The organism is Alloprevotella sp. OH1205_COT-284, assembly GCF_003859795.1.
Taxonomy (GTDB): domain Bacteria; phylum Bacteroidota; class Bacteroidia; order Bacteroidales; family Bacteroidaceae; genus Alloprevotella.
In genome coordinates, this window is the sequence record NZ_RQYI01000002.1 from 1 (window position 1) to 57671 (window position 57671).

At 44.6% G+C, this 57671-nt stretch carries 51 protein-coding genes, 2 tRNA genes and 1 pseudogene (1 of these 54 running past the window's edge); 16 read left to right on the forward strand and 38 right to left on the reverse strand.

The annotated features are described in order from the left end of the window. The 11 genes from EII14_RS00905 to EII14_RS00960 form a co-directional block, all read left to right on the forward strand. Positions 1 to 304: DUF3874 domain-containing protein (locus EII14_RS00905; RefSeq protein ID WP_199733841.1), on the forward strand; the 304-nt coding region annotated here is incomplete at its 5' end. Between the two features lie 975 nt (positions 305 to 1279). Further along, the gene (locus EII14_RS00915; RefSeq protein WP_124930694.1) at positions 1280 to 2743 is read left to right on the forward strand and encodes a lipopolysaccharide biosynthesis protein; all 1464 of its coding nucleotides are present in this window, start codon (positions 1280 to 1282) and stop codon (positions 2741 to 2743) included. A 65-nt stretch (positions 2744 to 2808) separates the two neighbouring features. Next, positions 2809 to 3822: a radical SAM protein gene (locus EII14_RS00920; protein ID WP_233569322.1), complete on the forward strand. Its 1014-nt coding sequence runs from the start codon at positions 2809 to 2811 to the stop codon at positions 3820 to 3822. Then, positions 3819 to 4937: a polysaccharide pyruvyl transferase family protein gene (locus EII14_RS00925; RefSeq protein ID WP_124930696.1), complete on the forward strand. Its 1119-nt coding sequence runs from the start codon at positions 3819 to 3821 to the stop codon at positions 4935 to 4937. Before EII14_RS00920 ends, EII14_RS00925 begins: the two co-directional genes overlap by 4 nt. Positions 4938 to 4949: 12 nt before the next feature. Continuing rightward, positions 4950 to 6131: a glycosyltransferase gene (locus EII14_RS00930; protein WP_124930697.1), complete on the forward strand. Its 1182-nt coding sequence runs from the start codon at positions 4950 to 4952 to the stop codon at positions 6129 to 6131. A 237-nt stretch (positions 6132 to 6368) separates the two neighbouring features. Beyond that, entirely contained in the window at positions 6369 to 7181 is an 813-nt protein-coding gene (locus tag EII14_RS00935) for a glycosyltransferase family 2 protein (protein ID WP_124930698.1), read from the forward strand. 143 nt (positions 7182 to 7324) lie between these two features. Continuing rightward, positions 7325 to 8059, forward strand: coding sequence for a glycosyltransferase family 32 protein (locus tag EII14_RS00940; RefSeq protein ID WP_124930699.1), 735 nt, complete (start codon positions 7325 to 7327; stop codon positions 8057 to 8059). Further along, the gene (locus EII14_RS00945; protein WP_124930700.1) at positions 8046 to 9197 is read left to right on the forward strand and encodes an O-antigen ligase family protein; all 1152 of its coding nucleotides are present in this window, start codon (positions 8046 to 8048) and stop codon (positions 9195 to 9197) included. The genes EII14_RS00940 and EII14_RS00945 overlap by 14 nt, the downstream gene beginning before the upstream one ends. 100 nt (positions 9198 to 9297) lie before the next feature. Continuing rightward, complete coding sequence (locus EII14_RS09625; protein ID WP_124930701.1) at positions 9298 to 9609, forward strand: DapH/DapD/GlmU-related protein; 312 nt, start codon at positions 9298 to 9300, stop codon at positions 9607 to 9609. Positions 9610 to 9618: 9 nt separating this feature from the next. Then, positions 9619 to 10329, forward strand: a complete 711-nt coding sequence (locus tag EII14_RS00955) for a WecB/TagA/CpsF family glycosyltransferase (protein ID WP_124930702.1) — start codon at positions 9619 to 9621, stop codon at positions 10327 to 10329. A 3-nt stretch (positions 10330 to 10332) separates the two neighbouring features. Then, positions 10333 to 11424: a nucleotidyltransferase family protein gene (locus EII14_RS00960; protein WP_124930703.1), complete on the forward strand. Its 1092-nt coding sequence runs from the start codon at positions 10333 to 10335 to the stop codon at positions 11422 to 11424. 93 nt (positions 11425 to 11517) lie between these two features. Here EII14_RS00960 and EII14_RS00965 read toward each other — a convergent pair. The 5 genes from EII14_RS00965 to EII14_RS00985 all read right to left on the reverse strand — a co-directional run bounded on the left by EII14_RS00965 (position 11518) and on the right by EII14_RS00985 (position 15345). Beyond that, a tRNA-Arg gene (locus EII14_RS00965) sits at positions 11518 to 11592 on the reverse strand. Between the two features lie 107 nt (positions 11593 to 11699). Next, positions 11700 to 12947: a nucleotide sugar dehydrogenase gene (locus EII14_RS00970; RefSeq protein WP_124930704.1), complete on the reverse strand. Its 1248-nt coding sequence runs from the start codon at positions 12945 to 12947 to the stop codon at positions 11700 to 11702. A gap of 38 nt (positions 12948 to 12985) precedes the next feature. Continuing rightward, positions 12986 to 13627, reverse strand: coding sequence for an HAD family hydrolase (locus tag EII14_RS00975; protein WP_124930705.1), 642 nt, complete (start codon positions 13625 to 13627; stop codon positions 12986 to 12988). A gap of 81 nt (positions 13628 to 13708) precedes the next feature. Then, positions 13709 to 14575, reverse strand: coding sequence for a sugar nucleotide-binding protein (locus EII14_RS00980; RefSeq protein ID WP_124930706.1), 867 nt, complete (start codon positions 14573 to 14575; stop codon positions 13709 to 13711). Between the two features lie 32 nt (positions 14576 to 14607). Continuing rightward, the gene (locus EII14_RS00985) at positions 14608 to 15345 is read right to left on the reverse strand and encodes a peptidylprolyl isomerase (protein WP_124930707.1); all 738 of its coding nucleotides are present in this window, start codon (positions 15343 to 15345) and stop codon (positions 14608 to 14610) included. Positions 15346 to 15533: 188 nt separating this feature from the next. Between EII14_RS00985 and EII14_RS00990 the strand changes: the two genes are divergently transcribed. After that, on the forward strand, positions 15534 to 16073 hold the full coding sequence (locus EII14_RS00990) for a M48 family metallopeptidase (protein ID WP_124930708.1): 540 nt from the start codon (positions 15534 to 15536) through the stop codon (positions 16071 to 16073). A 241-nt stretch (positions 16074 to 16314) separates the two neighbouring features. Here the strand turns inward: EII14_RS00990 and thrS are convergent, their stop codons facing one another. Next, entirely contained in the window at positions 16315 to 18264 is a 1950-nt protein-coding gene (gene thrS, locus EII14_RS00995; RefSeq protein WP_124930709.1) for a threonine--tRNA ligase, read from the reverse strand. A gap of 295 nt (positions 18265 to 18559) precedes the next feature. On the opposite strand from thrS, the gene EII14_RS01000 reads away from it, so the two are divergent. After that, on the forward strand, positions 18560 to 19570 hold the full coding sequence (locus EII14_RS01000) for a TIGR01212 family radical SAM protein (RefSeq protein WP_124930710.1): 1011 nt from the start codon (positions 18560 to 18562) through the stop codon (positions 19568 to 19570). Positions 19571 to 19707: 137 nt separating this feature from the next. On the opposite strand, the gene EII14_RS01005 is transcribed toward EII14_RS01000, so the two are convergent. The 17 genes from EII14_RS01005 to EII14_RS01085 form a co-directional block, all read right to left on the reverse strand. Beyond that, on the reverse strand, positions 19708 to 21249 hold the full coding sequence (locus EII14_RS01005; RefSeq protein WP_124930711.1) for a CCA tRNA nucleotidyltransferase: 1542 nt from the start codon (positions 21247 to 21249) through the stop codon (positions 19708 to 19710). A gap of 77 nt (positions 21250 to 21326) precedes the next feature. Continuing rightward, positions 21327 to 22322: a translation elongation factor Ts gene (gene tsf / locus EII14_RS01010; protein WP_124930712.1), complete on the reverse strand. Its 996-nt coding sequence runs from the start codon at positions 22320 to 22322 to the stop codon at positions 21327 to 21329. Between the two features lie 111 nt (positions 22323 to 22433). Further along, positions 22434 to 23240, reverse strand: a complete 807-nt coding sequence (gene rpsB / locus EII14_RS01015; protein ID WP_124930713.1) for a 30S ribosomal protein S2 — start codon at positions 23238 to 23240, stop codon at positions 22434 to 22436. Between the two features lie 250 nt (positions 23241 to 23490). Further along, entirely contained in the window at positions 23491 to 23877 is a 387-nt protein-coding gene (gene rpsI / locus EII14_RS01020) for a 30S ribosomal protein S9 (RefSeq protein ID WP_124930714.1), read from the reverse strand. 12 nt (positions 23878 to 23889) lie between these two features. Continuing rightward, on the reverse strand, positions 23890 to 24351 hold the full coding sequence (gene rplM, locus EII14_RS01025; RefSeq protein WP_124930715.1) for a 50S ribosomal protein L13: 462 nt from the start codon (positions 24349 to 24351) through the stop codon (positions 23890 to 23892). Between the two features lie 1183 nt (positions 24352 to 25534). Continuing rightward, the gene (ettA, locus tag EII14_RS01030) at positions 25535 to 27229 is read right to left on the reverse strand and encodes an energy-dependent translational throttle protein EttA (RefSeq protein WP_124930716.1); all 1695 of its coding nucleotides are present in this window, start codon (positions 27227 to 27229) and stop codon (positions 25535 to 25537) included. Positions 27230 to 27240: 11 nt separating this feature from the next. Then, positions 27241 to 29976 carry an N-acetylmuramoyl-L-alanine amidase gene (locus EII14_RS01035; RefSeq protein ID WP_124930717.1) on the reverse strand — a complete coding sequence of 912 codons (2736 nt, stop codon included), beginning with the start codon at positions 29974 to 29976 and terminating at the stop codon, positions 27241 to 27243. A gap of 6 nt (positions 29977 to 29982) precedes the next feature. Next, a complete protein-coding gene (locus tag EII14_RS01040) occupies positions 29983 to 30543 on the reverse strand; it encodes a 1-acyl-sn-glycerol-3-phosphate acyltransferase (RefSeq protein ID WP_124930718.1) in 561 nt (186 codons plus the stop codon). An 88-nt stretch (positions 30544 to 30631) separates the two neighbouring features. Continuing rightward, complete coding sequence (locus tag EII14_RS01045) at positions 30632 to 30895, reverse strand: hypothetical protein (protein ID WP_124930719.1); 264 nt, start codon at positions 30893 to 30895, stop codon at positions 30632 to 30634. A gap of 57 nt (positions 30896 to 30952) precedes the next feature. After that, complete coding sequence (locus EII14_RS01050) at positions 30953 to 31492, reverse strand: 2-oxoacid:acceptor oxidoreductase family protein (RefSeq protein WP_124930720.1); 540 nt, start codon at positions 31490 to 31492, stop codon at positions 30953 to 30955. After that, on the reverse strand, positions 31489 to 32268 hold the full coding sequence (locus EII14_RS01055) for a thiamine pyrophosphate-dependent enzyme (RefSeq protein WP_124930721.1): 780 nt from the start codon (positions 32266 to 32268) through the stop codon (positions 31489 to 31491). Before EII14_RS01055 ends, EII14_RS01050 begins: the two co-directional genes overlap by 4 nt. 2 nt (positions 32269 to 32270) lie before the next feature. Continuing rightward, positions 32271 to 32513 (reverse strand): hypothetical protein, encoded by a 243-nt coding sequence (locus tag EII14_RS01060; RefSeq protein WP_124930722.1) that lies wholly within the window; start codon positions 32511 to 32513, stop codon positions 32271 to 32273. After that, complete coding sequence (locus EII14_RS01065) at positions 32510 to 33592, reverse strand: 3-methyl-2-oxobutanoate dehydrogenase subunit VorB (RefSeq protein ID WP_124930723.1); 1083 nt, start codon at positions 33590 to 33592, stop codon at positions 32510 to 32512. The genes EII14_RS01060 and EII14_RS01065 overlap by 4 nt, the downstream gene beginning before the upstream one ends. A gap of 64 nt (positions 33593 to 33656) precedes the next feature. Further along, the gene (locus tag EII14_RS01070; protein WP_124930724.1) at positions 33657 to 33887 is read right to left on the reverse strand and encodes a 4Fe-4S binding protein; all 231 of its coding nucleotides are present in this window, start codon (positions 33885 to 33887) and stop codon (positions 33657 to 33659) included. A gap of 13 nt (positions 33888 to 33900) precedes the next feature. Then, on the reverse strand, positions 33901 to 34173 hold the full coding sequence (locus EII14_RS01075) for a hypothetical protein (RefSeq protein ID WP_124930725.1): 273 nt from the start codon (positions 34171 to 34173) through the stop codon (positions 33901 to 33903). Positions 34174 to 34332: 159 nt separating this feature from the next. Continuing rightward, a complete protein-coding gene (locus EII14_RS01080; protein ID WP_124930726.1) occupies positions 34333 to 34998 on the reverse strand; it encodes a YggS family pyridoxal phosphate-dependent enzyme in 666 nt (221 codons plus the stop codon). Between the two features lie 18 nt (positions 34999 to 35016). Next, positions 35017 to 35472 carry a DUF4494 domain-containing protein gene (locus EII14_RS01085; protein ID WP_124930727.1) on the reverse strand — a complete coding sequence of 152 codons (456 nt, stop codon included), beginning with the start codon at positions 35470 to 35472 and terminating at the stop codon, positions 35017 to 35019. Positions 35473 to 36646: 1174 nt separating this feature from the next. Here EII14_RS01085 and EII14_RS01090 point away from each other — a divergent pair. From EII14_RS01090 to EII14_RS01100, 3 genes are all read left to right on the forward strand, one after another. Further along, positions 36647 to 36717: transfer RNA gene (locus tag EII14_RS01090), tRNA-Cys, on the forward strand. 55 nt (positions 36718 to 36772) lie between these two features. Further along, complete coding sequence (lptB, locus tag EII14_RS01095) at positions 36773 to 37651, forward strand: LPS export ABC transporter ATP-binding protein (protein ID WP_233569323.1); 879 nt, start codon at positions 36773 to 36775, stop codon at positions 37649 to 37651. Between the two features lie 97 nt (positions 37652 to 37748). After that, positions 37749 to 40244: a prolyl oligopeptidase family serine peptidase gene (locus EII14_RS01100; protein ID WP_124930728.1), complete on the forward strand. Its 2496-nt coding sequence runs from the start codon at positions 37749 to 37751 to the stop codon at positions 40242 to 40244. Between the two features lie 70 nt (positions 40245 to 40314). Here EII14_RS01100 and EII14_RS01105 read toward each other — a convergent pair whose 3' ends face one another. The 15 genes and pseudogenes from EII14_RS01105 to EII14_RS01170 all read right to left on the reverse strand — a co-directional run. Next, positions 40315 to 40554: a hypothetical protein gene (locus EII14_RS01105; protein WP_124930729.1), complete on the reverse strand. Its 240-nt coding sequence runs from the start codon at positions 40552 to 40554 to the stop codon at positions 40315 to 40317. Between the two features lie 22 nt (positions 40555 to 40576). Continuing rightward, the gene (gene rplS / locus EII14_RS01110) at positions 40577 to 40939 is read right to left on the reverse strand and encodes a 50S ribosomal protein L19 (protein ID WP_124930730.1); all 363 of its coding nucleotides are present in this window, start codon (positions 40937 to 40939) and stop codon (positions 40577 to 40579) included. Between the two features lie 302 nt (positions 40940 to 41241). Then, positions 41242 to 42498 carry a nucleoside permease gene (locus EII14_RS01115; protein WP_124930731.1) on the reverse strand — a complete coding sequence of 419 codons (1257 nt, stop codon included), beginning with the start codon at positions 42496 to 42498 and terminating at the stop codon, positions 41242 to 41244. Between the two features lie 291 nt (positions 42499 to 42789). Further along, positions 42790 to 43764 carry an AMP-binding protein gene (locus EII14_RS09630; protein ID WP_370241656.1) on the reverse strand — a complete coding sequence of 325 codons (975 nt, stop codon included), beginning with the start codon at positions 43762 to 43764 and terminating at the stop codon, positions 42790 to 42792. A gap of 60 nt (positions 43765 to 43824) precedes the next feature. Continuing rightward, positions 43825 to 44886 (reverse strand): annotated as a pseudogene (locus EII14_RS09635) (o-succinylbenzoate synthase); the annotation flags it as partial. 175 nt (positions 44887 to 45061) lie between these two features. Further along, the gene (gene menB / locus EII14_RS01125) at positions 45062 to 45919 is read right to left on the reverse strand and encodes a 1,4-dihydroxy-2-naphthoyl-CoA synthase (protein WP_124930732.1); all 858 of its coding nucleotides are present in this window, start codon (positions 45917 to 45919) and stop codon (positions 45062 to 45064) included. Between the two features lie 7 nt (positions 45920 to 45926). Further along, on the reverse strand, positions 45927 to 47462 hold the full coding sequence (gene menD, locus EII14_RS01130; RefSeq protein WP_124930733.1) for a 2-succinyl-5-enolpyruvyl-6-hydroxy-3-cyclohexene-1-carboxylic-acid synthase: 1536 nt from the start codon (positions 47460 to 47462) through the stop codon (positions 45927 to 45929). Positions 47463 to 47615: 153 nt separating this feature from the next. Further along, positions 47616 to 48341, reverse strand: a complete 726-nt coding sequence (locus EII14_RS01135) for an SDR family oxidoreductase (RefSeq protein WP_124930734.1) — start codon at positions 48339 to 48341, stop codon at positions 47616 to 47618. A gap of 95 nt (positions 48342 to 48436) precedes the next feature. Beyond that, positions 48437 to 48760 carry a nucleotide pyrophosphohydrolase gene (locus EII14_RS01140; protein ID WP_124930735.1) on the reverse strand — a complete coding sequence of 108 codons (324 nt, stop codon included), beginning with the start codon at positions 48758 to 48760 and terminating at the stop codon, positions 48437 to 48439. A gap of 192 nt (positions 48761 to 48952) precedes the next feature. Next, positions 48953 to 49747 carry an acyl-ACP--UDP-N-acetylglucosamine O-acyltransferase gene (gene lpxA / locus EII14_RS01145; RefSeq protein WP_124930736.1) on the reverse strand — a complete coding sequence of 265 codons (795 nt, stop codon included), beginning with the start codon at positions 49745 to 49747 and terminating at the stop codon, positions 48953 to 48955. Between the two features lie 124 nt (positions 49748 to 49871). After that, the gene (locus EII14_RS01150) at positions 49872 to 51269 is read right to left on the reverse strand and encodes a TolC family protein (RefSeq protein ID WP_124930737.1); all 1398 of its coding nucleotides are present in this window, start codon (positions 51267 to 51269) and stop codon (positions 49872 to 49874) included. 77 nt (positions 51270 to 51346) lie between these two features. Next, entirely contained in the window at positions 51347 to 54787 is a 3441-nt protein-coding gene (locus tag EII14_RS01155) for an efflux RND transporter permease subunit (RefSeq protein ID WP_124930738.1), read from the reverse strand. A gap of 37 nt (positions 54788 to 54824) precedes the next feature. Next, positions 54825 to 55994, reverse strand: coding sequence for an efflux RND transporter periplasmic adaptor subunit (locus tag EII14_RS01160; RefSeq protein WP_124930739.1), 1170 nt, complete (start codon positions 55992 to 55994; stop codon positions 54825 to 54827). Between the two features lie 1148 nt (positions 55995 to 57142). Beyond that, positions 57143 to 57538 carry a hypothetical protein gene (locus tag EII14_RS01165; RefSeq protein ID WP_124930740.1) on the reverse strand — a complete coding sequence of 132 codons (396 nt, stop codon included), beginning with the start codon at positions 57536 to 57538 and terminating at the stop codon, positions 57143 to 57145. After that, positions 57535 to 57671, reverse strand: partial view of a DUF4301 family protein gene (locus tag EII14_RS01170; RefSeq protein ID WP_124930741.1) — the 3' end only. The gene runs 1390 nt beyond the window's last position; 137 of the gene's 1527 nt are visible here — the last part of the coding sequence; its start codon lies off the right edge, out of view — the gene reads right to left on this strand; its stop codon occupies positions 57535 to 57537. The genes EII14_RS01165 and EII14_RS01170 overlap by 4 nt, the downstream gene beginning before the upstream one ends.

Here is a 57671-nt window from a genome sequence, read left to right on the forward strand (position 1 = left end):
CTCCGCCGGACTTCCCACGCATCTCACGCGTGAAGAGGAGGCGGAGCTCCAAGCTCACAACCGGGCATTCCAAATCACTTCTCCCGCGGCGGAAATCTTTTGGGAAGTTTTCCGCCTTCCCCATCCCGAAGAAGAATGTCCTCTTCTTTCGGCCACCGAGATATTCCGCACCCTCCAACGTGCTTTTCCCTCCGCTCTCCGCGGCATGACGCCCAACAGTTTCGGCCGCATCCTCCGCGGTCTCGGCCTGAAACCCTTTCGCACTTCCCGCGCCATGTGCTACCGGGTGGTGCTGCGTGGATAACCAATACTCACAGGATAAAAATCAAACAATGCTAAAACGCTCTCTATTTCAGAGCAGGGATACTGTTCACTAAAAGTGTGTAAGCTCCCAAATTCTTAACTTCGTGGTGCAATAACAAATCAAACTAAGAACATTGGAGCTTACGATGCAACAAAGCTCGGAAATAATTTCCGAAAATGACCTCTTGCGAGGCAGGTTTTAATGAGTTGATGCGTGTTTTTGGGGGATAGTTTTTCCTAACAAGAGCGTTCTCTTTTTCTTGACGAACATTCCGGTAAACAAGGCAATGTTTTTGATCCTCGCCGTTGGCGTGGCTATGACTGTAGTTTCCAACTTCGCATCCCTCGCACGCGTTCAGGGGATTTTTCAACCGGTAGTGTCCTAAAAAATGAATAAAGTTTTGCGGACTCCTCAATAATTTGTTATCTTTGCAACGATATGTCAGATTTTTCAATTAAAGACAACTCAGAAGGTATAGCCTTAACTTCGTGGCAAGCTATCGTAATACTTCGACTCCCTCTAAAAAACTTCACCTAAGGACAATCGCCCCTCTAATGAATATAATATTTACCTAAGATATTTTAGCTATATCCATTATTATGTTGTACACTTTTCCTCTACATCTTAACATCGCAAATTCTTTGATATAGTGGAAGACTTTATTCGCAATAGTTTGTGACTGTCGGCTTTTGACATTGATTACTAAAATAAAAATTGTTTACCGAGGCTTCCATCAAGGAAAGAACGTTCCGAAGAAGTAAAAGTGTCTCTCAATATATGGAGAAAAAGTGACTCTTTTATTTAATATAACTCATGGAATGGGATGTGTATATCGGCCACTCTTTCATTCAACAAGTACCACTCATCAGGTTATTACATAGAATAAGATATATAAAACAGTAAACACAGCACAGGCTCAAATATATGTTTCGCATATATTCTAACTTTACTCAATAAGCGCATCAGTGATTATTTATGTTTAAATCAAAATATAAAGAAGGTTCCTTAGGTGGAGAACTCTTTAATGGCATGTTCTATACGGCTTTGGCTAAGTATAGTGGGATTGTGATAAACTTACTAATAACGGCTGTACTTGCTCGTATTTTATCTCCATCTGATTTTGGGATTATCGCAATTGCAACAATTGTGATAAATTTCTTTTCGACTTTGACTTCTGCTGGCATTGCACCAGCTATTGTGCAAAATAAAACATTGTCATATGAAGATTTGACCAGTATAAATACTCTTGTTATTATACTTTCGTTTATATCAACAGGAGCTTTTGTTTGTTTGATTCCATTAATCGTGTCGTTTTACGATAATTCCAGTCTTCTGTCAAATCTACTATATATTTTATCTATAAGTATTCTAACAGCTATATCAACAATCGTTCCAAATGCATTGTTGATGAAAGAGAAGCGTTTTAAATTTATAGCTATAAGAACATTCCTTGTACAAGTTACTATGGGGGGAATATCTATTATATTAGCTTATAAAGGGTTCGGAGCTTATTCTTTATTGGTTAATCCTGTTTTGGGAAATATTATTCTATTGATAATTAATTTTAGAGCATATCCTATAGGAGTGAGTTTTAAAGGGGGAGGGAGAAATATAAGAAAAATATTCTCATTTTCTATCTATCAAATGTTATTCAATCTAATGTATATGATATATAGGAATGTCGATAAAATACTAATAGGTAAAGTTTTTTCTGTACAAACATTGGGGTATTACGAGAAGTCTTATAGATTAATGATGTTGCCGCTTGATAACATTTCCAATGTAATGGGGCCTGTCCTTCATCCAGTATTAAGCAATTATCAGAGTGATAAGGATTTCTTATGGAAATCTTATTTGAAGATATTGAGTCTTTTATCAGAAATTGGATGTTTTGCTAACGTTGTTATATATTTCTCTTCAGGCGCTATCATTAACATTATTTATGGATCTCAATGGCATGATGCAATTCCCTACTTTCAAATATTGTCTTTGAGTATAGGGGTACAATGCATGCAAGCACCAGTAGGAGCAATATTACAATCCATTAATAGAGTTAAAGGATTATTCTTCGCTTCTATCATAATAACCTTACTAGTTCTATCGTCATTGGGAGTCGGTCTATATTATAGCAGTATGATAATATTTTGTTGGTGCCTTGTCATCAGCTTTACAATCTCGTTCGGCGTATATCAGCTATTTCTCCTATATTTTTTCAATAAGAGTCCAGTAGATATAATCAGAAGTATATCTAAACCGTTTATTTCTAACACCGTCTTATTCCTTCTCTTGTCCAATTTCAGTAATGACTACTTAATGCCCATGGATTTTAAACATTTATTGGTGTTCGTTGTGGCTATTTTGTTTTACCAAGGTATTGTTTATAAATTGGGCTTTATGGAGATGACAAAAAACTTGATAAAATCGACAACACAAAAATAATATATATGCTTGGAATAATTAGAATATATTTGTTGCATTACTTTCAATCATGGTTGCATATACGAATGAAACCACGAACATTACAGCTGCCTGTGACGTCAAAATGTAATTCAAGGTGTGTCACTTGTAATATTTGGAAATACAAAGAGAAATCGGATATTGATCCAATAGCATTAAAAACAGTACTATCAAATCCGTTCTTTTCTAGAGTCAAAAGCGTAGGTTTAAATGGTGGTGAGCCTTTTCTGCATCCGGAATTTGTAGAAGTAGTCAAGGCTGTTTTGTCTTTAAAACGTATCAAGCATATCACAGTCATTTCCAATTGTATCTGCCAAGAAAAGACACTTAAGACACTTGCAGAAATTTATCCTTTGTGTAAGCAAAAAAATGTAAAACTGCACATGCAGATTTCAATTGATGGCGTACACGCTATTCACAACAAAGTTAGGGGTGTCAAAATCTCATTTGATCGTTCTCTAAAGGTAATTCAAACATTAAAGAAAAATCCTGGAGTATATGTTGATAACTTTGATTTGGGATATACGATTTCAAAATATAATGTAGACTATATGGTGCAAACTAAAGAATATTTTCAAAATCTTAAAATTCCCATATATTTCCATTTAGCAGTACCCAATAAGCGCATTCATAATTTTAATAATGCCCCTTTCTCTGTTTTGACAGAGAAGCATGCGACTCAAATGGCAAAGGAGTTTTTCTATAGTATGCCTATACATGAAAAGAAGATAATCCAAAAAATCAGATACACTTTAATATATCTATATCTTGCAGGTAAAACAAGTAAAAGAATGTTTATCTGTGATTATCTTTATAGTGACATCACAATTAATGAGATTTTTGATACATTTTTGTGTGCAACGGCCAGTGATAAAGTTGGGAATCTATTGGAAAAGATACCGACTTATAAAGAGTATAATTCTTTAGTAGAACCAACAAGCAAGCATTGTGATACATGCATACACTATGCTAATGTACCTTCTTTATTGGGCTTATATACGTTTTTTATTTATAAAATTAAGACGTTTAAACATATTCAGCGTTATAATATATTTTCATGAGAATTACAGTAATAGGTTGGTATGGTACAGAAACAATTGGAGACCGGGCTATCTTTGCAGGATTAGTCTCTTTGTTTTCTGAAGTTTTTGGTGATTTAGACATTCGCCTAGGTTGTTTAGGTATAGTTTTATCAGAAAGAACGTTAGATGAAGATATAGAATTCTTAAAGAAATGCTCTGAGGGGTATAAACTTAATGTTGAATTATTTGACTCTCGTATCAAAAGAGAATTAGATCAATTCATAAATTGGGCTGACATTGTCTGTATGGGAGGAGGACCTCTTATGGAATTAGAAGAATTAGCCATACCTTTATATGCTTTTAGTAAAGCCAAGAAAAAAGGAAAATACACTTTATTGGCCGGATGTGGAATGGGCCCCTTTATTACAAAGAAAAAAATAAAAACAGCATTAAAAATCGCACGAGCATCTGACTTTAAAATATTTAGAGACGAGAAATCACTTTCAATATATAATTCATATGTAAGGGATGAAAATGATGCTGTTGCAGCGATTGATCCTGCAATCTTTGCTGTCAAGCACTTTCAAGCTATAAACGAAACAAAACCGAAAAATTATATTGCAGCCAATTTTAGAGAACCTACTTCTGAATATGGTGTCAATGTCAATAGACAATTCTTTTGTGATTATATGGAAGAGATCCTAAATAAAAATAAAGAAGATGTAATATTGGTACCTATGCATACGTTCGAATTTGGTGGTGATGACCGCTATATTTTGAATGCAATAAAAAGAATAGTTGCGAATGATAGAATACATGTTGAAAATAAACCAACATCATTGACTCAAACAATGGAATTATATGCCAATGCAACAGGATGTATCGGTATGCGTTTTCATGCCATTCTTCTTCAGACATTATTAAATGGAAAAAACATGATTCTTGACTATACAGATCCTATTAAAGGAAAAACGATCAATCTTATAAAACAATTCAATATTGCTGAGCAAGTCGAGAATAGATACTACTCACTTATTAATAATACAGGATGTCTAAGAACAAATATTATCGAGATGCCCACTTTAAAAATTGAGGATAGTATTATAAATAAGTATCGAAGTGTTTACATTAATCAACTTAAACAAATTCATTAGTATAATAGTCTTTTGAAAGTTCTACATATATGTTCTGATGATAAAGGAGGAGCAGGATTATGCTGTCTGCGACTTCATCAAGCCTTGTTAAATCAAGGTGTAAGAAGTAATGTTTTGCTTCTTAACAAAACTCGCCATGACGTTCCTCTTGTTTTTGAATATGGCAGAAAGAAATACTTCTTTTGGAGACTGTTTAATAAAGTGTTGAGATTGTTACATCTAAGGGTTACAAACTACAATAAAGCAAAGTGGTTATGCAAAAGAACCGGTGGGGTATATACCCTTCCTCTGTCTGTAGTTGATGTTGCGTCATGTAAATTGGTAAATGACGCAGATATTATACATCTGCATTGGGTCGGAGATTTTATTGACTATCCCTCTTTTTTTCGTAAAATTCAAAATCCAATAGTTTGGACACTGCATGACGAAAACTTATTTTTTGGAATTGCACATTATGAAAAACAGGCATTGTTTGATAACTACTTAGAAAAAAAATACTATGATATCAAATTAAAGATAATACATAGTGTATCTAATTTAAAAATAGTTTTCCTTTCAGAAATGATGTATGGTAAGTTTCATCATCATGAAATGATCAAAGGACGACATAGTTCTATCATCAATAATTCTGTTGACTGTAACAAATATAAGCCTTTCGATAAAAAAAAATCCAGACAGAAGTTCGGTATTTCAGAAACTGCAAGGGTCTTCGTTTTTGTTGCCGCTCTGATAACTGATCCACGTAAAGGCTTGATTCATCTTGTAGAAGCTATAGAACAATTGCAAATGGACGATACAGTAATTTTGGCAGTAGGTAATAACTTAGAAAAAGTCCAATTACCACATGTGTTTTCTGTCGGGGCAATAAATGATGCAGAAACAATCTCAAAAGCTTATTCTTGTGCAGATTATTTTGTGATGCCATCAAAACAGGAGGCATTCGCTCAGACCCCAATAGAAGCAATGGCTTGTGGTATTCCTGCAATAGTCTTTCCTGTAAGCGGAACAAAAGAACTGATAAATGATAACAATGGTATTATTGCAAACGGATTTACTTCTCAAGATCTGGAAATCGCTATTAGAATTGCTATAGCTCAAACATTTGATTCTAAAGCAATACGTCAAGACATGATAAATAGATTCTCTCCTGATAGTATAGCCAAGAAATATATTAATTTGTATAACGAGCTCTGATTTATTTTAATGAAATCCCAATACAACCCCAATTTTTAAAACCTTTCTGTTTTCACGATCAGTAGTTATACATGTAATTTTTGTTGTTTTAGAGAAATTCGCAGTAATCTCTTAAAATGAACAATAATTCAGAGAACTGTGTATTTGATACAGTGCACACTCATCGGAAAAAGTGTCAATAATTAAAGCCTCAGAAGTAATACGAATGTCTGTACAACCCACCTTTTTCAAAGAGCTATGCAAAAAAACATTGCTTTCATAAAGATAACAATAGTCACAGTCTGCTATAATGCAGTGAAAGAGATAGAGACAACAATGCTATCCGTACTGAACCAAACGTATCCGAATGTGGAATACATTATCGTGGATGGGGGGTCCACGGATGGAACCATGGAGGTGATAAATAAATATCGTGACAGGCTTTCTGCTGTAATCAGTGAACAAGATAAGGGAACTTATGATGCCATGAACAAAGGCATCGCGATGGCAACTGGCGATTGGATCAACTTCATGAATGCTGGTGACTCGTTTTGCACTATAGACGTTCTTTACCAAATGTTTAGCGACAAAATATCTGCGGACTGTGGTGTGTTGTTTGGAAACAGCCGTGAATATCGTGACAACATACTCTATTCAGTCAAACCAAGACCCTTCTATCTCAGTAAGAAAAAACATTTCTCTAAGGGTATCTGCCACCAGAGTATGTTCTTAAGAACTATGTTGGCGCGAAGATATCCCTTTGACTTAGCGTATCCTGTGGCCGCAGATTTCAATATGGTTTATCATATATTTAAGAATGAGCTGTATCGCTTCGAGTACAAGGATGTAGATGTCGCACAGTATGACCTTATGGGCTTCTCAAACAAGAATGTTGCACAGGCATACTATGAAGAGGCATGTATCATCAATCCCAATGCGAAAAACAATCGTCCTCTGCTCATGTTGAAAGGAAAAACAATCCATTGCATTAAGCAAGCTATTATCAAAATGCTAGGTCTTTTTCCCTCCTTGAAACGTAAACTGCGAGGAATCAACAAGATTGAACTCTAACTCTGCTCGAAGACATCTTGAGTAAATACTGTAAGGAAGCGACGAAAAAGAAAGTAACTGATATTATTTTATCGCATTTTCATGGCAAAGTGAATATCGAACGCCCTGCACAAAGTTAAAGAAACCAAAATAAACACTTTTGTATGATCCCCCCAAAAATACATTACTGTTGGCTCAGTGATGACCCATTGCCCCCTAAACTTCAACATTGTATCGATAGTTGGCGTCGTTTTTTACCGGATTACGAGATTATAAGATGGGATTTGAAGCGTTTTCCATTGGAGAAAAATATCTGGGTACGTCAAGCATTCGAGCGTAGGAAGTATGCTTTTGCTGCCGACTATATCCGTCTCTATGCCCTTGTAACAGAGGGTGGAATTTATTTGGACAGCGACGTAGAAGTGATTAAGTCATTCGACACCCTACTCCATCTCCCGTATTTTGTTTGCAAAGAAAATAGTCCACAAGGCTTAGAAGCTGCAGTATTGGGTGCAGAGCCGGAAACACCATGGCTCAAAGTCTGCTTAAACTACTACACAGGAAAGGCTTTCGTCGAAGCCAATGGTCATGAGAATACGAAGGTTCTGCCACGCATATTGAAAGAATGTGTTGAAAAGATGTTCAAAATTGAATACATCCTTTCGCCTAAGGATTTCGACGATGATGATTCTTGCGTATATGTTTTGCCATACGATTATTTTAGTCCAAAAAACTACGTTACCAAAAAACTTCAAGTAACCTCCAATACATATTCCATTCATCACTTTGCCGGTACATGGGTGCCTCTATGGAAGAAAATCGCCCTCTACATATGGGTACCATTTAGTATAAAATTCCCCACATTAGCCAAGCTGATCAAAAAATATGGATTACGTTAGACCGAGGACACAAGAATTCCCATTTTGGGCAATGTTTGTTTTGTTTCCTATAATCTCGATTATTGTATGGATCAGTAAAAAACAAGACATTGTCAATTATGATTACTTTTGGGTGCCTTTTTGTGGAGTAATGATTTTTTTTACCTTTTTGAGGCAAAAAAAATCATCCAATAGATTGGCAAAGATTTTATTGTTCTTTTCATGTTTGATCTTTCTAAAATACTTTATTCCTTGGTGGATATATGACTCCATAACCTTAAAAGCAAGTCTTATGGATGGTAAATGGATGATTTATCTTATTACTGCCATATTGTGGTTGAGTATTGTCGGTTCGCCTAAGATTATTCATGTTTATAAATATTGTATTTTCTTTTGTCTGATCTATATAGCTAAAGCATTATATATGATAGGTACGGGTACTTTATCAAGAGCCGGCGTCTTAATGGAAGCAAACTATGACGGTTTTATGATACTGATTGTGTACTGCTTTAGAGATGCAATACCAAATAGAAAAACATGGTGGGATTGGGTAATGATACTTGCAACATTGCTTACATTTTCTCGTACAGGATGGATATCATTCTTTTTAATTATTGCTTATAAGGCGTTTAGAAAAAATATTTTATATTTTGCTGCGCTTGTACCAATTGTTATGGTACTTGCTTCGTGGGGTGCTGAACTCAGAGGAGAAAGTGCTCATAACTTAGACCGTTTTGTATATTGGACACAAGCTATTAATTATTTCCAGAACACTTCGGTTGACAATGTGTTGTTAGGAGCTACTCCTGGAATCCCACTCCAAGTGGAAGTAATGCCAGAGTTTGCCTGGACAGTAGAAAAATTCGAGGATATGCATGCTTTGAATGGTATTTTCCCTTTTATGTTCCATAGCACATATCTTCGTCTTGCAATAACATGGGGTGTAGTTCTCGCATTACTCTATCCTTTTGCTCTTGTGAAGATTTTCTTAAAAACCGATTTCATACCATTAAAACAGCTATGCATAATAACACTTATACAGAGCTTTTCACTCTCCGCTTTAACATTGCAAAACGTTTCATTTCTACTGATGACAACTTTCTTCATGTGTTGGCAATATGATAAACAAATTCGTCTAAATTCAAAAATGTCTGTATAATGATAAAAAACAACTATTGTGGTAGATTCCCTAGGTTTATTGTTTTGCGACTATCAATGAGTCGCGTTGGCTGAGCAGTAAGCGCATACGTCCGCAGCTATTGAGGCTCATCGGCATAAAAATCGGCAAGAATGCGCATATCGGAGCTAACGTAACAATCACAATGAATTGTGTGCTGCTTACCCATTACTTGACTCCGCATAAGGATGGAAATCTGACATACGACACTGGAAAACTCACAATTGGCAACGACGTATTTATTGGAGCCAATTCCGTTATCGCTACTCCTGTAACAATAGGAGATAATGTCGTGATAGCAGCAGGTAGCGTTGTTACGCGAAATATACCAAGTAATTGCCTTGTGGGAGGCGTGCCGGCACGCGTGCTGAGAAACTTTGTAGTTGACAAATAAAAGAGTATAATGGGTTCGATTCTTGTAGGTAAGATTATTGATACCAACACCCTTACTATAAAAGGAATTCTAGAAACGAAGGGCGTTTACACTTTTCTTAATCCCGTATCCTATCTTGATGCTTTATATAATAAAGAAGTTTTTGCACAATTTGATGGAATATTTGCAGACGGAAATTTATTGGTCAAAGCAATAAAGTTCTTCTATGGAAAAGTCGTGGAACGTCGTAGTTTCGACATGACATCGCTTGCACCAGAACTATTTGAGTACGCTGGGGAACAGGGCAAGACTATATATATAGTGGCCTCCCGGCAAGAGCAGGTAGAAACTGCTGTAAAGATATTCACCGAGAGATTTCCCAAAGTACAAATAATAGGTTACCGCAATGGTTTTTTTACCCATGATCGTAATATGGATGAGGAGGCTCGATACATCTGTAAAGTGAATCCCGATTATTTAATCGTGGGTATGGGCGCATTGAACCAAGAAAAATTTCTGCTGAAGGTTAAGGATGCTGGATTTAAAGGCATAGGCTTTACTTGTGGAGGCTTTATTCATCAAACATCCCAAAACGAAATAGACTACTATCCAATGTGGGTAGATAAGGCAAACCTGCGGTTTATCTATCGTATGTGGAAGGAGCCACACACTCGTGTGCGTTATATCAAAGCAGGAATATTATTTCCTATAAGGTTCTTTATCGAACGCATATTCGGATAATCTATGACTCAACAAGAGATCTTCTTTGAACTGCTACGCTTTAGTATTGGCGTAATAAAAGAGATACCAGCATCGTTGAAAGAGGCCGATTGGCAGGATCAATTTGATATTGCCCAAAAGCAGGCGTTGCTGGGAGTATTATTCCATGGTATCAAGTTATTGCCAAAGGATTTGGCACCTCCGACACCATTATTGATGCAATGGGTGGCAGTAGCAGAACAAATCAGGAGACAGAACATACGTACGAACACTGACTGCGTGAAGTTACAGAAACATTTTAGAGCTATTGGTTTTCAAGCTTGTATACTGAAAGGACAAGGGAATGCAATGATGTATCCCGATCCCTATATACGTACATCTGGAGATATTGACATATATGTTAGTGGTGGAAGAAAGAGGGTGTTAGAATATGTCGAGAAGATCTGTCCTAAACAGATTGTTCGATACCATCATGTGGATTTTTCTGTAATGAAAACGCCAGTAGAAGTGCATTTCACTCCTTCGTACATGTATAATCCTTGGGCTAATTGCAAACTGCAAAGATGGTTCAATAGAAATATGGACGAACAGTGTTTCAACGAGGTAGAGTTGCCAGACGGAAACAGTAAGATAACGATTCCAACAACTGCATTTAATGTGATATATCAGTTAAGTCATCTTTATCGTCATGTATTCTCGGAAGGAATAGGATTACGCCAACTGGTAGACTACTATTACGTATTACAAAATGCTATGCATCTCGACCATATCACTTTGCGGAATGAGATGAAACATTTAGGTTTATACAAATTTGCTTGTGCCGTCATGTATGTGCTGCATGAAGTTCTTGCATTGCCAGAAAACAAAATGATAATTGCTCCGATGGATAAAATAAGAGGGAAATTCCTATTGGAAGAGGTTATGATTGGTGGTAATTTTGGGCAGTACGACACACGCCTGTCCTCAAGAGAGAACGAAGATAAAGTGCGGCGTTATCTTCGAATGTCCCTTCATAGCATGCGCCATGTCAAATATTATCCCGCAGAAGCCCTGTGTGAACCTATATTCCGTGCAAGTTTTGGTGTATGGAAGAAATTACACGCTTATACCCATTAGGGGACTGTATCAAAACTTTACCAAACAACAAGAATTCTTTATAAAATAAAAAAGGCTATCCAACATCTGTATTGTTAGATAGCCTCTTTTTTGTGATTCCGTTGGGGTTCGAACCCAAGACCCACGCCTTAGAAGGGCGTTGCTCTAATCCAACTGAGCTACGGAACCAAACTATTATTGTAGCAAAGTGCAATGAGATTGCTTTGCGAGTGCAAAAGTAGTTTTTTTTGCCGATATGACAAAATTAGAAGATGGTTTTATCCATATTTGAGGGATTAGTCGCGATAAAAAAGGTCGCGAGTGTAGACTTTGGTAAGAACATCGTCAAGTGAGGAGTCATAACGGTTGGCAATAATGGCTTGGGATTTGCGTTTGAACACTTCCAAATCGTTGACGACAAGACTTCCGAAAAAAGTTTCTCCATCTTGCAGAGTGGGTTCGTAGATGATGACAGTGGCTCCTTTGGCCTTGATGCGTTTCATCACCCCTTGGATAGAGCTTTGCCGGAAATTATCGGAGTTGGATTTCATGGTGAGGCGATAGACACCAATAATACATTCGCGTTCAGCACTCGGATTAAAGTCGCCTCGATTGAAATAATCATAGTATCCTGCTTGTTGCAGAACACGGTCGGCAATAAAATCTTTGCGTGTAGCATTGCTATCGACAATGGCACGAACGAGGTTTTGCGGTACATCTTGATAGTTGGCCAAGAGTTGCTTGGTGTCTTTGGGAAGACAATAACCACCATATCCGAATGAGGGGTTGTTATAGTGCGTTCCTATGCGAGGGTCAAGGCATACTCCGTTGATGATTTGCTGTGTGTCCAAACCTTTTAGCTCGGCATAAGTGTCGAGTTCATTGAAATAACTGACACGAAGTGCCAGATAGGTGTTGGCGAAAAGTTTGACAGCTTCGGCCTCAGTCAGTCCCATGAAGAGCGTTTCGACATCAGGTTTCAAAGCTCCTTGCTGCAAGAGAGAAGCGAAAGTGTGAGCGGCATCATCCAAACGTTGATCTCCTTCGGGACGCCCAACGATGATGCGGGAAGGGTAGAGATTGTCGTAAAGAGCCTTACTTTCACGAAGGAATTCCGGAGAGAAAAGAATATTTTCACTTCCTGTCTTTGCCCGTATCTGTTCTGTGAATCCTACCGGAATGGTGCTTTTTATGACCATAATGGCATCGGGATTGATTTGCATAACGAGCTTGATGACGGCTTCTACGGCTGATGTGTCGAAAAAGTTGCGCGTCGAATCATAATTAGTCGGGGCTGCAATAACAACAAAGTCAGCGTTGCGATAAGCCTCCTCTGCATTGAGTGTTGCAGTAAGATTTAGAGGCTTTTCTATAAGATATTTTTCTATGTAATCGTCTTGAATAGGAGATTTACGACTGTTGATCATTTTTATTTTTTCAGGAATAATATCAACAGCCGTTACACGATGATGTTGAGCGAGTAAAACGGCTATACTCATACCCACATAGCCGGTTCCGGCCACAGCAATTTTATAACTTTTCATGAGGAATAGGAAGTAATCAATTTTAATAATAGAAGTTTTCAACAAAGAGAAAGTAATTCTTCGGGAGATAAGAAATAATATTCCGCTTCCAGAGCACGAAGAACGATTTCATCTCGAAATCCCCAAAAAACAAGTGCACAATTTATGCCGGCCGCACGAGAAGTTTCAAAATCAACTTCGCTATCACCGACATACAGCGTTTCTTCCGGAAGAGCCTTCAAACGACGCATGGCTTCGAGCACTCCAGCCGGATGGGGCTTTCGCCGAATCTCGGAGCTTTCTCCTAAAGCGACGGAAATGGTGTCAGCAAAGAAGCGTTTGTGAAGTTCTTGCACGGCAGTATCGACCTTATTGCTGACGAGTCCGATTCGAACTCCTCGCCGGTGAAGCTCTTCCAAAAGTGGAGGTATCCCGGGATAGGGTACGGTATTATCAAGGCAATGTTCGAGATAGTACGTACGAAACGCAACAAATACCTTTTCTATAAGAATAGAGTCTGTATGGTTTGGTACACATTGAGTGATCAGATTACGAATGCCATTGCCTAAAAATGCCCGCACCTCGTTTTTGCTACGTTGTGGCAAACCATACATTTGCAGTGCATGATTGACGGCAACAGACAAATCTGTCAAGGTATCAAGAAGTGTTCCGTCGAGATCAAAAAGAACTGTCGTAATCATATATTATATTCAGTCTCGTTTTTATTTCAAGATATAAATCCCTTTTCACCAATATAGAAGGTTTTTCGGAGAAAAAGGGATCTATTCCGAATATTTACGAAGATGTACAACGGCATTATGCAATCCCGTCAAAGAGGAGGGAAAAGTAATGCCAAACTTCTGCAAGCGAGAAAGATCCAAAGATAAATTACGCGTCCAAGATTCGTCCGGCAAGACCAAATCAGAGGGTTGCACATCTAACCAACCTTTATCGAATAAGGATTGCGCGGCAGCCAATTGAAGGTCGAAAGAAGAAAGGTCTGTGGTAGATCCAAAATTATAGACTCCACCGGGAAGCGCAAAAGCAGCTTCAATTCGACGTACAACTTCCCAAACATTTGTCACACCGCGTCTTTCTGCGGTGGAAGCACGCACTACTCCACTCTCTCTTGCCGTAGAAATCAATCCTATCAAAAGACCGCTCTTCTGCGGTAGCGGAGAGCCGGGGATATCATACATCCATGTGAGTCGCAATCCGACGGCCGACGGCAATAAATCCTGCACATCGAGTTCTGCCTGCAACTTGTGATGTCCGTAAACGCTACGGGGTGCAAGCTCTTGCTCTTCCACATTAGGCACCTCGGCATCAACACCATTGTATACCTGCTCCGAACTTGCATATACCAATTTGGCTCCAATAGCGGCAGCTGCACGAGCAACATTGACAGCCCCCGCAACATTAACAACAGCACTATCCTCGGGATGCTCTTCGCAATATTTCGTATTCGCAAGGGCGGCCAAATGCACAACAGCCTTTGGCATATGTTCCATAAACACAGACATAACCTGCTCTCCATCTGTGACATCCAAGTCTTTACTACTCATGGCAATCACTTCATGAGAAAGTCCCAAAAATCGTGTCAGTCTACATCCGACAAAGCCGGCTGCACCGGTAATCAATATTTTCATAATCGTAAATTCACTCTTAAAAGGACATTATATCAAGCGTTCAAGACAGAGATTTCAAGCATCACATCTGTCAAAGGACGATCGGCATTTCCCGTTTCGACATTTTGGATGTGTTCCACGACATCAAGCCCTTCAACAACTTCCCCAAACACGGTATATTGGCCATCTAAGAAGGGAGTTCCTCCTATCGTGGTATAAGCCTCTCGTGCAGTTTTTTCAAAAAACTTTTTTTGTTTGGCAAATGCTTTTGCTTGGTCTCTCAATTTCTCTTGAAGCTCCAACAGCGATTCACGATTGCGATCACGACGCATTTGTAAAATCATTTCGCGATACTCTCCGTTCAGCCGTTGAAACTCCATTTGTTCGGCCTGTAATCTCATCTGTTGTTCGATCTGAGATAACTGCCCCTCATTATAGACCTTTCCCCAAACAATATAAAACTGACTTCCGCTCGAACGTCGTTCCGGGTTTAGTTCGTCACCTTGGCGGGCAGCCGCCAAAGCTCCTCGTTTATGAAACAATTCAGGATGTATTTCTGCTTCGAGCGTATAGCCCGGATCGCCCATTCCCAAAAGCGTTTCGGAAGAAGCCCCTCGACTATCCGGATCTCCACCTTGTATCATGAAGTCGCGAATCACTCGATGAAAGAGCGTTCCATTGTAGAATCCCTCCGTCACTAATTTGATAAAATTGGCACGATGAAGAGGGGTTTTATCATATAAACGGACAATGATAGTCCCTTTTGTCGTCAAAATTTTTAGTTGTGACATTTCTTTGTGCAATAGCATACAACACTTTACTAACCGAAAGAGAGTTCCTCTGCCTCAAAGCCTATTTGCATAAGAGGCAAGAAACGACAAGCGTTTTTCTTCCTTCAATCAAATGCGAATATACATGTTTTTCTTTATATATTAAAAAGAAAAACTTACTTTTGCTCTTCTTTTCCTTTACTTTTCCCATGCTTATTTCTATCTGTCCCGAATTCCGCATTTCAACCGATCTTTTGCAGATGAAAATCGAAGCACAAGATGGGTTGCTCCAAGCACAAATACGTGCGACTCCCGGACACACCACGCTACGCCTGCCGGCAAACTTTGATTTTTCTTCTTCCTATCGACAAACTTGGCTTCGAAAAGTTATTGCCGACATACTCCGCTGGCAATGCCGACACCTTCTCACGCCACGCATTACAGCATACGCAGAACGCGGAGATCTGCATTTCAACAGAATCGTCTACAAAGATATTCGTTCGAAATGGGGATCGTGCTCTTCTCTGAAAAATCTCAATTTTTCGGTTTGGCTACTCCTCCTTCCCTCTCATCTGATTGACTATGTCATTTGCCACGAACTTGCTCATCTCAATCAACTGAACCATAGTGCCGATTTCTGGAAAGAGGCCGATCGCATATTGAATAAAGCCGGAGAAGCCCAAAAATTAGACAAAGAGTTGAATAATTTTATCCGCTCATCCCTCGACAATAAAACATCACGATTTTAATTCCTCGGCGACTTCTCTCAATACACACAGTTGTATCGGAATATTTTTACAATGGAGATAGTGTAAACTGAAAAACGGCCTTTCGTGTTGATCGTTTTCACCACTCGGAATCAACAAACAACCGCAATCATTGAGTTTTGGCTCTTTGATTGCGGTTATTTCTTTACAAACATGAGTTATTAGGGATATACTTCCAACTATTTGTGAGCATTCCTCCAATATTCATTTATTAAAGTTGTTATCAATACTCTCCCATTTGTTCGGCAACTTCACGATTGACACGCTCGGCAAATTCGGAAACAGCCATAATCTCCTGCGAATTTCCTTGCTGTCCTTGCAAGCGAACAGCAACTGTTCCGTCGGCCGCCTCTTTTTCTCCCACAATGAGAAGATAAGGAATGTGTTTCATTTCGTTATCACGAATTTTCCGACCGATCTTTTCACTGCGATCATCAACAAGGGTACGCACATTGGCAGCTTCAAGGCTTTCACGTACTTTTTGTGCATAATCATTGTACTTGTCGGAAATGGGAAGCACTACGGCCTGATCAGGCATAAGCCAAAGAGGGAATCGGCCGGCGGTGTGTTCGATCAATACTGCAACAAAACGCTCCATTGAACCGAAAGGTGCACGGTGAATCATCACGGGACGATGCTTTTTGTTGTCCTCTCCGGTGTATTCAAGTCCGAAACGTTCGGGTAGATTATAATCGACTTGAATAGTACCTAATTGCCAACGGCGACCAAGCGCATCCTTCACCATAAAGTCAAGTTTCGGGCCATAGAAAGCGGCTTCTCCGTATTCGATACGGGCGGGAAGCCCTTTTTCTTGACAAGCTTCTATTATGGCTTGTTCCGCTCGTTCCCAATTTTCTTCGTTACCGATATATTTCTCACGTTCAGTTTGATGACGGAGAGAAATTTGTGCCTCAAAGTTGTCGAATTTAAGAGCTCGGAAAATAATCAATATGATATCCATCACATTGAGGAACTCCTGTTTCACTTGATCCGGGGTGCAGAAGATGTGTGCATCATCTTGCGTAAAGCCACGAACACGCGTAAGTCCGTGAAGCTCTCCGCTTTGTTCATATCTATAAACAGTACCGAACTCTGCAAGACGCAACGGCAGCTCCTTGTAGGAACGTGGTTTCCATGCATATATGGCGCAGTGGTGAGGACAGTTCATGGGTTTGAGGAAATACTCCTCTCCCTCCTCCGGTGTTGTGATCGGCTGATAAGAATCTTTGCCGTATTTGGCATAATGACCGGAGGTGACATACAGATTCTTCGAACCAATATGAGGAGTCATAACCTGCTCATATCCGAAGCGTTTTTGTATTTTCTTCAAAATATCTTCGAGGCGCAGGCGCAAAGCCGTTCCCTTAGGCAACCACATGGGCAAACCTTTTCCTACGAGATCGGAAAACATAAAGAGTTCCATCTCTTTTCCTATCTTGCGATGATCCCTACGTTTTGCTTCTTCAAGGAGCAAGAGATATTCATCCAATAATTTTTTCTTGGGGAACGTGATTCCATAGACACGTGTCATCATCGGACGTTTCTCATCGCCACGCCAATAAGCAGCACTCACGGCCAACACTTTTACAGCCTTGATCGGTGCCGTGCTGACAAGATGAGGCCCTCGACAAAGGTCGGTAAACTTCCCTTGCGTATAAGTCGTGATGGTGCCATCTTCCAAATCGGCAATCAGCTCATTTTTATAGTTTTGCCCGAGCTCTCCGAAAAACTTAATGGCATCTCCCTTCGATATTGCGGTACGGACAAGAGTTTCCTTACCTTGTTGGAGTTCGACCATTTTCTTTTCGATTTTCACGAAGTCTTCTTCTCTAATGGTCACTCCTTCCGGAGGCATCACATCGTAGTAGAAGCCGTTTTCTATGGCTGGGCCGATACCAAACTGTGTTCCCGGCCAGAGTTCCTGCATCGCTTCCGCCATAAGGTGGGCGGAAGTATGCCAAAACGTGTGTTTACCTTCGGCATCCTCCCATTTATATAGCGTAAATTCTGCATCTTCGGTAATGGGGCGATTGAGTTCTATCGTCTTTCCATTCACTCCGCAAGATAAGACATCCTGAGCCAAACGACTCGAAATGCTTTCTGCTATCTGCATACCCGTCACTCCGCTTTCGTATTCGCGGATGCTGCCATCGGGAAAAGTGATTTTTATCATCGTGAGTATGAAGTTTTGTTGTTTGTCTTTATCAAAGATGCCATAAGCATCTAAATATTACGGCAAAGTTAGCAGTTTAGAGGCGAACGGCCAAAAAATGTTTTGTTTTTTCGATCATACAGCGCGTTTTCGCATAATGTAAATTTCTGAGTTCGACAAGAAACAGGAGGGAGGATTGTTTGTTGTTTTACAGAAAAAGGAGTATCTTTGTTCGTCTACGCCAATGCTCGCGCCTTTGCGCCGAATATGGCGTGATTGGACTTCCAACGATGTATTTCACTCACAATTTCGATCCATGCACCCTTCTTTATTTCATACATCTCCCTATACCGGTCTGTCTGCTTTTATTACCCGTTATTTTGAATACAAAGTGCAAAAGCTATCCATCAATGCCGAATTCACTTGCCCCAACCGAGACGGCACAAAAGGAAGAGGAGGCTGTACCTATTGCAATAATCAAACTTTCAACCCCGAATATTGTGCGACGGAAGAGAGCGTACGGCAACAACTGGAACGAGGAAAAACTTTTTTCAGACGCGCACAATTCAAACGCGCCCAACGCCGTGGGAAATCACTTTCGGAAACAGAAAAGAAGATGAAATTCTTGGCTTATTTTCAAGCCTATACAAACACCTATGGCGAGCTTGATCGCTTGAAAGACCTTTACGAAGAAGCCCTTTCGGTAGAAGACGTGGTAGGGCTGGTCGTTGGGACACGTCCCGATTGCATGCCCGATGAGTTGCTGCAATATTTTGCACAACTACACAAACGCAAATTCGTACTCATCGAATATGGAGTGGAAAGTACAAGCGACATCTCTTTGCAACGCATCAATCGAGGTCATGATTATGCCTGTTCGGTCGAAGCCATTCGGCGTACGGCCGCTCTCGGCATTCCCGTGGGTGCACACCTCATTTTGGGATTGCCGGGAGAATCTCGAGATTTCACTATCGGACAAGCCGAAACAATCAATAAACTCCCCATATCCACACTCAAACTGCATCAATTGCAAATTGTGAAAGGAACGGCCATGGCACGAGAATTTGAAATGCAACAACAAAAGGCTGTTCAAAACGCTGATTTTCAAACGGACTTTCACCTCTATTCGGCAGAAGAATATGCCACACTTGTGGTAGACTTTCTCGAACATCTTCGTCCGAACATAGCAGTTGAGCGTTTCACTTCGTCTTCCCCTCGCTCATTGCTCCTTGCTCCCGATTGGGGACTGAAAAACTATGAGTTTACTGCATTGGTGGAAAAAGAGTTTGCCAAAAGAGGTACTCAACAAGGTTGTAGGCTGCCATAAATTTCCCCTTCACCATGTTTGTTCAAACACAGTGAAGGGGAAACGGATGAATAACCGCGATCAGACGGCTTATCGAACACATGCCAAAAATCGTGCTCAGAAGTGTCTTCGGTTCTTTGATGCGTTACAAATAAACTTTACTTCTCTTCTGCAATGGGAGTCAAACCCATTTTTCGGGCACGCTCGATGACATACGCCAAACCGGCCTCATGATCATTGGGCACATGCCCGTCAAGAATGGCATCTTTCAAAGAAGATTTCAATGCTCCGATCTCGGCACAAGGCGGCAGTCCGAAAATACGCATAATTTCCGATCCATCGACAGGTGGTTGAAAATTACGAATCCGGTCTTTTTCTTCGAGCAGAACCAATTTGCGACGCACCAAGCGATAATTTTCATGAAAGCCCCTTTTGCGTTGCTCGTTTTTCGAGGTGATGTCCGCTTCACATAACATCATCAAATCATCTATATCATCGCCGGCATCAAAAAGCAATCGTCGAACGGCAGAATCCGTAACCTCTTCATCTGCAATATTGATAGGACGCATATGTAATTCGACAAGTTTCTCTACATATTTCATGCGCTCGTCCAATGGCAGCTTCAAACGACGAAAAATCGGCTTGATCATCTTCATGCCGATATAGTTATGATTGTGGAACGTCCATCCGAGTTTGTTGTCCCAACGCTTAGAGCGGGGTTTCCCGATGTCGTGAAACAACGTTGCCCAACGCAAAAAAAGCAAACGGTCTTTGGAAAAGAGAGGCTCTTGGGTTTGTGTTTTTTCCGAATGTTCGGCTTCGGCCTCTTTCTGTTTACGCACCAAGTTTTCAAGCACTTCGAGCGTATGATAAAAGTTATTTTTATGTTTCCGCCCATTTCGCTCTTCCACAATGTCGAGCGCAGAAAATTCCGGTAAGATGAGTTCCAACAGACCGCAACGATGCAGTTCCACCCAACCTTTGGAGGGATGAGCGGCCAGCATTATTTTGTTGAGCTCGTCAATAATGCGTTCTTGGGAAATAATTTTGATACGTTCACGATTACGCTTCAACGCCTCAAAAGTAGACTCTTCTATACGGAAATTGAGCTGAGTGGCAAAACGAATACATCGCATCATGCGAAGCGGATCATCGCTAAACGTGATGTCGGGATCAAGCGGTGTGGTTATTATTCCCGCTTGCAAATCGTCGAGTCCGCCAAAAGGATCTACCAACTCACCAAAACGAGCAGCATTCAGACAAACGGCCAAAGCATTGATGGTGAAATCGCGACGACGCTGATCATCGTCAAGCGTTCCATTTTCCACAATAGGTTTACGAGAATCATGGGTATAACTTTCCTTTCGTGCACCGACAAACTCCACTTCCTCCTCTATCCGAACTCTTTCGCCCTCTTTTTCCACGGTATGCTTCCACTTTACCTGAGCCGTACCAAAGTTTTTGAAGACGGTGCAACGTGCATTTTTCCCTAATTTCTTGGCAAAAGCCTGTGCCACTTCTATGCCCGACCCGACAACGACCACATCTATATCTTTTGAAGGACGTTGTAGCAGAAGATCGCGCACATATCCACCGACGATGTAGCCCTCCACTCCCAACTCATCTATCGTTTCAGACAACAACTTAAAAATAGGGGTGGACAATATTTCCGCAAACTCGGAAGTAGAAAGAGTTTTCATAAATGCAAATCAAAAAAATAAAAGCGAGATGGTCAAGACGACCACCTCGCTCTTTTGAAATCTAATCGGACGTCAGATTATTCGGCGCGGAGCGTGAAACGCTTAAAGGCAGTTACGGTCAAGCCTTTCTGCACACCATCCAGATATTGAGCCACAGAAAGGGATTTATCCCAAATAAATTCTTGTTCGAGAAGGCAAACCTCCTTGAAGTATTTGCCCAAACGTCCTTTGGCAATGTTTTGAATCATTGCCTCATTGAGGTTGGCTTCTTTCTCGGCGGCAGTGGTAGCTTTGAGTTGGCGAATTTCATCAGCTTGCGCTTCTGTGATGTTTCCTTTACGAACGCCTTCCTCAATATGCTCTTCACTTTCGGCAATGTAAGAGTTGAAACCGGCCTTCTTAATGGCAGCTTCAACAGCTTTCTGTACTTGTTCAACCTTTGTTTTTTCCACAGCCACCTTAAATTCGGTGTCTTTCACTTCTTGTGGAACACTGCTTTCGTCAATAGCCACGGGGCTTGCAGAAGCAATTTGCATGGCCACGTTGCGACCCACGGTTTCATCTCCGGGGCAGGCATTGAGAGCCACGAGGGCACAAAGCATGTTGTTGTTTTGGTGATTATAAGCGGCGAGGCATTCACCTTCCACAACCTGATAACCGTCAAGCTCCATTTTTTCGCCCGTGATTCCGGATTGATCGGTGATACGTTCCGACACAGTGCGGCCGCCAATGTTGAGTGCCTTAACCTCTTCAATATCTTTGCAACGGGCAGCAATGGCCGCATCAAGGATTTCATGGGTGAGGGCTACGAAATCGGCATTTTTGGCAACAAAGTCGGTTTCACATTTGAGAGCGAGAATAGCACCGAATTTGCCATCTACTTTTACAAGCACACAGCCTTCCGCCGCTTCACGATCAGAACGTTTTGCGGCAATGGCTTGTCCGCGTTTGCGAATGAGTTCTACGGCTGCATCAAGATTACCCTCGGCTTCGGCAAGGGCATTTTTACAGTCACTCAATCCTGCGCCGGTCAATGCACGCAGTTTTTTAATATCTTCAATTCCTACTGCCATTTGGATATAGTGTTTTGCGAGTTTTGTAGTGATAAGAAAGGTCACAAGGTCAATCGGCCGGAATACTATCATTCTTCTCTACCGACTCACCTTGCAACCTCGTGATCAATATTATTCAGCCGTTTCAGCAGCCTCTGCAGGAGCTTCCTCTGCTTTTTCTACACGGGCACGCTGATTGCGACGAGGTTTGGCTTCGCCCTCACCGGCAGCTTCGGTATCAACTTTTTCCATCTTGCGTTCTTCAATACCTTCTGCAATGGCTGCACAGCAAGCGTCGAGAATCACCTCTACACTTTTGGTTGCATCATCATTTGCAGGGATGACATAGTCCACAAGATTGGGATCGGCATTGGTATCAACGATGCCGAATACAGGAATACCCAAGCGAATGGCTTCCTTCACAGCGATGTGTTCTTTGCAAACGTCTACCACAAACAGAGCTGCGGGAAGGCGGGTCAGGTCGGCAATAGAACCGAGGTTCTTTTCCAACTTGGCACGTTGGCGACTGATTTGCAGAATTTCACGCTTAGAAAGATTGGAGAAAGTGCCATCTGCGGTGAGCTTGTCGATGTTGGCCATTTTCTTAACAGCCTTTCGAATGGTGGGGAAGTTGGTGAGCATACCACCGGGCCAACGCTCAGTCACATAAGGCATATTTACGGCAGCAGCTTTTTCGGCAACTGTCAGTTTGGCCTGTTTCTTAGTAGCTACAAAAAGAATGCGACGACCGGACTTTGCAATTTGTTTGAGAGCTTCGGCAGCTTCGTCGATTTTTGCAACAGTCTTATGAAGGTCTATGATGTGGATGCCATTACGTTCCATAAAGATATAAGGAGCCATGGCGGGATTCCACTTACGTTTGAGGTGGCCGAAGTGACAGCCGGCCTCGAGAAGAGTTTCAAAATTTGTTCTGGACATTTTGAAGTGTATTTATGTTTATCTTTCCTATAAGTTGTAGGGCATTCTAACGCAAGATGCTTCAAACGTATCAGAATCCTATGATTTGAGGAGACACGTGCCCATTGTTTTATATTTCTTTTCTGCTTTGTTTCGAGCCGAAAAGATGTCAACCAATCCGCAGGTAGTGCAAGGAGTTTTGTCTATACAGTCCTGCAAATTTGGAAGTTAAACGTTTTTCCTAATTCAGCAAACTTGCCGATAATACAGATTAACGTTTGCTGAATTGGAAGCGGCGGCGAGCTTTGGGCTGACCGGGCTTTTTGCGTTCGACTTGACGAGGATCGCGTGTCATGAAACCTTCTGCGCGAAGAGCTTTTTTGTCATCGGCATTGATTTTCACGAGTGCACGAGCAATGGCAAGACGCAATGCTTGGCTTTGTCCCGTAAAACCACCCCCATAGAGATTTACCTTGATATCGTATTTCTCAGTGGCGTCCAAAAGGGTAAGGGGTTGTTTCACCACGAATTGAAGAATGGTAGAGGGAAAATATTCGGTGAGGTCACGCTTGTTGATGGTGATCTTACCGGTGCCCTCGGTCACAAAGATGCGGGCAACGGCGCTCTTACGACGGCCCAATGCGTTGATCATTTCCATGTGTCAGTGGGTTTACTTAATGGTGTTAATATCAATAACTTTGGGGCTTTGAGCTTCGTGCTTGTGAGTGGCGTCGGTATAGACGTAGAGATTGCGAAGCATTTGAGCACCGAGGCGATTTTTGGGAAGCATGCCCTTAACGACACGACGGAGGAGTTTATCGGCACCGTTGGGTTTGGAAAGAATCGAAGCAGGTGTGTGTTCTCTCTGTCCGCCGGGGTATCCGGTATAAGTGTAGTACACGCGATCGGTCATCTTTTTACCGGTCAAAATAAATTTGTCGGCATTGATGATAATTACATTGTCGCCGCAGTCTACGTGAGGGGTGAAGTTTGGCTTATACTTACCACGAAGGAGCTTGGCAACTTTTGAGGCAAGGCGACCGAGAACTTGATCGGTTGCATCTACCACTACCCATTCTTTCTGAACGGTTGCTTTGTTGGCAGAAATGGTCTTGTAGCTTAAAGTGTCCATTCTAAGTTTTAAAAATTTGTAGTTACTAAGGGGATTTCCCCGAAAAAATAGATTATCTTCATCTGCGATTCACTAACCACTATTTTAGGCCAAAGAAAAATAGCTATTAACACGCAAATGTTTCGCCTCAAACAAGAGGTCTTTGGATAATATTCGGCATGCAAATTTACTTCTTTATTATTACAACGCAAATGTTTGTCATGTGTTTTTCTCTAAAAACAGAGTTTATTTTGTCTTTGTGCGCTTTGCACATGGCATATTTGCATGAAACAGGTCAATATCATTCAAAGTAAGTCGCCCTTTCCGCGCAAAGCAGCATCTTTTTGAAGTAATGACTTCTCATTGAAAAATCCGCAATTCTGCCACAATCCGACACAAAACCGCTGCGAAACTCACTGCCGAGAACATCGAATTTGCTTGTCGGCACATGAAAATGGCAAAGACCTCCTATAAATTAAAAAAGGCCTTTCAAACAAAGGTCGAACATCCCAATCACCCAAACGGGAAGCAAGTAGGAAGTTGTGAAATTTAGGTCTGTGGCAGATTTTTCTACTCGTTACTCCGTTTGCACTACTCCTTTGATAAATGCGCCCCGACACATTGAAAGAATATTCGGACAATCCGAAGAGGAGATGCCGCCATTCTTTTATAAAAAAGCCACATTCCGCCCCTACCAAGAGTTTTTCTCGTTTTTATCTACATTGTCTACACTACCCTACTTAAACATCAGATATATAATCTGTTGCGAATGTAGACAACACGAAAAAAAAACTACATTCGTTGGCACAACCTACACAGAACATCGGGAAGGAATACCAATGTCCGAACTCACAATCATGTAGGCAGTGTAGTTTTTGGGAAAATCCGTCTACATTCATTTTTGTCTGTGTATCATTGACTTAACCTTCTCCCATGTATATCGGCAAATCGCCACATACATTCGCATACCACTGAATTTCAAGGAGATGAAAGGCATAGTGTATGTTTTTCGACGATTTTACGAGATCATCATTGGAGAAAGGTACATAACGAGCCTTCTCCTTATTTGACGAGAGGCTTTTTGAAAAAGGAAACTCGAAGTTCCATTATACAGGGCTTCGGGAAAGTTTTTATGCGATGGGGAAGTTTACCGGACAGCGATAAATAATTGGTATCCGATAAAACTTACCGGACACCAACATTTTTAATCTTCCAACTTTCGATAACGAATACGCTTGGGCTCTTCCGTTCCCAATCTCTTAGCTTTATTGATTTCATAATCGGAATAGCTGCCCTCGAAATAGAAGACATTTCCGTCGCCCTCAAAAGCAAGGATGTGGGTACAAATTCTATCAAGGAACCAACGGTCGTGACTAATAACAACGGCACATCCCGCAAAAGCTTCAAGTCCTTCTTCCAAGGCTCTTAAAGTATTGACGTCAATATCATTGGTGGGTTCGTCCAGCAATAGCACGTTTCCTTCTTGTTTGAGTGCAAGAGCGAGGTGCAAACGATTGCGCTCGCCACCGGAAAGCACACCACACTTTTTTTCTTGATCGGCTCCCGAAAAGTTGAAACGAGAAAGATAAGCACGTGCATTGATGTCTTTTCCACCCATGCGCATCAGTTCATTGCCCTGCGAAACAACCTCATAAACACTCTTTTGCGGGTCTATATCTTTGTGTTGCTGATCGACGTAACTGATTTTCACCGTTTCACCGACTTCAAAGGTGCCGGCATCTGCTTTCTCCAATTCCATGATGAGGCGGAAAAGCGTGGTTTTTCCTGCACCGTTGGGGCCGATGACTCCAATAATGCCATTGGGAGGCAGCATAAAGTTAAGATCGGAGAAAAGCGTTTTCTCGCCAAAAGCTTTCTTCACATGTTGGGCTTCTATGACTTTGTTGCCCAAACGAGGGCCATTGGGAATGAAGATTTCGAGATGTTGCTCTTTTTCCTTTTGGTCTTCATTGAGCAATCTGTCGTAAGAATTCAGACGGGCTTTTCCCTTGGCTTGTCGGGCTTTGGGAGCCATGCGCACCCATTCCAATTCACGTTCCAACGTTTTGCGACGCTTTGAAGCCACTTTTTCTTCCTGCTCCATTCGTTTAGACTTCTGCTCCAACCAAGAGGTGTAATTGCCCTTCCAAGGAATGCCCTCTCCTCTGTCGAGCTCCAAGATCCAGCCGGCCACATCGTCGAGGAAGTAGCGATCGTGGGTTACGGCGATCACCGTGCCTTCATATTGGTTCAAATGTTGTTCGAGCCAATCGATGCTTTCGGCATCAAGGTGGTTGGTGGGTTCGTCGAGCAAAAGTACATCAGGCTTTTGAAGCAACAAACGACAAAGAGCAACTCGACGCCGTTCTCCTCCGGAGAGATGTTCGCACTTCTGTTCTGCCGGGGGACAGTGAAGTGCTGCCATGGCTCTATCAAGACGGCTATCCAAATTCCACGCATCAGTGGCGTCGATGAGGTCTTGCAATTCGCCTTGTCGAGCGAAGAGTTCATTCATCTTATCGGCATCTTCATAATACTCCGGAAGTCCGAACTTATTGTTTATCTCTTCGTATTCGGCGAGAGCATCCACAATGTGTTGCACTCCCTCTTGCACCACCTCGCGTACCGTTTTGTTGTCGTCCAAATGAGGCTCTTGCGGCAAATAGCCCACAGAATAACCGGGAGAAAAAACAACATCTCCTTGATAATCGGTGTCTAACCCGGCAATGATTTTCATCAATGTGGATTTACCGGAACCATTCAAACCGATGATACCGATCTTTGCTCCATAGAAGAAACTGAGATAAATGTCTTTAAGAATTGTTTTGTTGGTTTGTTTGATCGTTTTGGACAGACCAACCATTGAGAAGATAATCTTTTTATCGTCTACCGTTGCCATATTTATTGATTTTATTTTTTGAAATCGAGTAAGAAATTCAACATTGCTTTCATGGCCTGCACGCGAATGCTTTCGTCGGCCAAACATTCAAAGGGGAAACCCATGGTGATTGTTTTATGTTTTCTTCCGGGAAATGCCACCCCTGCGCTATAACCGTCTACACCATAAGAGAATGCAGAAAAAGCCCCTTCTGCAGGACTTAGAATGTCACTCTGCCGGCAGGCAAAGTGCTCCCGATTATGATGATTGTAGATCGGCAAGTCGAGTTTCAGACCTCTGAAAGTTCCCAAGGTGTCATGGCGCAAGGTGCCCTCGTGTTCAAGATGCAAAACTCTCCGAAGGAAATCACGTTCTTCCTTGGCTTGCATATCACTACCGATGAAACTGCCACTCACCATGATATTTCCTCCTTCTTTTTGAAAGTGCTCCAACAGCTTTCTCGAAGACATTGGAAAAGTTTTGTAATACTTCAAGTTGTAGGGCACATCTCGCTGCAAACCACAGACATAGTCTATCACGGCAAAGCGTTTCAATTCGGAAGGTGCCATCGCGGCGAAAGCCTCTGCGCTGACCGAAGACACAGCAACTCCGTGTTCGGACTGTCCTTTGACTATCGCGTCTGTGTGAATGCCCACTCCTTCAAATCGATTGCCCGCAATGTTCGCTCCGACAAGTTCCGACGTGCTGTATCCATGTCCGTTCGGCCCTTCTCGTCCCATAGCTTCCCGAGAGAAATTCACTTGCCGTCCGCAAAAAGCCGTCGTATAACCACACGGCACTCCCAAGTCGGTCTCCAAATCAAAACCAAGACTGTCGGCTGTTTCGATACGTGCAGGGCCGCTCAGTCGGTCGAAAGCATTTACTACAAGCACTTCACGCAATGGTTTCCCTGCCGCATTCGGCACATAAACACTCAGCGGTTCCGAGGGAAAGCTCTCTCCTCCCCGATTCAAAGCGGAAACACGAAACACATGATGCACTCCTCGTTTTACGGACAGTTTTATACTCGTGCGCCCATCCGTCAAACGACCATTATCAAAGCCCTCGTTGAAGGTGCCGGAATAAACAACATATTCGGTGGGAGTAGCAGAAGGTTCGAGCGGGTCTTCCACCGGTGTCCAAGAAAGTTCCACTTCTTCCCCTCCTTTGGAAAGGCGGGCAGAAAAACCTTTCACCGGAAGAGGTTGCACATTCGGGGCTGCCTCTTGCCTCATCGAAGCAATATATCGGAGAATACTTTTATAAATGGCACGCGAAGCATGAAATTTGAAATTCGGGTCGTGTGCAAAAGTCATATCTCGATAATTCTGATGCGCAAGCAGTTCCAATATCATGGAAGGCACAGCCGGACTTCTTGTTTCTCCATAGTTTCTATCGCGCAACTCACGATAAGGCCAGTTTACTTTGTAAAGACGACTCAAATCGGAAGTTACCGTATTCAACATCATCTTTGCATATTCCAAAGAAGTCGTCCGGCTCACTCCCGAACGATAAACCCTTTGACCTCTTTCATCATTGGTCGTAGCAATCCCCAAAGTGCCGTAAACACTTCCATTCTTACTGAAACCGGCATCCGTATGTAAGGCGAAAGCCAGTTCAAAAGGAACGCCTCTCCCCAACGTGTCGGGCATAAAGACCGATCCTCCTCCCAGCAAATTCAATAAATGTGAACGCGAACGAATATCATCGTCATAATCTCCCTGCATAGGGTCTGCATTATAAAGCGTATCGGTAAGCCCTGCCCATTGAGCATAATAACGTGCTCCTTCCAATTGACGGGGCAAACCGCTTGTCGTTCCACGATCATAAACATAATGCATCACACTGTCGGGAGAAATGACTGTCTGTGGCAGCGAGCGTTCTACAATTCCCATTCCACCTCCGAAACGAACAGCGTCTGCGGAAACCAATCCTTTGGTTTTGCTGAAATTGGACAATTCCACACGGCCTCTCTCGTTTTGTCCCTGTTCAAACAAAAACGTTCCCAAGTAGAGCCATGTCGCTCCTCCCATTCTTTGATTTACCTTAAAAGACGTTTTACCGCCGGCATGACATACGGTATATAATGCGTCCGGAACGGCATTGGGAAGAGTGGCATAACTGACATACACCGCATATCTTCCTTTTTGAGGGATCTTGGGTGTCCAAATGGTTTTACTTTGTTTTTCTTCCTCTTGCACACTGGCAATAAAACGCGTTGTTCCCAACCGAAAGGGCATAATCGAAGCTTGCAACGTCGTCAAAGGCATTGAGAATCCCACTCCTCCGGCAGTTTGCCAAATTCCGTATTTATCTTCCCAAGTGTCGCTCTTCGTGTTCCATTCCTCATAAGTTCCGTCCCGACCGGGCTGGTCGTTATCGACCACGACTTCATGAATTTGCGGATCACGTTCACGAGGAGTGTAAACGATTGCTCCCGCATTTTCCAACATCGGTATGAGATAAGGAAAAACAAAACTTTGCGTCAATAAGTCTTCCACACTGCCAAACATCTGAGGACGTTGCCATTTCCATATTTCGCCATTATAATATCGTCCATGGCTGGGAGCAATAAAAAGATGACGTCGAGACAAAGCAGAGTTAAGTGTATAAGGTCGCGACAAGTTGGTAACCCATGGTTCGCCGACATACTCCACCCCGGCCTCCTTCCAATTGTTCCAAGAAGAATTTGTCGGAGTTTGCCCCTGCATCGTAAGCAATGCAAGGGCATAAAAAAGAAGAATCACTAAGCTGCGAATACCACTCATAAATACTCAAATCCTTTCTACGGCAAATTTCTCCGGATAAAAAGCCAATCCTTCAAATTGTTTGTAATACTCCATAATGCTCCTCATGTCTGCGTCTACATCTCCCGTAGGAGTGATTTCACGAGTACATACAATAGTCTTGTTTTTGGCATCGATACCAAAAAGTTGAATCGGAATACCGGCTTTCAAGGCAATGAAATAAAAACCTCTTTTCCACTCTTCCGAACGAGAACGAGTGCCTTCCGGAGTAACCGCCAAATTGAAATATTTACTCTCACGGGCAGCCAAAGCCAGTTGATCGGTGAGTGAAACCTTTTTGGAACGATAAACCGGTATACCTCCCATTTTTCGGAGGAGTGCTCCCAACGGCCAAAAGAACCATTCTTTTTTCATCAAAAAACCGGCTTTTCTTCCCAAAGCCGTATAAAACAATTCCCCGATGATAAAATCCCAATTACTGGTGTGAGGAGCTACACAAAGAATACATTTATCACGCTGAGGAACTGTGATATTCAGTTTCCAACCTAACCGGCGAAACAAGATGAACTTACAGACAGATTGTAACATTTTACTTAAAACACAAAAGCGAAGCGACGATACTTGCTCCATCACAGTCTGTTCAAAGACTACGGCCAAGTATCGTTCGCAATAAGTATTAAGCCTCTGATATGGTTTTACTCAAAGCTATGGCTTTTTCCACAAACTCTTTACGCAGCTTTCGATAAAACTGCCGTTCGCTGCCTTTTCCCGTATGATTGATACGTTTCACATATTCCACATTCAACAACAAGATCTCCTGCATCAACTCCTCCGAACGACTTGTTTTTTCGGGATGCGTACAATGAAGCAAAACACAATCGTTAAACAGTTCGGAAGAAATATTTTTGATCGATTTTTTCAGCAATCTTCTACTTGCCATAATGATAATCGCTTTTTACTGTATTACTATTTTATTTCAATATGCCGCCTCTCAAATTCAAAGGCTCACCAACTCCATGCCTCTCAAAATCGCTTGTTCATTCGCTGGCAGCAAATGATAATGACGTTCCGGCAGCGTTTTCCGCAGTGCTCTCATCACACTCTCTATTTTCACAATGGGATGCACCTTTAAGTATCCGCCCAAGATAAACATATTGAAACATTTCACGAGTTTCATCTCGGTGGCCGCATTCATCGCCTCCATACAATAGCTTTTGATGTCGGTTCGAGAGGGAGGGGCAATAATCCCGAAGCCGTCATAAATAAGCGCTCCTCCGGGCTTCACTCTCTTTTCAAACTTTTCAAGCGAAGGTTGATTCAGCAAAATTGCCGTGTCATAGGTTGAAAGAATTGGAGAGGAAATTCGCTCATCGCTCACAATGACGGTGACATTGGCCGTTCCTCCTCGTTGTTCAGGCCCATAAGCCGGCATCCAGCTCACTTCTTTGCCTTCCATCAGAGCGGAATACGCCAAAATTTTTCCCATCGAAAGCACACCTTGTCCTCCAAATCCGGATATGATGATTTCTTGTGTCATGACTTTTCTTTTTTGGTAATATCTTTCAAGTCACCCTTCGGATAATACAAAAACATTTGTTCGCTCATCCATTTGTTGGCATCGACGGGAGTCATTTTCCACCCCGACGAACAAGTTCCTACGAACTCTACCAAACAAGAACCTTTTTCTTCCATGGAAATTTGAAAGGCCTTTTTCAAAGCCAATTTCGCTTTGCGAATAGCAGCCACGCTTTCCACGCTTTGTCGAGTAACATAGGCCGTACCTTCCAACTGCGCTGCAATTTCCGCCAACTTCAAGGGGTATCCGTGAATGGCGGCTTCTCGTCCGTAAGGGCTTGTCGCCGTGACTTGCCCCATGAGGGTCATCGGGGACATTTGTCCGCCGGTCATGCCGTAAATCGCATTATTGATAAAAATAATCGTGATCCCTTCTCCTCTGTTCAGCGCATGAAGCGTTTCATTACCGCCAATTCCGGCGGCATCGCCATCTCCCTGATAAGTAAAGACCAAGCGATCGGGAAGCACTCGCTTAATACCGGTGGCCAATGCCGGAGCACGGCCGTGAGCAGCTTCTTGAAAGTCGATGTCCAAATATTTATAAATAAACACACCGCATCCCACCGGACTAACACCGATGGCTTTGTCTGCCATTCCCATTTCCTCAATGACCTCGGCAATGAGTTTATGTATCACGCCATGAGAGCACCCCGGACAATAGTGCATGGTATTATTATTCAACAGAGAGGGCTTTTCGTAAGCCAAACTGCCTTTTTGAATGATTTCTTCTTTTGTCATTGTTATAACTTATTGAAAATTCCGGGCATACGAAAGAATGATTCTACCATTTTCACAAGTATGGCAACGATGGCAATGGCATAACTGATTTGTAGTTTCACATCATTTTTGTCAAACACCAAAACACCGATAATGGAAACGATCGACAAAACAATGAAAATACCGTTCAGCCAATTCCGTATGACGAGGAAACGTCTTTTTCGCTGCTCGGCACGAAGTTCTTTTTCGCTATCAAAGCGTTTCATGGTTTCAACATTTTCTTTAATGCACACAAAATTTCATCGGGACTGGGTACAATTCCGCCCAATCGTCCGTAATGCTCGACCGGTATGCGGCCTTCAACGGCATATCTCACGTCAAAGACCATTTGTCCTGCGTTGATTTCAACAGTAAGAATACCTTTCACCTTGGTGGCCAATTCGCGTATGGATTCCGTGGGAAAAGGCCACAGCGTGATCGGACGAAGCAATGCCACCTCTATGCCTTCTGCTTTGGCCAAATCCACCACTTTCTGAGAAATTCTGGCAGCCGATCCGAAAGCGACAATGGCCAGCTCCGGCGTTTCCGATCCGCTCATTTCGTAGCGCACCTCGTTTTGTGAGATCTCACGATATTTTGCTTGCAAATGCAAATTGTGCTTCTCCATGATCTCCGGTTGCAATTCCAGCGAAGTAATGACATTGGGTTTGCGATCGGGCGTGCGTCCTATGGAAGCCCACGGATATTTTCGGGCAATCTCCTCATTCGTCAAACGAGGGCGTTGCTCTTTGAGCGTCACCTTTTCCATCATTTGCCCAATCACTCCGTCGGAAAGCATGATGACCGGAGTGCGATATTTGAATGCCAATTCAAAGCCGAGCTCCACAAAGTCGGCCATTTCCTGAACGCTGTTGGGTGCCAAAACGATCACTTCATAATCACCGTTTCCTCCGCCTCTCGTGGCTTGATTGTAGTCGCTTTGAGAAGGTTGTATGGTTCCCAGTCCGGGCCCCCCTCTTTGCACGTTGATGATCAAAGCCGGCACTTCGGCTCCGGCCATATAGCTGATGCCTTCCTGCATCAGTGCAATGCCGACGCTTGCCGAAGACGTCATGACTTTCTTGCCACAACCGCCTGCTCCATAGAGCATATTGACACTGGCCACTTCACTTTCGGCCTGCAACACGACCATGCCGGTGGTTTTCCAAGGTTCGAGCTCGGCAAAAGTTTCCAACACTTCGCTCTGCGGAGTGATCGGATAACCGAAATAAGCATCACACCCACAGCGTATGGCTGCATGTGCCACTGCTTCATTTCCTTTTAACAACAGTATTTCTTGTTCCATTTATTGAGCGTCAAAAAAAAGACAGGAAAAATAAGAGAAAAGAGTAAGAGAGATGTCTGCTTTTTTACTCTTCTCTGATTTTATAAACAGTGATGCAACCATCGGGGCAAACCTGCGCACAAGACGAACACCCGATGCAGGCATCGGGATTTACGTCTTCACTAAAAGCATAACCACGATGATTGACCGACGTAGTGGAAAGAGCCAAGGTTTGCGTCGGACAAGCCACGACACAGAGCCGACACCCTTTACATCTGTCTTGATCGATCACCACGGCACCTCTGATCTTAGCCATATTGTCTTTGCTTTTAAGGATTTAAATTGTCTTTATAATAGAAATCATAAATGTCCGTGAGCATACTCAATGCCTCGGCGGCAGGACTGTCGTTGTCGCATTCTACGGCACGCAGAAAACAGCCTTTCGCATTTTTCCAATCCGAACGCTTCGAAAAGATCAAGCCCATGAGATAATATCGATCGCTGTCGCTCAACCCTTCCGGTTGTTCGTTTTTGAGTCTATGTTCGGCTTCGAGCAAATGTCCGTTACGGATCAGGACTATGATTTCGTCTTTCGATTTCATTTTTCGCAAAAATACGATTTTCTTCTACAATATGGGAGTTTTCCAATCCTTTTTCTCCTATTGAAAGGTCGTTAAATCTTGTCAAAACGCACATTCAAAAGGATTTCGGGAGCGTTTCGAGGGCAAAAGATGATGTTTTTCAAACGAACACAGCCGTGTTTATCGACTGCCGAAAATCTTTGTACCGATGCGCACCAAGTTGCTGCCTTCTTCTATCGCAATGGGATAATCGTCTGTCATTCCCCAAGAACACTGAGAGAAGTCTTTGCTCTCCTTAAAATACCGCTCACGAGTTTCTTCAAACAAATCGCGAGCCGTCCGAAATTCTTTACGTATCTGCTCTCTGTCGTCTGTGAAAGTGGCCATGCACATTATGCCGCAAAAACGCACATTCGACATGCCTCTCCATGCTCCTTTCTCCAAGAAATCTCGAAATTCCTCTATGGAAAAACCATATTTGGTTTCTTCTTGTGCGATGTGTATTTGAAACAAGCACGAAATGACACGATTGTTTTTTTGCGCCTGTCTATCTATTTCCGTAAGCAGCTTCACACTGTCCACGGCGTGAATGAGCGAAATATAAGGGGCTATGTATTTCACTTTATTAGCCTGCAAATGCCCGATAAAATGCCACTCGATGTCAGTGGGGAGGATTTCATGCTTTTGTTGCAATTCCTGCACCCTGCTTTCCCCGAAAATACGCTGCCCTGCATCATAGGCCTCTTGCAAAGCCGAAACAGGCTGAAACTTAGACACAGCCACAAGATGAACTTCGGGCGGAAGTTCACGGCGAATTTGGATGAGGCGATTTTGTAGTTCTGTCACGATACTGGCTTAAAAGAGTTATTCGGTCTTTTCAGGAATATCGGCCTTGTAGTGATAAACATCCATGATCGGAGTTTCCGCAACAGAAGCAATGACATAGTCCATCATCGAGCCTTTCATGCCCAAATCCAAACGCTTTACGGCATCGCGCAAATCGGACGCTTGAATCAAGATATTGTGAGAAGACTTCTTCTCTTTACCGCTTTTTTCATCAAGGGTGACAAACACAAGTTTTCCCTTAAACCATCGATCGGCCTCTGCATCCGTTGTTTCAAAAATTTCAGCAAACCGCGCCCTTTTAATGTCGCTCACCTGAAACTCTCCGGTCATAAAAGGTGCAACTTCCTCTATGATGCGTCGTTCGGCTTCCGTAAAGTTGAGGGCATCGACCAAATAAGGCTCGTTTACCTTTTTCACCATACCGTTTTCGAGCGTGCGTTCGTATTTTATCTTACATTCAAACCATTCTGCCATTGTTTGCGAGTTTTATTGATGATTATTCTTCTTATACGCGAAGAAGTATCTGCTCCCGGCGGCTTATTCCGAAATCCGTGCAATCCTCTTCACTTGGCAAAGGTAAGCAATAAAAAGGAGATTGACAACAAAGAGAAACCCTACATGATGAACTTTGTCGTGACATTGAAGCGGAACAAGAAATATGCCCCATTCAAAACATGACGAAGCCGGAAAAGCGTTTACCTCTGAGTTTTGAAAAACTACCTTTGAGATATTTTTTTCTACCTCAAAGATAAGGAAATCTACCTCCCGACAAAATGAAACACCTTCTTTACTTTTCGCACACGCGCATGTATAATCAATGCGTTCCGAAACATTAAAATATATCCGGAAAAGCGGAAGAGGAGATGAGGCCATTTCTGCGTAAACAACAACATTCATCCTATTACCGGGACTTTTTCTTCTTTTTATCTACATTGTCTACACTATCCCTCTTAAATCGCAGATTTATAAACCGTTGCGAATGTATACAACGTGGCAAATCAACTACATTCGTCATTACAACCTACACATTGCATCGGCAAAGCGTGCAGATGCCCCGAAAGCCCCGATGTAGGCAGTGTAGGTTTTGGGAAAATCGGTCTACATCTCTTTCTATTTGTGTATCATGGATTTAGAATCTTTCAATGTATATTGAAATGCCGCCACATACACTTGTATCTTGCTAAAATTCAGCGATATGAAAGGTATAGTGTAGGTTTTTCGACGATTTCTCAAAAGAACATAGGATAAGCCACACAATGTGCTATCCTTCCTCCTAAAAACCACGTTTGAGTTGTAGCCAAAGGCACGTTGGAACCAATTACGGAGAAATAGGAGCCATTTTGCTGAGGTTTCGTTTTTTTGAAGAAATTGTTTTGCAGAGATTTCTGCAAAAATATAAAGATACGCCGGCCGTTTCCGAAATATCAAGCCGCTAAACCCTAAAATTGAACTCGACAAAGAGGAAATGGAATTTGGATGACGCACCGAAAAAGTCTGAGAACAGGTTTGAAAAAAACTCCACAGAGTAGAAAAAAGCTCACATTTTACACTGTTTTTCTTCATCTCTGCCCCACTCTCGATAAAAAACCAAGAGAAATACTTGCAAGTTCAAAAAAAAGTAGTACTTTTGCACTCGTAAAACAAAAACGGTACCATGGCCGAGCGGTTAGGCACAGGTCTGCAAAACCTGCTACAGCAGTTCGAATCTGCTTGGTACCTCTTTTTCTAAGGAGCGCCTCATTTTTGAGTTGCTCCTTTTTTAGTAACAAACAGCATGAAAGAAAACGCTCCTCTTTCGGACAAAACGCAGTCTGCCACTCCGACAGAACAATGTTCCCCTCTTTTGCAAGAGCCCTACGAACAACAAGAAAAAGACGCTGCCCAACCCTTGGTGCTTCGCACTGAGGGATTGGTGAAACGCTACGGAAAACGAACAGTCGTCAATGACGTTTCATTCGATGTAAGACAAGGAGAAATCGTCGGATTACTCGGCCCCAATGGTGCCGGTAAGACGACGTCGTTTTATATGACTACCGGATTGGTCGTGCCCAACGACGGGCATATTTATCTCGGCGAACGGGAAATCACCAAGTATCCCGTCTATAAAAGGGCGAAATCCGGCATTGGCTATCTGGCACAAGAAGCCTCCGTGTTTCGGAAGATGAGCGTGGAGGATAATATTTCGAGCGTACTTGAAATGACCGATAAAACGCGAGAAGAACAGCAAGAAATGCTGGAATCGCTGATCAGTGAATTTCGTCTGCAAAAAGTCCGTAAAAACCTTGGCGACCAACTTTCGGGAGGCGAGCGGAGGCGTACGGAAATAGCACGTTGCTTGGCGATAGACCCCAAGTTTATCATGCTCGACGAACCTTTTGCCGGTGTAGACCCCATCGCCGTGGAAGATATTCAATACATCGTGTGGAAACTGAAAGACCGAAACATCGGCATTCTTATTACCGACCACAACGTGGAAGAAACCCTCTGTATCACCGACAGAGCTTATTTGCTCTTTGAGGGCAAAATCCTTTTTCACGGAACACCGGAAGAACTCTCTGAAAACCAAATTGTCAGAGATCGCTATCTCACCAATTCATTCAAGCTCCGAAAAAAGGACTTTCAGCTTATCTCCGAACAGCGCGAACAACAGTAGCCTTGTTTTTTCGCGTATTACTTTTCTTTGTTTTTTCATCGCAACAGACAACGCCTCAATATCGCGGCATCTTTGTCCTGCTTTTTCCCTCTTTATCATGAAGAAAATCAACCTCTCTTTTCCCCTTCTCTTTTTTACTCTCTTTTGCTCTCTCTCTTCCTCCTCGGCTTTGGCGTCTCCTTTGTCTGAGGACACTCTTTTTGTCCGACAAGCCTATTTGGACGCCTCTTTCCCCTTGTTCGCACCTTTCCGTACCGACAGCGTAAACTTGAAAGGAGAACAGTTCGACCCTGTCGAAACACTCAAACACAACGCCGTTTTGGCCATGCGTCGCTCCAATCAGAAGGCAGAAATTCTGCAACAGGGCACGGCGTTGAACAAGGAGTCGCTCCATGTTGTGCGCTTCACTATCGACACAGAAAAATGGAAGAAGGTCAAATTGAACGTTGCCAAGACAAAACGTTTCGACATGTTCCTAAATGGTTCCTCCATTCATGTGCCCGAACTTCCGCTGCGCCCCGGACGCAGTGAAGTGGCTCTTTTGGTCTATTCCGACCGAAATGCAACCGACACTTTTCACGTATCGCTCGTCGGCAAAGACTTGAAAGACATAAAACTCAACAATGGCGAAAAGCGGAAGTTTTTGTTAGACGACATGAAACACGGCGAACGTTTCTATAATGTCAGCATTTCTCCCTCCGGACGCTATCTCCTCACCCACTACTACGAAACCAATCGCAACGGAAGCACCAATTACCGCAGCGTGCTCTCCGAACCGGCCAAAAACAAAACGCTTCTTCGTACAAACAGCTATGCCGATTTCACATGGATGCCGAAACGCGACGTGCTCTATGCTACCAAAGCAACGGAACACGGCACGTCGCTCATTGCCTTGGATCCTGCTACGATGAAAGAAGAAACCGTAGCCACCGGAATGCCGGAAGGAAGTTTCAGAATTTCCCCCAACGAGAAATTCCTCATTTTCAATCTTCCCGACGAGCAACCCCAAAGCAAAGGAGCACTTAAACAACTTCTACATCCCGACGATCGGCAGCCGGAATGGCGGCACCGCTCCTCTCTTTTCTATTTCGACATATCGAGCGGCACATTGCAACGACTCACGTTTGGCAAAGAAAATATTCACCTCGAAGATATCACCGACGATGGCAGCCGCATCTTATTCATGCGCCACACCATGAAGCCCGAACGCTCGCCGTTCAGCCTCACCGATGTCTACGAAATGACTTTGGCAACGGGGCAAGTGGACACACTCCTCTTCGAACAGCCTTGGATAGAAAAGGCACAATACAGTCCCGACTCACGGCAAATTCTTTTCACCGCATCTCCCGCTGCTTTCGAGGGAATCGGCAGTGAAGTGAAAGCCGACCAACATCCTCAAAGTTTCGACAAACGCCTCTTTCTATACGACATTAAAACCCAAAAAGCTTCTCCTCTTTTGCAGAACTTCAAACCCTCTGTGGCAGAAGCCGCATGGCACACGGCCGACAACAATATCTATATGAAGTGTGTGGATGGCTACGACGAAACGATATGGAAACTCGATCCGAAAACCGGCAAACGACATCGTTTCGATCTCCCGGTGAGCTATGTCGAAAGATACAGCATAGCCAACACCCCCAATCCGGCCATGGCTTTTTTCGGACAAACCGGAACTTCCTCCCGTAACGCATATTTCACACATCTCTCGTCCCCTCGTCCCAAGTGTACACCTTTCGGCGAAATTTCTTTTGAAAAACTCTATCATGACACTCGCGTGGCCTCCTGCACTCCTTGGAGCTTCACCTCTTCGCGCGGTGATCAAATCGAAGGTTTCTACTATTTGCCTGCCGATTTCGATGCCGAGAAGAAATACCCGATGATCGTCTACTACTATGGCGGTTGCATGCCCACTTCTCGCGTTCTCGAATTTCACTACCCTCTTTCCGTTTTGGCCAACATGGGCTACGTCGTTCTTGTCGTCGAGCCTTCCGGTGCCATCGGCTTCGGACAAGAGTTTGCCGCACGTCATGTCAATACATGGGGAAAAATGTCGGCCGACGACATCATAGAAGGCACAAAAGCCTTTTGTAAAAGTCATGCCTATGTTAATACTCAAAAAATCGGCTGTATGGGAGCGAGCTATGGCGGTTTTATGACGCAATACCTGCAAACCCAAACCGATATTTTTGCAACGGGAGTAAGCCATGCCGGCATCTCCAACATTGCCTCCTATTGGGGAGGGGGATATTGGGGCTACACTTACGGAGAAACGGCCATGTACGGTTCTTATCCGTGGAATAATCCCGACCTCTACATCAAACAGTCCGCCTTGTTTCAAGCCGACAAAATAAAAACTCCCCTTTTGCTCATTCATGGCACGCAAGACACCAACGTACCCACCAACGAAAGCCAACAACTATTCACGGCATTACGCATCTTGGGCAGAGAAGTCAGCTATATCGAAGTTCCTGCCGAAAATCATGTGATCATGGACTATTTCAAGCGTTCTCAATGGCAAGAGGCCATCATGGCTTGGTTTGCAAAACACTTGCAAGACAACGCCGATTGGTGGAAAGAACTGGGTTTTGAATAACTCTTCGCCACCTTTGCCCCCTCTGCAAAACTACCATTATTTCCCCTTTTAATTCCTCAGCAAAAGCCTCTTATAAAATTGCCCATTCCGTTCTTTTGGGAAATTGTGCAATTTTACAAGAGGCTTTTGCTAAGATTTTATTTCTCACAAAACAAAAAGTCTGATTTGTCGGCAGATTTAATCTTGATTGCAGACTTTGAAACAGATAGGTTTCATGAGAGAGTATTTGAAAGGGAGGGATACGACAAGTTTGTGAGATAACAAAAACCGTTTCAAAACCATCAGGTCTTGAAACGGCTTCTTGTTTCAAATATAAGCCAATTTTCTTTGGCTTATGCTTTGCTTGCAGTGCGCTTTTCTTTAATGCGAGCTTTCTTACCTGTAAGACTACGGAGGTAGTAGAGCTTGGCACGACGAACTTTACCCACTTTGTTCACTTCGATGCTCTCGATAGCAGGAGATTCGAGCGGGAAAATACGTTCAACTCCAATCGTACCGGACATTTTGCGAACAGTGAAACGCTTCTTTTCACCGTGTCCTGCAATTTTGATAACAACGCCGCGATAAAGCTGTGTGCGTTCTTTGTTACCTTCGACGATTTTGTAAGCTACGGTAATGGTATCACCGGCCTTGAAAGAGGGGTGTTGTTTACCGGTAGCAAATGCTTCTTCAGCAATTTTGATTAAATCTGCCATTGTGACGGATGTATTAAATTGTTAATCGCCCCAGCCCAACATTCTCCGGATTCTACTGTATCTCATTCCAATATTTGGGTCTTTTAGGAGATACGCCGGACAGCGGTTGAGCGGAAAAGCGGAGCAAATTTAGTGATTTTCGGAGAGTTCACCAAATGGTTTTGACACAAACTATCTTTTTTCATGCCCTGAAACGCGGTATTTGCATCGTTTCCTTTTCAAAACGAGCAAACTGTGCTCTCAAAAATCTCTTTTCCCGACCTCCGCCGTTATACTGCGATGCCGGAAGATGTATTCGGAGTTTATCGGGCTTTCTTTTCGCGGAAAATCAAGAAGAAGCTCACTGCCACGGCGAACGCATAAGCAGCAAAAATGCACCACACCGTCTGCCAATCTCCCAACATGTGTCCGTTTTCATTGTGTACAAACAGATTGACGATGAACTGTGCGCCAAGAGTGCCGACAGAAGCACCGATACCATTGGTCATCAGCATAAACAAACCTTGTGCGCTCGAACGAATACTCGAATCTGTTTCTTTGTCCACAAAAAGAGATCCCGAAACATTAAAGAAGTCGAAGGCTACACCATAAACCAGCATTGAGAGGATGAAGAAGACCACACCCGGAAAAGCCGGATTGCCGAGAGCAAAGAAGCCGAAACGAAGCACCCATGCCGACATGGCAATGAGCATGACTGTCTTGATGCCGTATCGTTTCAAGAAGAAAGGAATGAGCAAGATACAAAGCGTTTCTGATATTTGAGACAAAGAGATCAGGATATTGGCATGCTCCACGAAGTAAGACCCTTTGAAAACTTCATTGGCAGAAAAGCTGCTGATGAAAGAGTTGGCATAAGCATTGGTTATTTGAAGACTTACTCCCAAGAGCATCGAGAAGATAAAGAAGAGTGCCATTCTGCGATGTGCAAAGAGCTTAAACGCATTCAGTCCCATGGCTTCAAGCAAACCTTTCTTTTCATTGCCTTTGGTCAAAGGACAAGCCGGCAGCGTGAGGGCATAGGCCGAAAGCCCCAAGCTCCAAGCCGCAGAAAGGAAAAACTGCTTCTCGCTGTGTTGCCATCCCAAAAGATCGACCAACCACATGGAGGCAATGAAACCTATCGTGCCGAAGATGCGAATGGGCGGAAAATCCTTGATCGTATCCAATCCGGCACGTTCAAGAGCGTTGTAAGAAACGGAGTTGGTGAGTGCCAACGTCGGCATATAGGCCGCAACGCTGAGCGTGTACCAAGGGAAGATGGATTCAAACGTAACATTTCCCGTCAGCCCGATATAGCCGACGACGATCATGGTCAATGCGGCCACGAAATGACAAATCGACAACATACGTTGTGCTTCGATCCAGCGATCGGCGATAATGCCGACAACGGCCGGCATAAAAATTGATACGATGCCTTGCACTGAGTAAAACCAACCGATGTTGGCTCCGATGCCCATTTTGGCCAAATAGCCACCCATCGAAATCAGATAAGCCCCCCAAACGGCGAACTCCAAAAAGTTCATCGCAATCAGACGTTCTTTAATCGAATTGTTGTTCATTAGTATTGTAAATTTTAAGATTAAGGTTCAAGCTCTGTGAAGACGAGAAAAAGAAATTCGACCGCAAACACAGGATAGAAACCAATGCTTTGTTGATTTTGGTCTGCAAATATAGAAAAAATATAGAGAAAAAACTCTCTCGAAAAAAAAAACTGTATTTTGCGCCATGAAGGCGGAAATATTTTTGTCTTTTTTACACAAATTCGGGATACATTTTCTTATCACACGCTGCAACTCCGCAGCGGAAAGCAGAATGGCAGCCTCGCTCATTGACAATGCCGTCAAATCTCTCTACAAATCGCCGGCGGTCGTGTCTTTTGACATTTCATTCGGTTGCTCATGATCCATTTCGGCAAGCCTCATGGCAAGTTGCCGTGCTTGAAGCCGTGCCGGTTTTCCGGTTTCGGTGAATGGGAGGCGATCGACGGAAAAATATTTGCGTGGCACCTCGTAGCGTCCCAGCAAGGAGCGACAAATCGAGGGCAAATCGGCCGCTGTCGGTTCATGAAGCATCGTCAGAGCATCTCCCAAAACGGTATCGGGAACTGCCGTGAGCAGAAAGCGACAAGGCAGGGACGAAAGTTTGGCTTCGAGTTCTTCCACTTGAAATTTGAGTCCTCCCGAACAAATCACATTGTCTTTGCGTCCGAGAATGCGAAAACGACCGTCGGGCAGGAGTTCGGCCAAATCATTGGTCACTAATCGTTTCGGACAGACATCGGGAGCCTCCACCGTCAGACAGCCGTTTGAATCGAGAGCAACCCGAACTCCTGTCAAAGGCGTGTAGTATTCTTCGGGAGATGCCCCATTGAGTCTGCGCAAGGCGATGTGCGAAAGGGTTTCCGTCATGCCATAAGTGCTGTACACCTCGCCGCGACACGCTCCCACCGCCTCGATCAATTCGCGGCTCACGCTTCCCCCTCCGATGATGATGCGCGGCGTGGCGTGAAAGAGTTCTCGCTCTCCGTCGGTTCGGAGCGACACCAAAGCCTGCATGGGGGTCACGGCCAGAAACATGGGAGGGCAGATCAGCCCTCGAAGCGGATGCGTGTCGGGAGTGGCAAGAAGCAAACGAAGTTTACCCAACAGCGCACGCACCACCATCATCTTTCCTGCAATATAATCGATTGGTAAACAAAGCAGTGCAGTGTCGCCTTCTTTCAAACGAAGATATTTCAACGTTTTTTCTGCGCCGGCCGCCATGTTTTTTTTCTCCACGACGATCGTTTTAGGCGTTCCGGTGCTACCGCTCGTTTTCACCTTCATGGTGGAAGCCTCACTGTGCCAATCGGAGATAAAAGCCTTCACTTTTCCCTCAAAATCCCGCCGTTCTCTATCGCCTGCCCAAAGACAATCGCCTTCCGGATGAAGAGAAACGGAGCGGTGATTGGTTTCAAAGAGTTGTCCGGTTCCCAAACCTTGCGGCAGTGAAGGCAGTGATGCATAGCGTCGGCTGCACCATTGCGCTATGGCGTTCAACCCAACGTTGCTCTCCAAAGCCGATGTTGCCCAGTGTCCGATGCGACGTTCTTCTGCCAAAGAGATCCACTCGTCGGCTCCGGAGAAACCGCCATGGAGTGTGGGTTTGAGAATGATGTATTGAGGGCGTATCGTGTCCAGCAAATCCACTCGCTCTTGGGTGGTGTTCACGCCGATCAGTTCTTCGTCGAGGGCTATCGGAATGGGAGAGGTTCGACACAACTCCGCCATGCTTTCCCATTGCCCCTGCCTGATGGGTTGCTCGATGCTGTGAAGATCGAACTCGGCCAGTCGTTGAAGCCGCTCCATGGCCTCCCGAACTGCAAACGCTCCATTGGCATCGACTCTGATTTCGAGATGTCGGTTGCTGTGATTTTGTCGAAGTTTTCGGAGCAAGTCGAGTTCTTGCTCGAAGTCGATGGCACCGATTTTGAGTTTCACACAGCGAAATCCGGCCGCAAGTTTCTCTTCCATCCTTTGCAGCATTTCTTTGAAATTTCCCATCCACACAAGCCCATTGATGACGAGGCTGTCCTCCCCCCTCGAAAAAGGCGTGTCGAAAAGGCGAAACGGATCTCCCGTGGCCTTGCATGCTTCATAGGACAGAAGTGCAGTTTCCAATCCCATCAAGATAGAGGGAAAGTTCGTGAGCATTTGCCGGGGAATCTCCCCTGTCGCGGTCAATGCTTCGCAGGCTTTTTTCAACACGTCGTCATATCGCGACATGTCGTCGCAACTCAGTTGCATCAGCGGTGCACATTCTCCGATCCCACACAGAGGGCGATTGCCGTCGTTTCCACGAAGTTCTACATACCAAAGTTTACGCTCGCGATAGATGCCGCGAGAGGTGCCTGCCGGCTGTTTGAAACGCAAGGTTTCGGGACGGATGTTGATTTGAAAATGAGATATGAGCCGCTCCACAAGAAATGTTGGAAAAGAAAATGGATGAAAAAAAAGAGCAACGAAACACAGCAAAAACTACCTCAGAGGTAGAAATTTCTGCCTCTGAGGTAGTTTTTTTTAGATTGGAGGTAGAATTTTCTTTCTCACCAATACGGAAAACCGCCTCCGATGGCATTTCGTCTTACGGAAGTTTGGGAAATTTTGACCAGTCGGGTTTTCTCTTTTCAAGAAAAGCCCGTCCGCCTTCATGAGCTTCATCGAGCAGGTAGTAGAGCATCGTGGCATCTCCGGCCAACTCCTGTATGCCGGCCTGTCCGTCGAGCTCGGCATTCAATCCGGCTTTGATCATGCGCAAGGCGAGAGGCGAATGCTCCATCATGCGCTGTGCCCACTCCACGGTTTCGTCTTCCAAACGCTCAAAGGGCACAACTTTATTGACCATGCCCATTCGTTCGGCCTCTTGGGCGGAATACAATCGGCAAAGAAACCAAATTTCGCGCGCTTTCTTTTGTCCGACGATACGTGCCATGTAGCTCGCACCAAAACCGGCATCAAACGAACCGACTTTGGGGCCGGTTTGACCGAATTGTGCATTTTCGGCGGCAATCGTCAAGTCGCACATCAAATGCAGGACATGACCACCGCCCACAGCGAAGCCATTGACCATGGCAATGACGGGTTTGGGAAGAGAACGGATTTGCTTCTGAACTTCGAGCACATTAAGACGAGGCACGCCGTCGCCGCCGACATAACCTCCGCGCCCTTTGACATTCATATCGCCACCTGCACAAAAGGCTTCCGTGCAGATGCGCTCTTCTTCCGTCTGTCCTTCTTTGAGCGGCGAGTGTGCGCCCGTGAGCACAACGACAGAAATATCTTGTGCCTCACGGCAATGGCGGAGGGCTTCGGAAATTTCGGAAACGGTGGTCGGCGTGAACGCATTGCGATAGCGCGGACGATTGATCGTGATGCGGGCGATGCCTTCAAAAAAGTCGAAAAGAATCTCTTGGTAGTTTTTAATGGTTTGCCAGTTTCGCATGTTTTTTCTATTTGGGGGTGATGAATACTTCTAAGATGACAGGACGATCAGCCTCGATCTCCGTCAGTCGGTGTATGAGGCGGTCGGCTTCGGAGTCAAAGGAATCGACACTCTCCGAAAGATAGGCGCAACGATAACTCTCGGCTATGCCGCGAGCCGTGGCAGAATGAGCCGCTGCCACAAAATGGGGAAGAGCCGGACTTTCCGAAAGACCGGGGAGATGATGAAAAATCTCTCCGCGAGCATTGTTGATGAGCAGCACACGAAGCTGTCCGCCCAAATGCTCGTTCCAAAGGGCATTGACGTCATAGAAAAACGAAAGATCGCCCAAGATGCAGAGGGTAAGTCGGGAGGAAAGAAGCGCATATCCTGCCGCGACAGACAAAGATCCCTCGATGCCGTTCGTGCCCCGATTGCCGTAAACCGGAATGTCGATGTGGGAAAAATGGCGGTTTGCCCACCGCACGGCGGTGCTATTACCCAAGAAAAGGGCTTCGATTTGCTCGAAAACAGGAGAGAGAGAGCGTGAAGGAAGATGCGAAAAAAAATCGCCGACAGCAGCCTTGGAAGGTAAACGTTCGGCCAGTTGCCGCAAAGCGGCCTTGGGAGAAGCACAGATCTTGGTGTCGAGGTGAAGGAAGGTGTCCGGCAGCTCGTCGTCGGGTGCAATGCGAATGACAGAACACTGCCCCATGCTGCGAAGATGGAGTTTGAAATCCTTATTGACCATAGCACCGCCCACATGAACAACGAGATCGGGCTTCGGAACTTCGGAGTCGAGCAGAGCGGCCATGCTCATGTCGCCATGACCGCTCAGGATTTCGGCATAAACCAGCATTTTGTGTTCATCTCGCAATCGAGCCACAATTCGAGAACAGTCTTCTTCATATTGTCCGATGAGGAGCAGCGGCAGTCGCGAGGCGGAAATCCGTTCGATGACGGCGTCGGGAAGAGGCTGTTCGACCATGGGTCTGACGACGTTGATCTTACGCACGGCGGGCAACACTTTCTCGTTGAAAAGAAACAAGGGTTCCGAAATCGGCAGGTTGATGTGTATGGGTTGGCCTCCGTTGTTTGCTGTGGAGTTCAAGGCTTCGTTGATCAAACGTTCGCAATGTTGCACTCCATGGACGTCATGAGGCTCTATCAACTGCCACGACGGGGCAAAAGGAGCAAGTGCTCCGGGCTGAGGCAGGGTTTGTCCGTCGAGCTGGCCAATCCATTGCTCCGGCCGATCGGCCGAAACAATGATGAGGGGAATATGACGAAACGAAGCCTCGGCCACACCGGGAAGCGTGTTGAGGAGCGCACTCCCGGAGGTGACGGTCACGACGACGGGACGACGTGTTTTCAACCAAAGACCGATACCGACAAATGCCGCACTGCGTTCATCGGTGATCGGATGAAGACAAAACTTCCGAGAAACATACAGATTGTGTACCAATGGGGCATTGCGCGAACCGGGACAAACCACGACTTCTTGAATGTCGTGGGCAACGAGCAGAGCCGTCAGAAGATTGACGTTGGGTTTATTGGAGAACATATTCTTTTTCGACAAAGAAAAGTGGCTTTCGGGGAAATCGGCAACGAGAGTTGAAGCACTGAAAGCCGATGCAGCATGTGGGGCAGAAGCGAAAAAACGTTTTGAAAAACGGTCTGCCGAAAGTTTCCGTTAAAAAGATCACTCAGGAAAAGATCAAGGAGTGATTTTCAAACGCTCCCAAAGCCAATTGGGCACCAAACTCCAAATGGCGACCAATATGCGGTATCGCCAATCGATGACAACCACCCTACGGCGACGATGGAGGGCTTTGACAATGGCAGCAGCAACACGTTCCACCGACATCACGGACGGATAGTCTTCTTTTTCAATAAAAGCAGTGTTTACAAATCCCGGACGGATGTCGGTAAAACAGATGTCGTAGCCTTTGATGTGAGCCAACTGGGCGAGAGATTGAAAATAGGTGTACTGATAGCGTTTCGTGGCACTATACGAAGGGGATGCACCAAGTCCCTTTATGCCGGCAATCGAACTAATGACCGCAATGTGCCCTTTGCGGTTGGTTTCGGTAAAATAATGGAAAGCCGCACAAATCATTTGCGTGAAACCGTAGCCGTTGGTCTGAACCGTAAGCAGCTCTTTGTCGGCTTCCAACTCCAAATTGGTGAAACCGATGCCCGAACTATGCAGATAGAGATCCATTCCTCCCATTCGGTCGATGAGTTCGATAAGCCTCGACGGCGCATCGGGAGAAGTTACATCAATGGTGGATACAAAAATCTGTTCGGGAGCGGTGGCTTGAAAATCGAGTAATAGTTCTTGACGGCGTGCCGCCACTCCGACACGATGACCTTGCGCAACCAAAAGCCGGGCGGTTTCGAGCCCCAAGCCGGAGGAGGCACCTACTATGATGATATTCATGAGCAAAAATACTTTAAGAAAAAGAAAGACAGACTCCCCTACTCTCGAAGCTGTCGTCAAAAAAACGACTGATGCGGGGAAGAAAGCCCCAAAAATTATCTTAACTTTGGGTTATCGAGGTGACGTTTGTTGTCGCGAAGCGTTTTCTTCTGCAAGTTGGCTTCAAAAGCGGCGGTCAAATCGACACCGGTCTGATTGGCCAAACAAAGCAACACCCATAAGACATCGGCCATTTCGTCGGCCGGATTGTCGCTTTCATTGGCTTTGAAAGATTGATCACCATAACGACGAGCCATGACGCGTGCCAATTCTCCCACTTCTTCGGTGAGGATCGCCATGTTGGTGAGTTCGGAAAAATAACGTACGCCGTATGCTTTGATCCATTGATCAACGGCAGTTTGTGCTGCTTGAAGTGTCATTTTTTTAAGATGTTTGAAGGACGTATATATATATGCTTGCTCGTCTGTTTAGAGCACATCGAAATGCCCGTGGCTAAGCTAAAACGTCTGTCTAAACCGAACCGACAAACACAAAGTGCATAATGCTCTTATGTTTGTCGGTTGTCCCGAAACGGAAGGAAACGATGCGGACAACAGAGCCGGCCCTTGTGGTCAATACTCTGCTTCGGCGGCGCGGATAATGCCGTTCTCGGTCGTAGAAATAAAGTCGGTGATATTTGTAATTTCTGGAGAGGGAGAAATCTGTTCGTGGATTTTAATCACAGCATCTTCCAAAGAGAAGTTTCCTGCGGTGATGAGCCGAAAAGTATTGACCAAGTGACGAAGTAAACGGTCGTCGGCATGAGGAAGGGCTTGAAGAATCACTTTTGTGTTTACCCCATGGTAAAGGGCCGGATTTCCACCGAAAATGGCGTAAGGTAAAACGTCTTTTTGCACTCGACAACCGCTTTGCAACAAAGCCATTTTACCAACGCGAACCCGACGCTGCACCATCGCCGCCGAAGACAGAATGGCGTAGTCTTGAATTTCGCAAGCACCGGCCACACTGACAGAAATGCCCAACACACAATGGTTGGAGATATGCACATCGTGGCAGATGTGCACCTTGTTCATCAAATGATTGTTGTCGCCTATGCTTGTTGCGTCTTCCGTGCGGTTGCTGCCGGCAATGACTACGTTTTCCCGGATCACATTGTTGTTGCCGATCACCACACGCGGACGTTGCGATTTCTCATAACGAAACGATTGCGGTTCTGCACAAATTACAGTGTTTTGGTGAATCACGTTTCCGGCGCCCATAGTGGTTCCATTAAGAACGCAGGCATGTGGCATGATGACACAATTATCACCGATGGTGACGTCTCCCTCGATATAGGCAAAGGGACGAATATCGACATTCGCACCGATTCGGGCTGCGGGATCGACATGAGCGAGAGGACTGATCATTGATAAAGTGAGATTTGAAAAGACAAAAAATATGAGACAGAGAGCCGGTGCTCATTTCAAAAGAGGAAAGCAGACGTTGCTCAAAAATACTTCTTTCCTACAAAGAGGTGTCGAAACGCAAAAGCTATTGACGTCCGCCTCCGAGCGATTTGTAAAGCGCGATGACGGCTTGCACCTTCGCATAACGTTGATTGATCAAAGCCAATCGACCATTGAGAAGATTCATCTGTGCGGTGAGCGTTTCGAGATAAGTTGTCGTGTTGCCGTTGCGAAAGAGAAACTGCGTGTCGTCATTGGCTTTTTTCAACTGTTCAAGTTGCAGCTCTACCAGTTGTGTGGTCTGACAAGCCGTGTGGTATTTTGAAAGAGCATCGCTCACTTCTTTTCCTGCTCTCAACAGAAGACGCTCGAAATCGAGTTGCGCAGCCTCTTGGCGCAACTTGGCCATTTCAAAATTTCCTTTGATTTTTCCTTGTGCAAAAAGCGGTTGCGTGAGTGAAGCCACACCTGCTGCCAAAAACTTGCCGGGATTCATGACCATACCACCCAAGGAATTGGTAAAAGCTCCTTGTGCGCTAATCGTGATGTTCGGAAAGAATGCCCCTCTGGCAGTTTGAACGCCATAGAAAGTGCCGGCCAATTTGGCCTCTGCAATGGCGAGGTCGGGACGATTGGCCAAGAGAGAAAGAGGCATGCCGAGAGAAAATCGGGCAGGAAAGCCCTCTGCGGTAAAGACGGAGCGTTCGATAGCGTGCGGCGTTTCGTGCAAAAGCAGGCAAAGGGAGTTTTCCACCTCTCGAATATTATTCTCGATTTGCGGAATGGTTGTTCCCAATTTCAACACTTGGGCTTTCGCACTCGCAATGGAAGCAGAATTGGTGTAGCCCGCATCTTTCATCGCCTCCATGGCCTCGATGTTTTTATGCCACAACTCCAACGTCGAGCGAGTGGTACCGAGTTGCTCATCAAGCATTTGAAGACTGTAATAAAGGTTTGCCACTCCCGTTATGATTGCGGTATGGGCAGCCTGTCGTGCCGCTTTGGTTTGCAACACTCCGAGTTCACCCTGCTTCTTGGCATTATACAGCTTACCGAAAGCGTCGATCTGCCAAGATGCCGCCACGGGAAAGTCGTAAGTGGAATGTGCATCAAATCCGTCAATGAAAGTTTTGGTTATCGTTCCTTTCGGATTAAAAGAGAACTGAGGAAGATAAGACAACTTATTGATGCGCAGACCGATTTCGGCTTGCCGGATCGTCAATGCGGCTTGTTGCAAATCGACATTCTGCCGTAAGGCTTTGCCGATAAGAGCTTGGAGTTTTTCATCGGTGAACACTTCCTGCCACGGCATATTGCCAAACGAAGAAGTGTCGGCAAGCAACACCTCTCTCTCATCGCCAAGATCTCGGTAGAGCTTTTGTGACATTTGCTCCATGCGGCTCGTATCGCGACGATAATGCCCGAAAAGGCCACAACCGGAGAAAAGCATTCCTACCACAAAAAGATATAAAAAAGATTTCATTGTCGTTTCATTTTGAGAGAACAGAAGTAGAAAGCGGAAACTTTCGGCTTCCAAATATTGGAGAAATGAAAGTGAACTTAGGTGTATTGCTCCAAATCGGATTGGGCTTCGGCATTGTTGATGTCGCTAAAATCAATCGGTTTGACACGCTCTTGCAAAGCCTGAAAGATGCGGAAAAGCGCAGGTACGACAAAGATTTGGCAAATCATGCCGATCAACATGCCGCCTATGGCAGTCATGCCGAGCGAGCGGTTGCCGTTGGCACCCACGCCGAAAGCAAACATCAGCGGCAACAGTCCGATAATCATCGTCAGAGAGGTCATCAAAATCGGACGCAAACGCGCAGAAGCTCCGTGCAGTGCCGCAGCGGTGATGTTCATTCCCATTTTGCGACGGGCAAGTGCAAATTCCACAATCAGAATGGCATTTTTCGCCAACAGACCGATGAGCATAATCAAGGCTATCTGCACATAGATATTGTTTTGAGCCTGACCGAAAACAGCTCCCAATATTTTACCCGCCATGCCGGGTATCAAACCCAAACTTCCGAATGCTTGGATAAAAAGAAACGACCCGAGCAAACCGAACGGTACGGAAAGCAAAACGGCAAACGGCAAGAGATAACTTTCATATTGCGCCGACAGCAGGAGATAGATAAACACGAAACACAACAGGAAGACCATGCCGGTGGTGCTTCCCGAAGATTGTTGTTCCTCGCGTGTAAGCCCCGAATACTCATAAGAATATCCCACCGGCAGACTCGCTTTCGCCACTTCTTCCACCGCATGAATGGCTTCTCCCGAAGTATAGCCGGTGGCAGGGTTGCCGTTGATGGCGATCGACGTAAAGAGATTGAAGCGCGTGATGTTGTCGGGGCCCATGATAGGCGTCAGTTTCATAAACTGGGTAATGGGTGCCATTTCTCCCTTATTGTTGCGAATTTTGACTTTATACAACGACTCGTAGTTGGCACGCTCCTTTTGCTCTCCCTGCACCATTACACGATAGATCTTACCGAAACGGTTGAAGTTGGAGCTGTACATTCCCCCATAGTAGCCTTGCAATGTATTGAGCACATCGGTAGGAGCAACGCCGGCTCTCTTGCATTGTGCCGGGTCTATATCTATCATGTATTGGGGGAACTTGGTATTGAAATTTGTCTTGGCAGTTTGAATTTCCGGCCTTTTTTCCAATTCTTGAATAAAGTTTTCGGCCACCTTTTGAAACTGCTCCAAACTTCCTCCCGTGCGGTCTTGAAGATTGAGTGAGAATCCGTTTGACACGCCATAGCCCATAATCATCGGAGGCGCGAAGAAGATGACCTGTGCGTCTTTGAAAGATTTTTGAGATTCCAAGAAGAGATTGACGAAGACCATCGTGGCACTTTCGGTAATGGGATTGCGTTCGCTCCAATTTTTCAATTTAATGATGAGCGAGCCGTAAGACGATCCTTGACCGCCCATAAAGGAAAATCCGGAAATCACGGTTGAACTTTCAACCAAGGGCGATGCCAACACCATTTTTTCCACTTTCTGCAACACTTCTTCCGTGCGATCCTGCGATGTTCCGGGAGGCAGTGTCACCATTCCCATAAGCGTTCCGGTGTCCTCGGTCGGCACCAAAGTCGTCGGCGTGATCTTCATGAAAAGCAACAATAAAGCTATGGAAACCACCACCAAACCCATGGACAAATAAGGGCGAACGATGAAACGATTCACGCCTTTTTTGTAACGTTCAAGAATATCTTCATACATACGGTTGAAAGCCGCAATGAAGCGATCGGAAAACAAACCGAGTACGGCCACCGCTGCCATGAGCCATGCCAAAGCGGCCAGTATGATATTTTCGGAAGCGAAAAGTCCGGTCACCATCATGACGACGGTGAGCACGAGCAAGGTCGTCGTGAGCCAAGGGGCGAGCGGAAGGGATAAACCTTTTCCCTTGACGGAATACTTCTGTTTCATTAGGCTTACAGCCTCCTCTTGTGCCACTTTCATGCGCTCCGTCAATGTTTTTTTCTCACCATGGGGTTTGAGAAAAATGGCACACAATGCGGGAGAAAGCGTCAAAGCATTAAGTGCAGAGAAGCCTATGGCAACAGCCATGGTTATACCAAACTGACGATAGAATGCACCGCTCGTGCCGCCCATGAACGACACGGGAACGAACACCGCCATCATCACAAGCGTGATTGAAACGATGGCACCTCCCAATTCGCTCATGGCATCAAGCGAAGCTTTTCGGGCTGAGGTATAGCCCATATCGAGCTTTGCGTGAACACCTTCGACCACAACGATGGCATCGTCCACGACAATGGCGATGGCCAACACAAGAGCAGAAAGGGTAAGAAGGTTGATGGAAAATCCAATGAGGTAGAGTACGAAGAACGTGCCGATCAATGCCACCGGTATGGCAATGGTCGGTATCAATGTGGAGCGCATATCCTGCAAGAAGAGGAAGACCACGAGGAACACCAAAACGAATGCTTCAATCAATGTTTTGACCACTTCGTGGATCGAGGCAAAAAGAAAGTCATTGACATTTTGTGCCACTCTGATCTCCAAACCGTCGGGAAGTTCTTTTTGGGCATTTTCAAGCACTTTTTCGATGTCTTTGATGATCTGCGTGGCGTTGGATCCTGCAATTTGGGAAACCATGCAGGCTACGGCCTTGTGACCATCCACACGGCTGTCGAAAGCATAGGTTTCACTGCCCAACTCTATGCGCGCAACATCGACTAAACGAATGACGTTGCCCGATGGGGAAGACTTGATGACCATGTTCTCAAATTCGCTCACCTCCTGCAAACGTCCGCGATAGCGCAGAGTGTATTGGAAAGTGTTGCCTTCTCGCTCCCCGATCGTTCCGGGAGCAGCCTCAATGTTTTGTTCGGCAAGAAGTCTGGAAACATCCGAGGGGACGAGTCCATAGGCAGCCATTTTTTCGGGATCGAGCCAAATGCGCATGGCATAGGATCCGGCAAAGACCTTGGCTTCTCCCACTCCGTTCACACGCTGCACCTGCGGCACTAAATTGATGTGTGCATAGTTTTGAATAAATTCGGGTGTGTATCGCTCTTCCGTGTCCACAATCGAAAAAACCATCAACATCGATCCTTGTCGTTTTTGGGTGACGACCCCTACACGAGTCACCTCGGCCGGCAACAAGCCCGTGGCTTTGGCCACGCGGTTTTGCACGTTGATGGCAGCCATATCGGGATCGGTTCCCATTTTGAAAGTTACCGTGATCATGGCCGCTCCCGTATTTGTGGCCGTCGACGACATGTAGTCCATACCCTCCACTCCGTTGATCTGCTCTTCGAGCGGAGCTACGACGGAATTGAGCACCGTCTGGGCATTTGCTCCTTGATAGAAGGTCTGTACCTGTATCGTGGGAGGCGCAATGTCGGGATATTGGGTAATGGGAAGAGCAACCAAACCCAAGCAACCGAGCAACACGATGAAGATTGAAATCACCGTGGAAAGCACCGGTCTGTTGATAAAGCCGTCTAATTTCATTGTTTTTCTGAGATTTTATGGGTATTCGTTCACTCTCTTATTCCTGTCCGGGCATTTTTTTGTCGGCCATGTGCTGTTCGGACTTTTTAAGCTGTCGGGCACTTTCTTCGGGAGTAATAGGAGTGATGGTCATCTCGTTTTTGAGTTTGCTCACGCCTTCGACCACAATCCGGTCGCCCACTTTCAACCCTTCGGTCACGACATAGTTTTTGCCGTCGTTTTGCGGCAACACTTTGATCTCGGTGGAGTGTACGATGCTTTGCCCATCGACTACATAAACGAACTTCTTGTCTTGAATTTCATAAGTGGCACTTTGGGGCACAAGAATGGCGGAAGTTTCGCGAATGGGAAATTTCACCACTCCCGTGGCTCCCGATCGGAGGATGCTGTGAGGATTGTCGAACGTGGCACGCATCCGTACCGAACCCGTGGAGGCATCGATGATGCCCGACATGCTGTTCACCCGTCCGGTTTCTTCGTAGGTAGAGCCATCGGCCAACACTAAATTGACGGCAGGCAGTTTTTTCAAAGCCTCACGGGTTCCGCCGGCACTGCGTGTCATTTCGAGCAACTGCTTCTCGGTCATGGAGAAATAAGCATACATCTTCGACAAATTGGACACGGTCGTCAGCGGTTCGGGAGAGGAGCTGCTCACCAAAGCCCCCACCCGATAGGGAATGCTGCCGACAACTCCGGAACTTGTGGCACGGATCGTGCAAAACGAGAGTTTGTCCTTGGCATTGACCAAAGCGGCCTGCGCCTGTGCCAGTTGTGCGCGCAGCACTTCGAGCTGATTGACCGCAACATCGAGGTCAAACTGCGACACAATTTCTTTCTCTCGCAGCATCTTCTTGTTTTGAACGGCCAGTTGCTGCGTGGCAATGCCGGCCTTGGCCACATTGACCGCCGCCTGTGCCTGCTCCACTGCCGCGCGATACTGCGTGGGATCGATGACAAACAACACTTGTCCGGCCTCAACGTAGGCTCCCTCATCGACAAGCTGTTTGACGATGTTTCCGGCTACTTTCGGACGAATTTCAACATCTTGCACACCCTTTATCGTGGCGGGATAGGAGGTGCTGAGATTGGCCTCGGAACGGGCTATGGTGATGACGGCAAATTTATTGTCGCCGGCAGGCATATTTTGCTTGTTGCCGGAGCAAGCTGCAAGAAACAATCCAAGTGCGAGGTAAGCTATTTTTTTCATACGAACGAAATGATTATCCGAATTCTTTGATGCTTGATGAATGAGAACCATGAGAATGCCTATTGTACTCTATACCGCGTTTGAGGCAATCTGTCGTCAAATCGACGTCAAAACGACCTCCAAGAAACGACTCCGCAAAACTTGTTGTCGGGCAAAGCCTTGTCGTACTTCTCTTTGGAGGGAAAGGCCGCAGTGCATTCTCAAAGACAAGGCAAAGGTACATTTTAATACTTTTACGACCAACAATATTTATCATCTTTTTCCGAATGATTTCCCTTTTTGTCTTTTGGAAATCATGCTTCTGACAAAATGTTCATCGGACATATTCACAAAAACGGATCAAAAAGAAATCGTGTAGCTCTCACCTTGCCCACGGCCTGCCCTCCATGAAAAGCAAACGGCGAAAACGGCATTTGAAACTACATGGCTCGCAGAAAAATCTAACTAAGGAATAGAAAATTCTACTCGTTACTCCGTTTGCATTGCTTCTTGCGCAAGATGCATTCCGACAGCTTAAAGGCTATTCGGACACACCGAAGAGAAATCGGGACAAGCCTTCGTGAAAGAAGCAACTTTCAGTCCTCTACCGGGATTTTTTCTTCTTTTTGTCTACATTGTCTACACTCTCCCCCCTTAAACAACGGATAAACAGACTGTTGCGAATGTAGACAACACGCGAAAATAACTACATTCGCCGTTACATCCTACACATGTCACCGGGAAGGCATGCAGATGCCCGAAATCGCCCATGTAGGCAGTGTAGGTTTTCGGAAAAATTGTCTACATTCTTTTGGGTCTGTGTATCATGGACTTAATCTTTTTCAGTGTATATTGGAAATCTCCCTGCCTACACTCGCATATTGCTGAAATTCAAACACATGAAAAGAAGAGTGTAGGTTTTTCGACGATTTTACGAAAAGTTCATGGGAGAAGCGCACATAATCCCCCCTAAAAACCACCTCTGACGTGTAGCCGGAGGTGCGTTCGCTCCTTCCTTACGGAAATTTGTTTGACGAGGAGAATTGCTTTTGAAAAGCAAGCTCGAAATCTCATGACACAGGGCTTCGGGAAAGATTTTATGCGGTTTTGAAATTGGCCGGACGGCAAATGCTTAAAAACGAAAAGAGCGACACAAAGGCCGCTCTTGTTCAAAAGAGAAATGCACCGACTATGCCGCAGGAAACGAACATGAACAATCCGGTGAAACGATAGACGAAAATACCCCATGCCGAAGCAAGAAACAACAACAGTTGCAAACCATGATGCCACAAGGAGGAGAAATCGCAATAACGCCACAGAAAGATGCACCAAATCGAAAGCAAGAGAGCGTGCAACAGCAACTCGCGATGAATCCGTCCACCGGCAATTTGCAGCAACACAGATCGCACGATCATGACGACCATTGGCGGAAGAAGTCCCCAATACACACTTTTGAAAATCGGCATGAAAGAGGAAACGACTGCCATGATGAGCAGCAGGCCGACAATGATGCGAAAAGTGACGACGGGCGAAAGTCGTTTTTTATGGGTGCTGTTTGTGCTCATCGATGCTGTTCGCGGAAGAGGTCGTTTACGGTTTTTACGGGATTGAAAGTGGAAAGCGGCACTTCCACGAAAATTGTGTTCCAATCGCTCATTGCACCATTCCACAACCCCGGAAGTTCGAGTGCCTTCAACT

Coding starts and splice junctions, on each gene's coding strand:
- EII14_RS00980 (WP_124930706.1), bottom strand. CDS start 14,575: ATGAAAATATTGATTACCGGTGCAGCCGGCTTTGTCGGATGTAGACTG.
- rplS (WP_124930730.1), bottom strand. CDS start 40,939: ATGGCAGATTTAATCAAAATTGCTGAAGAAGCATTTGCTACCGGTAAA.
- EII14_RS01100 (WP_124930728.1), top strand. CDS start 37,749: ATGAAGAAAATCAACCTCTCTTTTCCCCTTCTCTTTTTTACTCTCTTT.
- EII14_RS01150 (WP_124930737.1), bottom strand. CDS start 51,269: ATGAAATCTTTTTTATATCTTTTTGTGGTAGGAATGCTTTTCTCCGGT.
- EII14_RS00990 (WP_124930708.1), top strand. CDS start 15,534: ATGCTTATTTCTATCTGTCCCGAATTCCGCATTTCAACCGATCTTTTG.
- EII14_RS01160 (WP_124930739.1), bottom strand. CDS start 55,994: ATGAAAAAAATAGCTTACCTCGCACTTGGATTGTTTCTTGCAGCTTGC.
- EII14_RS01085 (WP_124930727.1), bottom strand. CDS start 35,472: ATGGCAGAATGGTTTGAATGTAAGATAAAATACGAACGCACGCTCGAA.
- EII14_RS01040 (WP_124930718.1), bottom strand. CDS start 30,543: ATGTTACAATCTGTCTGTAAGTTCATCTTGTTTCGCCGGTTAGGTTGG.
- EII14_RS01045 (WP_124930719.1), bottom strand. CDS start 30,895: ATGGCAAGTAGAAGATTGCTGAAAAAATCGATCAAAAATATTTCTTCC.
- EII14_RS01065 (WP_124930723.1), bottom strand. CDS start 33,592: ATGGAACAAGAAATACTGTTGTTAAAAGGAAATGAAGCAGTGGCACAT.
- EII14_RS01140 (WP_124930735.1), bottom strand. CDS start 48,760: ATGACACTTCAAGCAGCACAAACTGCCGTTGATCAATGGATCAAAGCA.
- EII14_RS00940 (WP_124930699.1), top strand. CDS start 7,325: ATGATCCCCCCAAAAATACATTACTGTTGGCTCAGTGATGACCCATTG.
- EII14_RS00945 (WP_124930700.1), top strand. CDS start 8,046: ATGGATTACGTTAGACCGAGGACACAAGAATTCCCATTTTGGGCAATG.
- lpxA (WP_124930736.1), bottom strand. CDS start 49,747: ATGATCAGTCCTCTCGCTCATGTCGATCCCGCAGCCCGAATCGGTGCG.
- EII14_RS00970 (WP_124930704.1), bottom strand. CDS start 12,947: ATGAAAAGTTATAAAATTGCTGTGGCCGGAACCGGCTATGTGGGTATG.
- EII14_RS00920 (WP_233569322.1), top strand. CDS start 2,809: ATGAAACCACGAACATTACAGCTGCCTGTGACGTCAAAATGTAATTCA.
- EII14_RS00955 (WP_124930702.1), top strand. CDS start 9,619: ATGGGTTCGATTCTTGTAGGTAAGATTATTGATACCAACACCCTTACT.
- menD (WP_124930733.1), bottom strand. CDS start 47,462: ATGTTCTCCAATAAACCCAACGTCAATCTTCTGACGGCTCTGCTCGTT.
- EII14_RS00960 (WP_124930703.1), top strand. CDS start 10,333: ATGACTCAACAAGAGATCTTCTTTGAACTGCTACGCTTTAGTATTGGC.
- menB (WP_124930732.1), bottom strand. CDS start 45,919: ATGCGAAACTGGCAAACCATTAAAAACTACCAAGAGATTCTTTTCGAC.
- EII14_RS01055 (WP_124930721.1), bottom strand. CDS start 32,268: ATGACAAAAGAAGAAATCATTCAAAAAGGCAGTTTGGCTTACGAAAAG.
- ettA (WP_124930716.1), bottom strand. CDS start 27,229: ATGGCAACGGTAGACGATAAAAAGATTATCTTCTCAATGGTTGGTCTG.
- EII14_RS01050 (WP_124930720.1), bottom strand. CDS start 31,492: ATGACACAAGAAATCATCATATCCGGATTTGGAGGACAAGGTGTGCTT.
- EII14_RS09630 (WP_370241656.1), bottom strand. CDS start 43,764: ATGAAGGTGAAAACGAGCGGTAGCACCGGAACGCCTAAAACGATCGTC.
- EII14_RS01115 (WP_124930731.1), bottom strand. CDS start 42,498: ATGAACAACAATTCGATTAAAGAACGTCTGATTGCGATGAACTTTTTG.
- EII14_RS01000 (WP_124930710.1), top strand. CDS start 18,560: ATGCACCCTTCTTTATTTCATACATCTCCCTATACCGGTCTGTCTGCT.
- EII14_RS00975 (WP_124930705.1), bottom strand. CDS start 13,627: ATGATTACGACAGTTCTTTTTGATCTCGACGGAACACTTCTTGATACC.
- EII14_RS00915 (WP_124930694.1), top strand. CDS start 1,280: ATGTTTAAATCAAAATATAAAGAAGGTTCCTTAGGTGGAGAACTCTTT.
- EII14_RS01165 (WP_124930740.1), bottom strand. CDS start 57,538: ATGAGCACAAACAGCACCCATAAAAAACGACTTTCGCCCGTCGTCACT.
- EII14_RS01005 (WP_124930711.1), bottom strand. CDS start 21,249: ATGAAAACTCTTTCTACTTCCGAGTTTGCGGAAATATTGTCCACCCCT.
- EII14_RS00935 (WP_124930698.1), top strand. CDS start 6,369: ATGCAAAAAAACATTGCTTTCATAAAGATAACAATAGTCACAGTCTGC.
- EII14_RS01155 (WP_124930738.1), bottom strand. CDS start 54,787: ATGAAATTAGACGGCTTTATCAACAGACCGGTGCTTTCCACGGTGATT.
- EII14_RS01035 (WP_124930717.1), bottom strand. CDS start 29,976: ATGAGTGGTATTCGCAGCTTAGTGATTCTTCTTTTTTATGCCCTTGCA.
- EII14_RS01135 (WP_124930734.1), bottom strand. CDS start 48,341: ATGAATATCATCATAGTAGGTGCCTCCTCCGGCTTGGGGCTCGAAACC.
- rpsI (WP_124930714.1), bottom strand. CDS start 23,877: ATGGAAATGATCAACGCATTGGGCCGTCGTAAGAGCGCCGTTGCCCGC.
- thrS (WP_124930709.1), bottom strand. CDS start 18,264: ATGATAAAAATCACTTTTCCCGATGGCAGCATCCGCGAATACGAAAGC.
- EII14_RS01075 (WP_124930725.1), bottom strand. CDS start 34,173: ATGAAATCGAAAGACGAAATCATAGTCCTGATCCGTAACGGACATTTG.
- tsf (WP_124930712.1), bottom strand. CDS start 22,322: ATGGCAGTAGGAATTGAAGATATTAAAAAACTGCGTGCATTGACCGGC.
- EII14_RS01070 (WP_124930724.1), bottom strand. CDS start 33,887: ATGGCTAAGATCAGAGGTGCCGTGGTGATCGATCAAGACAGATGTAAA.
- EII14_RS00985 (WP_124930707.1), bottom strand. CDS start 15,345: ATGTCACAACTAAAAATTTTGACGACAAAAGGGACTATCATTGTCCGT.
- rplM (WP_124930715.1), bottom strand. CDS start 24,351: ATGGACACTTTAAGCTACAAGACCATTTCTGCCAACAAAGCAACCGTT.
- rpsB (WP_124930713.1), bottom strand. CDS start 23,240: ATGTCCAGAACAAATTTTGAAACTCTTCTCGAGGCCGGCTGTCACTTC.
- EII14_RS01060 (WP_124930722.1), bottom strand. CDS start 32,513: ATGAAACGCTTTGATAGCGAAAAAGAACTTCGTGCCGAGCAGCGAAAA.
- lptB (WP_233569323.1), top strand. CDS start 36,773: ATGAAAGAAAACGCTCCTCTTTCGGACAAAACGCAGTCTGCCACTCCG.
- EII14_RS00925 (WP_124930696.1), top strand. CDS start 3,819: ATGAGAATTACAGTAATAGGTTGGTATGGTACAGAAACAATTGGAGAC.